The following is a 57,671-nucleotide window of genomic DNA, read 5'->3' on the forward strand; positions in this document are numbered from 1 at the left end:
TGATGACAATGGCATTGACTTCAGCAACTGGCAGGAAAAGCTGCAGGGAGGCGAAGACGCAGATATAGCATCGTTCGTTAATATTATTATCAGCAAAAACTTCCGTAATGCCATTTTTGTAGATATGACGGCAAGCGATACCGTGGCGAAAGTATACGACAGGCTGCTGCAAAAAAGTGTTTCGGTTGTAGCCTGCAATAAAGTGGCGGCATCTTCATCATACGATTACTACAGGAAATTAAAAGACCTGGCACGCACATACAATTGCCTGTACCTGTTTGAAACCAATGTGGGCGCCGCCTTACCGGTAATAGGCACACTGAATGACCTGTTGCGCAGCGGCGATAAGATTAACCGCATTGAAGCGGTGCTCAGCGGCACACTGAACTTTGTTTTTAATCATTACAACGGAAAAGTAAGCTTTGCCGAAGTGGTAAAACAGGCGCAGGATGAAGGCTACACAGAACCCGACCCACGTTTGGATTTAAGCGGCACGGATGTGATGCGTAAAATACTGATACTGGCCCGCGAATCGGGCGAGCAATTAGAAATGGAAGATATTACCTGTAACGGCTTTTTGCCTGAAAGCTGCATGCAGGGCGATGTAAACACTTTTTATGAAGAATTGAAAAAGCATGAGCCGCATTTCAAAAAATTGTATGATGACGCTGCCGCAGCAAACAGCAAGCTTAAATTTGTAGCAAAATTTGAGCAGGGAAAAGCGGTTGCGGGGCTGGAGCATATCCCTGCGCAGCACGACCTGTACCATTTATATGGAAAAGATAATGTAGTATTGTTTTACACAGCGCGCTACCCCAGCCAGCCTTTGGTGATAAAAGGCGCCGGCGCCGGTGCGGAGGTAACGGCATCGGGCGTGTTTGCCGATATTATAAGAGCAACTGCGTCATAGAAGACAGGAAGGAGAAGAGAAGCTAATTTAAATCCGAAGCCGGAAATCCGAAATTCGAAGCGAAATGCAATCTCAAATCTTAAATCTCAAATTTCAAATCTCACCATGTGCCTTAATACAATAAACGAAGCAATAGAGGCGGCAAAGGATACATCATTAACCATTAAGGCCCCGGGTACGGTAGCCAATATTGTATGCGGGTTTGATGTGCTGGGACTGGCGCTGAACGATCCCTGTGATATCATGACAGTAAAGCTCATCGAAGATCCTGTAGTGGTTATTCATAACGTGGATGACTACGGGCTGCCCACCGATCCGCTAAAAAATGTAGCGGGGGTTGCGCTTTTGGAAATGATCGAAAGGCTGGAGAACAGGGTGGGGTTCGATGTTACCATAGAAAAAAAAATAATGCCGGGCAGCGGCATTGGCTCCAGCGCGGCAAGTTCGGCAGGCGCCGTAGTAGCAGCCAACCATTTACTGAACAATATTTTCAGTAATGACGACCTGGTGCAAATGGCCATGCTGGGCGAAAAGCTGGCATCGGGTGTTAAGCACGCCGATAATATAGCGCCCTGCATCTATGGCGGCGTTACGCTTATCCGCAGCATTCACCCGTTAGATGTGATCAGCGTTCCCTCTCCTCCCCTGTACGTTACGCTGGTTCACCCGCAAATTGAAGTGCGTACGGAAGATGCAAGGCAGATACTGCGAAAACAAATATTGCTGAAGGATGCTATCAGGCAATGGGGCAACATTGCAGCGCTGGTTACCGGGTTTATGAAAAATGATTACGAATTGATCAGCCGCTCTCTTGAAGATGTGCTGATAGAACCCATACGCAGTATACTTATTCCCGCTTTTGATGAAGTAAAGGCAAAGAGTTTGGAAGCCGGGGCTTTAGGCGGGGGCATATCCGGGTCGGGGCCTTCCATATTTATGCTGAGCCGCAATGAAGCAACAGCATATGCAGTTGAAAAAAAGATGCAGGAAATATATACGAACACCGGTATTCCCTTTCATACCTATGTTACTACCGTAAATATGGAAGGTGTGAAGCAGATGAACTGATGCATTTATTATTTAACTGCTCCGTTATCCTTTGCAACAGATAAAGAACAGCAACGATTACAATGAAATACTATAGTCTCAATCAACAGTCTCCCAAAGTAAGTTTTAAGGAAGCCACTATAAAAGGACAAGCCCCGGATAAGGGCTTATATTTTCCGGAAAGCCTGCCCCGGCTTGATAAGAACTGGATAGCCGGCATTAACGGTAAGAGCAATGCCGCTCTTGCTTTTGATGTAATACAACCCTATGCAGGCAACGATATACCCGAAGATGAATTGCGGCGCATTGTGGCAGAAACGGTTAACTTTCCGTCCCCGCTTGTGCAGGTAAACGACCATATATTTGCTTTAGAGCTCTTTCACGGGCCAACGCTTGCTTTCAAAGACACCGGCGCCAGGTTTATGAGCAGGTGCCTGGGTTATTTTGCAAAAGAAAGAAGTGAAAAAATAACCGTGCTGGTAGCCACGTCCGGCGATACCGGCGGCGCCGTTGCCCATGGCTTTTACGATGTGGAGGGAGTGGATGTAGTTATTCTTTACCCCTCCGGAAAAGTAAGCTCAGTACAGGAAAAGCAATTAACCGCTTTAGGCAAGAACATTCACGCGCTGGAGGTAAACGGCACATTTGATGATTGCCAGCGCATGGTGAAACAGGCATTTGCCGATGAATCCCTGACGCAAAAAAGGGTGCTTACATCGGCCAATTCTATAAATGTAGCCCGCTGGTTGCCGCAACAGTTCTATTACTTCTTCGCTTACAAGCAATGGAGTGAAAAAGAAAATCCTCCTGTATTTTGTGTGCCCAGCGGCAACTTTGGCAATATTTGCGCAGGGATGCTGGCCCATATTTCAGGACTTCCCGCGGCGCATTTTATTGCCGCATGCAATGCCAATAATGTGGTGCCCCGGTATTTACACAGTGGCAAATACGAAGTAAAAGAGGCGCTGCCCACCCTTTCCAATGCTATGGATGTGGGCGATCCCAGCAACTTCGTTCGCGTGCTGCAGTTGTTCGGTAACAATTTCATTAACCTTAAAAAAATGCTTTCGGGATACACGATAACCGATGCGGAAACAAAAGATACCATAAAGAAAGTATGGGAAAAAACCGGCTATCTCACCGATCCGCATGGAGCCGTTGGTTATCTTAGCCTGCAACGCTACATAGCGCAGCATCCGGGCCAAAAAGGCATTTTCCTGGAAACGGCACACCCGGTAAAATTTTATGATGTGGTTGAACCTTTAACCGGAGAAAAAGTGCCTCTTCCGCCATCTGTTGAAAGGCTGTTGCACCTGCCTAAGCACAGCATCGTTATAGATGCCGCCTACCCCGCACTTAAAAATTATTTATTGCAGCATTAACCGCTGTGAAAGCCATGTGAAACCCGGCTTTTATTATGTATATTCTTTCGATATTTGCAGGCAGGAAACGGGAGTTATGCATGATATTGAACCTTTTTATAACTGGCGGCATTTATATGCTTCGGAAGAAGATCCGCGATCACCTTTTTTGGGAAGAGAGTATAGTGAATTTGTGTTTTCGCAAACCGTTTACAATTACTATATCCATCCCCAATGGGATGAATTTGGATCACGTACCCTGTATATGAAGATACTTTATGCCGATTACGATCACGGGTACGCTATTATTGAATTAATAGGAGAATGGAATGACGCCATAGAAAATGATATTCAAACCCTTCGGAGAGAAGTTACGGACGTGCTTTTTTATGAGCGCATCACAAAATTTATTTTAATAGGGGAAAATGTATTGAATTTTCACAGCAGCGATGACAGCTATTATGAAGACTGGTTCCAGGAAACGGAGGAAGAAGACGGATGGATCGTTATCTTAAACCTCCCGGAGCAGTCGCAGTACGATTTTAAAAAGGCAAAACTGAACAGATATGTTCAATTACTGGAGGCGCCCCATTGGCGTACATTGCAGCCCCAGCACCTGTTTCAGGTCATTCATGATCGTTTGTCTAAACGCATAGATGGATAAAAAATAGCATACGCTGACTTTTATGAGCTTTTGTATGCTATTTTTGTCCTACTTTTTTTCTAACCACTTCTTCTGAATATGACCTGGAAACAACTCTTCACTTCATCTGTAGGAAAAAAATTTGTAATGGCGCTTACAGGTGTTTCACTTATTGCATTTCTTGTGGTGCATGCTGGAATTAATGCCTGCATCTGGGCAAACGATGGCGGCGCCATGTTCAATAAAGCCGCTCATTTTATGGGAGCAACAGTAGTAATCCGCATTCTGGAAGTAGGATTATTTATCGGCATTATTTTACACATTGTACAGGGATTGATCCTGGAAGCACAAAACAGGAGCAGGCGCAGTATAGGTTACCAGGTTCCGCTGGGCAACCGCGGAAGCAAATGGTACAGCCGCAGCATGGGATTGCTGGGCACATTAATTTTGTTATTCCTGATCATGCATATCTATCATTTCTGGACGCCAAGCCGCCTGGGCGGTATCGGTAATATTCATGAGCTGGGTATTATTGCTTACGATGGAAAAGCATATCATAACCTGTATGGCGAAATGGTAATCGTATTTCAATCGCTTACGATAGTTATTTTATATGTGCTGGCCTGCATTTCCCTGGCTTACCATTTAATGCATGGATTTAACAGCGCTTTCAGAACGCTGGGCCTGCATAACCAACGCTATGTACGTATTGTGCATGCAACAGGCGTGGCATTTTCGGTAATTGTACCGCTGGCATTTGCCATGATGCCGGTGTCTGTATATCTGGGGTGGGTGAAATAGTGAAAAGTGGTAAGTGGAAAGGATTGGAGGATAAGGGAAGGGTGGAAAGCGGATAAATTGGGAGTGCTGATCCTTCACCTTTATTAATAACTGGAATAAATCTGGTAAAATCATCAACGTATTTACATATTATGTTGGATTCAAAAATACCCGCAGGACCGTTAGAGAACAAATGGAATGACTATAAAGGTCATGTAAAACTGGTTAACCCTGCCAATAAGCGTAAGCTGGAAGTTATTGTTATAGGAACGGGGCTGGCAGGCGCTTCGGCCGCCGCTTCCTTAGGTGAACTGGGATATCGTGTAAAAGCTTTTTGCTTCCAGGATTCCCCGCGCAGGGCGCACTCTATTGCGGCGCAGGGCGGCATCAACGCTGCTAAAAACTATCAGAATGACGGAGATTCTGTTTTCCGACTTTTTTACGATACGATAAAGGGAGGCGACTACCGCTCCCGTGAAGCCAATACACACCGGCTGGCGGAGGTAAGCGCCAATATTATTGACCAGTGTGTAGCGCAGGGGGTACCTTTTGCAAGAGAATACAGCGGGTTGCTCAATAACCGCTCATTTGGCGGCGTGCAGGTAAAAAGAACTTTTTATGCTGCCGGGCAAACCGGTCAGCAACTGCTGATAGGCGCCTACCAGGCGCTGGAACGGCAGGTTGCATTGGGAAATGTTACGATGTATGCCCGCCACGAAATGCTGGATGTGGTGGTCATAGACGGCAAAGCAAGGGGCGTCATTTGCCGTAATCTGGTTACAGGCGAACTGGAAAGACATTTCGGTCATGCCGTACTGTTATGCAGCGGCGGCTATGGCAACGTATTTTATTTATCTACCAACGCCATGGGCAGCAATGTTACCGCGGCATGGAAAGCGCATAAAAAGGGAGCGTTCTTCGCTAACCCCTGCTTCACTCAAATTCACCCTACCTGCATACCTGTTACCGGCGATCACCAGAGCAAGTTAACGCTCATGTCTGAATCGCTCCGTAACGACGGGCGGATATGGGTTCCCAAAAAACAGAACGATACGCGTAAAGCCAATGATATTCCCGAAGAAGAAAGGGACTATTATCTGGAGAGAAGATATCCGGCCTATGGCAACCTCGTACCCCGTGATGTGGCTTCACGCGCTGCAAAAGAAAGATGTGATGCCGGATACGGCGTAGGCACCACGAAGCAGGCGGTTTACCTGGATTTCCGTTACAATCTTATTAATAAATACGGGAGAGCCGAAGCAAGCAAGCACGGCATAGAAAACCCCGATGAAGCAACACTGGTGCGGCTCGGCAAGGAGGTAGTGAAAGAAGAATACGGTAATCTCTTTGATATGTATGAAAAGATCACCGGCGAAAATCCCTATGAAGTGCCTATGCGCATTTACCCTGCTGTGCATTATACGATGGGCGGGCTTTGGGTAGATTATGAGCTGATGACTTCTATTACCGGCTTATACGCATTGGGAGAAGCAAATTTCAGCGACCATGGCGCCAACCGCCTGGGCGCCTCAGCATTGATGCAGGGACTGGCAGACGGCTATTTCGTAATCCCCTACACTATCGGCAATTACCTGGCCAATGAAATTTCTGTAAAGCCCATCCCTACTACACATGAAGCATTTGAAGTGGCGGAAAACGCTGTAAAGGATCGTATCAGCAGCCTCATGCAAATTAAAGGAAAACAGTCGGTGGAGAGCTTTCATAAACGCCTGGGAAAGATCATGTGGGAAAAATGCGGCATGTCGCGCAACGAAAAAGGTTTGAATGAAGCAATAGAAGAAATAAGAGCGCTGAAAAAAGAATTCTGGAGCAACGTAAGGATACCCGGTGAAATCAATGAGATGAACCCCGAATTAGATAAAGCCAACCGCGTGGCGGATTTTATTGAACTGGGTGAACTCATCTGTATAGACGCATTAGAAAGAACAGAAAGCTGCGGAGGTCATTTTAGGGAAGAAAGCCAGACGGAAGAAGGAGAAGCCCTCCGCCATGATGACCAGTTCCTGTATGTAGCCGCCTGGGAATACAATGGAGAACATAATTGGAAACTGAATAAAGAGGAACTGGAATTTGAATTGGCCAAGCCAACGCAAAGGAACTATAAATAATAATTTGAAAATTTGAAAATGAGGCAATTTGAAAATTTGTTAATTTGATGATGTAATTCAAATTGCTAGCTTTTAAATTTTCAACAATGAGAAATGATAAACCCAATGTAAAATAATTTCTTCGGCAAAAGGAAAGATTCCAGGGTTTATGTGGGTATTTCTTTATGCATTTTCAAATTTTCAAATTTTCAAATTAGGGAATTAATTATGGATCACTATACCATGAACCTCACTTTAAAAGTGTGGAAACAAAAAAATCAAAGCGAAAGAGGACATTTTGAAACTTACCAGGTGAAGGATATTTCTTCGGAAATGTCGTTCCTTGAAATGTTCGACGTACTAAATGAAGCATTAGTTGAAGAAAACAGGGAGCCTATCGCCTTTGACCACGATTGCCGTGAGGGCATTTGCGGCATGTGCTCCATGTATATCAACGGTCGTCCGCACGGGCCGTGGCACGGTACCACTACCTGCCAGTTGCATATGCGGGCTTTTAAAGACGGCGACACCATTGTGGTAGAACCCTGGCGTGCCAATGCTTTCCCTGTAATTAAAGACCTGATCGTTGACCGGCATGCCTTCGACAGGATCATACAGGCAGGCGGCTACATTTCGGTTAACACGGGAAATGCGGTAGACGGCAATGCCATACCTGTTAAAAAAGAAAATGCCGATTCAGCCTTTGCCGCTGCTGCCTGCATAGGCTGCGGCGCCTGCGTGGCGGCCTGTAAAAACAGTTCCGCTATGCTTTTTGTATCTGCCAAAGTTGCGCACCTGTCTTTATTACCACAGGGCGAACCGGAGAAAAGAAACCGCGTACTTAATATGATAGAGCAAATGGATAAGGAAGGATTTGGTTCCTGCACCATGACGGAAGCCTGTGAAGCGGTTTGCCCCAAAGAAATTTCCGTAGATAATATTGCCAGGTTAAACGGGGAGTATCTTTCTGCCGCAGGCGCTATTGATAAATAGCCGCTGCCCGGTGCATGAAACATATGCAAACGAATAATATCTCCATAGACCCTGTTGAAAACGAAGCCACATTTCAAAAAAAAGTTCAGCTCGATATTCTCCGGCTCGATAAAATGCACCCCGTTGTTTCCGGCAACAAATGGTTCAAGCTGCAATACTATATACAGGATGCGCTGAGCAAAGGATTTCATTCATTGCTAACTTTTGGCGGGGCCTATTCCAACCATATAGCCGCTGCGGCATATGCTGCAAATGAATACAGACTTAAAACAGTTGGCGTTATCAGGGGGGAAGAACCGCAGCAATGGTCGCACACCCTGCAGGAAGCCGCCGCCAGCCATATGCAATTTGCTTTTTTACCCAGGAATGAATACGATGCTGTAAAAAGAAATGCCTGCTCCTCAAAGCTGGAGCAACAGTTTGGAAAAGTATACGTTATTCCTGAAGGAGGGTTTGGCCCATTAGGTATGCAGGGTGCAGCGAACATATTACGCATTACAGATACCAGTACCTATACGCATATTGTTGCGGCAGTTGGTACAGGCACAACAATATCCGGCATTATACAGGCAACAGGTGCTCATCAGCAAATTACCGGCATAAGCGCCATGAAGCATACTTTTAGCCTGAATGATGAAATCCAATCCTTATTAAACACGCCTTTGCCCGGCAGGTTTCGCCTGGTACATGATTATCATTTTGGAGGATACGCAAAATATACGCCCGCATTAACGGCATTCATGAATACATTTTACCATACAACAAACATTCCGTTGGATTTTGTTTACACGGCAAAAATGATGTATGGTATATTCGACCTGATGGGGAAAGATTTTTTTCCACCCTGGTCGCGTATCCTGGCCATTCACAGTGGCGGATTACAGGGCAACAGGTCGCTTAAACCCGGGGTTTTAGTATTTTAAATATATTAGTGTAGCATTATCTTTGCTGCGCTTATAGCGTTAATGCTTTTGACATACAACATAACTATGAAAATTGTTTTCCGGGTCATTATTTTTTGTGTGCTTATTTCGTACAGTTGTACCGTACAGGCGCAGGACACACTGCCCGGCTTTACAGTAGCCAACAGAAATGGCAAAGTTATTTTGAGCTGGGTAAACGATTTCCCTGTTATAAAACAACTGAGCATTCAGCGTTCTTCAGATAGCCTCAAAGGTTTTAAAACTATTTTAACACTGCCTGACCCTTCATCCGTTACGAACGGATTCCTTGACAACAATGCACCGGATACTTCCTCCTATTATAAATTATACATTCTGCTTGATGATGGAAAATACACCTTCAGCAAATCGCAAAAACCGCAAAAGTATCTGCCTGCCGTAGCAAAAAAAGAAAATATGCAGACGGTACGGGAAGAAGAAAGGGAAAACACGGGAAACACAATCATTCATACAAAAGCATCGGGCAGCAATGAAGCAGACGGAAACGGGGCTGCAGCTATAGAAGAAACATCGGAAAAGTCATACGAGGTACAATCTGCCGCCGCGGCTTCCGGTAAAAAAAGAAGCGATGGATTAAAAGCGCATACTGTTAATGCGGTAAAGCCTGAAACATTTACCCCTTCAGGATTTGTGTTTACCAACGCAGATGGCGATATTACTATCGTTTTACCCCCGGGAAAGCTAAGCAGCTTTACAATTAAATTTTATGAACAAAACGGGAATACATTATTCCAGATCAATACAATTAAAGAACACATTTTTACAGTAGATAAATCCAACTTTCTTCATGCGGGCTGGTTTGGTTTCGAATTATTTGAAGATGGAATGCTAAAGGAAAAAAACAAAGTGAGGGTTCCGTAAAATACTACCTTTCATTAACCAGCGCGCAATCGAACACCCGCTCAAAACAGCTTTTCAGGGTTGCTTTTACCGATGCTGTACCGGGGTTATATCCCAGCTCTTTTTCAAAAGAAGTTACCTGCTTGTTGGCAATACCGCAGGGAATAATATAATTAAAATAATCTAAGCTGGTATTTACATTTAATGCAAATCCATGCATGGTTACCCAGCGGCTGCAACGCACGCCCATAGCGCATATTTTTCTTTCCCGTCCTTTTACGGATGGCTCGATCCATACGCCTGTTTCACCGGGAGATCTTTCACCCTTTATTCCAAACTGTTGCAAGGCAAGAATGATCACTTCTTCGAGGTTACGGAGGTATTTACCAATGTCGGTATAATACTTCTCCAGGTCAATAATAGGATAACCTACTATTTGACCCGGACCATGAAAAGTAATATCGCCCCCCCTGTTGGTTTGATAATATTCAATACCTTTCTGGCGAAGGACGGCCTCGCTGATGAGCACATTTTCGGCATGGCCGCTTTTGCCTAAAGTATATACGGGGGGATGCTCGCACAAAAGCAAATGGTGCCGGGTATTGGCTATGGTTTCAAAAGCAGGCCCGTGCTGAGTAATATGCGCTAAATCTGAAGCATTGGTTTTAGCCAGTGCTTTTGCTTCCACATTCTTCTTCAGCAATGCCTCCTGGTAATTCCATGCGTCTTTATAGGCAATGGCGCCCATATCTTCAAAAAAAACCTCCTGCATGAGTGCAAAGTTATTTCATTTAACCCAATGCAAACGTTTCACTCCACCCGGGGTGCATTTCAAATTTTCGCAGGTGGGTGGTGACACCCACCTGTAGAACCCGCTACCGGTCGGTGTCTCACCGACCGGAAAGTTGTACATGGAGCGAAAAATTGAAATACGCCCTCCTCCTGGCTCTTTAAACCCGGCTTATACGCTATCTTAGACAATCATTCATATATTGATTCACATCAATTACAGTATTGCCATATGAACCGTAAGCATTTTATACAACATACCGGGGTTATTACTGCCGGACTGGCGCTTTCACAACTAAAAGCGTTTGCTTCATTACAGGAGCTTACAACAGTAAATAAGCTACCGCGCTGGAAGGGATTTAATTTACTTGATTTCTTTTCTCCCGGTCCCCATCCATCCCGCAACCCCACTACGGAAGAGCATTTTAAATGGATGCGCGACTGGGGGTTTGATTTTGTTCGTTTGCCTATCGCTTATCCTCATTACCTCAATATAAACCGCTCCAGGAATATTACGCCGGAAGAGGTGTACAGGATCAGTAATGAGGCCGTTGACAGGATAGATGCGCTGGTAACCATGGCGCATACTTACGGCATGCATGTAAGTCTTAATCTCCACCGGGCGCCGGGGTATTGTATTAACGCCGGCTTTCATGAGCCCTATAATTTATGGAAGGATGACGCGGCGCAGCAGGCGTTTTATTTTCACTGGAATATGTGGGCTAAGAAATACAAGAATATATCATCCCAAAAAATAAGTTTCGACCTGGTAAATGAGCCCAGCATGCGGGAAGATATGAATGACCAGCACTCCCGGTCGGGCCCCGTACCCGGCGATGTTTACCGGAAAGTAGCCAAAGGCGCAGCAGAAGCCATTCGTAAAGAAAATCCCGGGCACCTTGTTATTGCCGACGGCAACAATGTAGGCAATACGCCTATCCCGGAAATTAAAGACCTTAATATCGGGCAAAGCTGCAGGGGATATTTTCCCGGGGCCATCTCCCATTACAAAGCGCCATGGGCCAATAAAGACATTAATAATCTCCCCGAGCCCAAATGGCCGGGAGAAGTAGGCGGAAAACAGTTTAACAAAGCCATGCTGGAAAACTATTACAAGCCCTGGACCGATTTAATGCAGCAGGGCGTTGGCGTACATTGCGGTGAATGTGGCTGCTGGAACAAAACACCGCACGATGTGTTCATGGCTTGGTTCACCGATGTGCTCAGCATTCTTAAAGTGGGCAATATCGGTTTTGCGGTTTGGAATTTTATCGGCGATTTTGGTGTGCTCAACTCCGGGCGAACGGATGTAGCCTATGAAAACTGGTACGGGTATAAATTAGACAGGAAATTCCTTGACCTGATGCGCAGGCAATAAAACAGGCTTCCGGGCGCCATCCCCGCTATTTGCATATCACAAAACCCGCAATAGCGCTTAGTACCTGCCAACTGTTATCTTTGCGAAAAATAAGCAGGTAATGCAAAAAGAAGCGGAATGGGAAAATGAGCCGGAAGACGGCGATAACGGCGAATCGCGCTATGAGCGGATGGCCTTTACCGTAGACAAAGGGCAGGAACCCATCCGTATAGATAAATTCCTCATTAACCGGATGGAAGGCGGCACCAGGAGCAAATTGCAGCAAGGCATTGAAAAGGGTTTTGTACTGGTGAATAGCCAGCCGGTAAAATCCAATTACAAGGTACGGCCGGGGGATCACATCATTATGTATGCAGATACGGCTCCGGAACTAACGGAAATCATCCCGGAACAGCTTCCGCTCGACATCAGGTACGAAGACGATGATATCATCATTCTCCATAAACCAGCGGGCATGGTGGTGCATCCCGGTTCCGGTAATTACACCGGAACAATAGTGAACGGTATATCCTGGTATCTGCAACAACAAAAACCGGCACTTTCCGAATCCGAGCTTCCCCGCTTTGGGTTGGTACACCGTATAGATAAAAACACCACGGGATTACTTGTACTGGCTAAAAATGAAACAGCTTCCATGCGCCTGGCCGGCCAGTTTGCCGAACATACCGTGCACAGAAGGTATATTGCCCTGGTGTGGGGTGATTTTACAGACGACAGCGGAACGGTTGCCGTTCATGTTGGCCGCCACCAGCGCCACCGCAAAATGATGGATGTATTTCCGGAAGGCGAATATGGCAAAGAAGCCATCACCCATTACAGGGTACTGGAGCGCTTCGGCTACGTAAGTCTTATTGAATGCCGCTTAGAAACCGGGCGAACCCACCAGATCAGGGTACACATGAAATACATAGGTCACCCTTTATTTAATGATGAAACTTACGGGGGCGATAAAATTGTTAAGGGAACGGTTTTCACCAAATACAGGCAGTTCGTTGAAAATTGTTTCGCGCTTTGCCCGCGCCATGCCCTGCATGCTAAAACATTAGGGTTCATTCATCCCGCTTCAGGAAAGCAAATGCTTTTCGACAGTGAAATACCCGCCGATATGCAATCCGTCATCGAAAAATGGAGACGATATGTAGGAGCGAAAGGCATGGATGTAGAATAATCCGCAAGCAGCATTTGAATATTTATTTTTTACATATCAAACCGGCATAAGCGCCACGGAAAAACACCATCAGCTTTCTTCCCCTCCCAGCAACTCTCTCTCCACCTCTTCCATTTGCACAATATCCCATGCTTCGCTTTCGGTTGGGGTTATATTGAGCAAATCGAACCAATCCTGCTTTTTAAGCATTTCCTTTACAGCCGGCTGTATTTCACATACTACAAACGACTGACCGGCATTATAGCACTGCTGCTGCTGCCTTAAAAGAAATTCGGCCGCCGGCAATTCCACATTTTGAACAGCTTTCAAATTCAGAATGATATGTTTAACATCATTTTGTGTAACTTCAATAAACAATTCACGTAGTTTATCTGTCATATTAGCAGAGAATCGAGATTCATTGAGCGATATGACATGAAATTTTTCCTTGGTATCTATTTTGAAGTTCATGATTGAGTTCTTTTGATAGATTGATTTTTACAGGTAAAGTTTACCGCTTTTCAATGCTTTATCTGAATACGTAAAAGTGTGTTTTATCGAACGCATACATTCCAGTTCTGGAAGACAATAAATATGCCGTAACGCCCTCTAACACAATAATTCACACACCTGCAATGTTCTATTAATCATTAGAAGTCAAAATTATTAGTTATTATTGTATCGATCACTATTAAATTCTATTACATGGATAATAATTTTTCTACCCAGGTAAAAGAAATTATCTCATTCAGCAGGGAAGAAGCACTGAGGTTGGGAAATGATTTCATTGGAACAGAGCATCTGTTGCTGGGGTTGATCAGGGAAGGGGAAAATATGGCGGTGAAGATACTCAAGAATCTTAACGTTGACCTCTATGAGCTGCGTAAAGAAGTAGAGTTGGCAGTAAAAGATAAAACAGGAAAAAACATTGCCAATATTAACAGTTTACCCCTCACCAAACAGGCCGAGAAAGTAATCCGGGTTACCGTGCTGGAAGCCAAGGCGCTTAAAAGCCCTACCGTGGAAACGGAACACCTGATGCTTTCCATTTTGAAGAACAAAGAAAATATTGCTACACAAATTTTAAATCAGTTTGACGTGGACTACGACCTTTTCAGAAATGAGCTGGGCATGGTCAAAAGCAATGATGTGCGCAGCGAATATACCGATGATGCTGATGACGACTTTGATGACGAAAAGAAAAGTTACCAGCAGAAGTCGAAAGCACAGGCGGCAAATACCAAAAGCAAAACGCCTGTACTGGATAATTTCGGCCGCGATATTACCCGGCTTGCCGAAATGGGTACTTTAGACCCTATCGTTGGCCGTGAGGAAGAAATAGAAAGGGTATCGCAGATATTGTCGCGCCGCAAAAAGAACAATCCTATCCTCATCGGTGAGCCCGGTGTTGGTAAAACCGCTATCGTGGAGGGACTGGCGTTGCGCATTGTGCAAAGAAAAGTTTCCAGGGTATTGTTTGATAAACGCGTGGTTTCGCTCGACCTGGCCGCATTAGTGGCAGGCACCAAATACCGTGGACAGTTTGAGGAAAGGATGAAAGCCATCATGAATGAGCTGGAGAAAAACAGGGATGTTATTCTCTTTATTGATGAAATTCATACCATAGTGGGTGCAGGCGGAGCCAGTGGTTCCTTAGATGCTTCCAACATATTTAAGCCCGCGTTAGCGCGTGGTGAACTGCAGTGCATTGGCGCTTCAACGCTCGATGAATACCGCATGTATATTGAAAAAGATGGCGCCTTAGACCGCCGGTTCCAGAAAGTGCTGGTAGAGCCGCCAAGCGTGGAGGAAACCATACAGATATTGCAGAACATTAAATCCAAATACGAAGATTTCCATAACGTAACATATGCGGAAGACGCTATTGACGCCTGTGTAAAGCTGAGCGACCGCTATGTTACCGACAGGCTTTTGCCCGACAAGGCCATTGACGTGATGGATGAAGTAGGGGCAAGAGTGCACCTGAAGAATATTAATGTTCCCAACGAAATAGTAGAGCTGGAAAAAAAGATAGAAGACATCAAGCAGGAAAAGAACAAGGTAGTAAAAAGCCAGCGTTTTGAGGAAGCCGCATCACTGCGCGACAACGAAAAAAGGCTGCAGGAAGACCTGGAAAAAGCAAAGGCTCAGTGGGAGGAAGAAAGCAAGCACAAACGTTACCCGATAGACGAAGAAGCCATAGCGGAAGTGGTGAGCATGATGACCGGCATTCCCGTAAAAAGAATGGTGCAGGCAGAAACAGACAAGCTCCGCCGCATGGCAGAAGACCTGGCAGGAGCAGTGGTAGGACAGGATGAGGCGATTCAAAAAGTTGTAAAGGCCATACAGCGTAACCGGGTAGGTTTAAAAGATCCTAAGAAACCCATAGGCACGTTCATTTTCCTTGGTCCCACAGGTGTAGGGAAAACAGAGCTTGCCCGTTCCCTGGCAAGATATATGTTTGACTCGGACGATGCGCTGATCCGTATTGACATGAGCGAATACATGGAGAAGTTTACCGTAAGCCGTTTAATTGGCGCCCCTCCGGGATACGTAGGTTATGAAGAAGGCGGACAATTAACCGAAAAAGTACGCCGCAAACCTTACTCCGTTGTGTTGCTGGATGAAATTGAAAAAGCACACCCCGATATCTATAATATTTTATTACAGGTATTAGATGACGGGCAGTTAACGGATGGACTGGGCAGGAAAGTGGATTTTAAGAACTCACTGATCATCATGACTTCCAATATTGGCGCGCGTCAATTGAAGGACTTCGGTGAGGGTGTTGGTTTTGCAACGGCAGCACGGCAGTTAAATTCGGATGAGAATAATAAAGCTGTGATTGAAAAAGCACTGAAACGTACATTTAGCCCTGAATTTCTAAACAGGATAGATGATGTGATGATCTTTAATTCGCTCAGCAAAGACGACATCTTCCAGATCATTGATATTTTAATGAAGGGCGTTATGAAACGTTTAAGCTCGCTTGGATTTTCATTAGAACTTACCCTGGATGCTAAAAACTTCATAGCGGAAAAGGGATACGACCAGCAGTTTGGCGCACGTCCGCTGCACCGGGCTATTCAAAAATACCTGGAAGATCCTTTGGCGGAAGAAATACTCAATACAAATGTAAAAGCGGGTGATATACTGATTGCCGATCTGGACAAGGAAAAATCTTTACTGAAATTTACCTTAAAGGAAGAAAGCAGGAAAGAAAAATCAGAAGCTTAATACATCATAAAAACAAGAAAATGCCAGCCTGCAGAGGTTGGCATTTTTTTATGCAATACTGAAAAACTGCCGCTTCCGTTCTTCTTTTTCATGCAGTATATATAATTTGCACTGTTTTAATGATGAAAAAAATTATTATTACCATAGACGGGTGGTCTTCCTGCGGAAAAAGCACATTAGCCAAACAACTGGCCAAGGCGCTCCGTTACGTGTATGTAGACAGCGGCGCCATGTACCGCGCCATTACCTTATATTTTTTGCGGAACATGGTAGACTGGACAAAAGAAAAACAGGTTAATGAAGCCCTGGAAAATATTGAGCTGGACTTCAGACCTAATGAAAAAAGCGGGGAAACGGAAATATACCTTAACGGGGAAAATGTAGAATATGTTATCCGCGATCTGATCATAGCAGAAAAAGTGAGTGAAGTGGCAACCATTAAAGCAGTGAGAACATTTGCCGTGGCACAGCAAAGAAAAATGGGAGAAAAAAAAGGCATAGTAATGGACGGCAGGGATATTGGCACCGTTGTTTTTCCTGAAGCGGAGCTAAAAATATTTATGACCGCTGATAATGCCATACGGGTAGAAAGGCGGTTCCGGGAGCTGTACGCCCAAAACCCCAATATTACTATTGAAGAAGTAAAGAACAACCTCGAGATGCGGGATTATATTGACTCGCACCGCGCAATAAGCCCTTTGCGAAAAGCGGAAGACGCGGTAGTGCTCGATAATTCCAATATCACCCCCGAACAACAATTAGAGCTGGCGCTCGGCTTTGTAAAGCAAAAAATATAAACAGGTACCCCATGGTTCAAAAAAAAATACGCGTGGCCGTAGTTGGATTCGGCATTTCCGCCAAAGTATTTCATCTTCCTTTTATTGATGCACTGACTGATAAATATGAGCTGGTAAGCATATTGCAAAGGAAGGGAAATGAAGCACATGAAAAATATCCCTCCGTAAAAATAGCAAGAGATATAGACGAGCTGGTTGCTGATCCTGAAATTGATTTGATTGTAATTACCACGCCCAACGATACCCATTTCCCCTATGCAAAAAAAGCGCTGGAAGCCGGTAAGCATGTAGTGCTGGAAAAACCATTTACCAATACCACCGAAGAAGCCAGGCAACTGGTAAATATAGCTGCAGGTTCAGGAAAAGTGCTGAGCGTATACCAAAACCGCAGGTATGTGAGCGACTTTCGTACCATGAAAGCCATTATAGACAAAAAACTGCTGGGTGATATACATGAATTTGAAGCGCATTACGATCGCTACCGTATGGAGGCGCGTCCAACAGCATGGAGAGAAGCGCCATTGCCGGGGAGTGGTATATTATACGACCTTGGCGCGCACATCATTGACCAGGCGCTGTATTTCTTTGGTATGCCCGCTTCCGTTACAGCCGATATCCGAATGCAACGCCCGCATGCAAAGGTGGATGATTATTTTAACCTGTGGCTCAACTACCGCTTTACCAAAGTGATCCTTCACGCCGGTATGCTGGTAAGAGAGCCCGGACCCCGGTATATGATACAGGGCACTTTGGGCTCATTTATTAAATATGGCGAAGATCCCCAGGAAGCCAGGCTCAGGGCGGGGGAACTACCCGTTGGTGAAGACTGGGGGCAGGAGCCGGAAGCAATGTTTGGGCTGATCCATACTGAAAAAGATGGAAAAATAATAAAGGAAAAATACCCTTCACTGAAAGGCAGCTACGCAGATTATTATAATGAATTGTATGCAAGCATAACAAACGGGCAGCCGGTAAAAGAAAAACCCGAGCATGGCTATAATATCATCCGCATTATTGAGCTGGCCATACAAAGCAACTACGAAAAAAGGACAATTGACTGCACCGGGCTGATGGATGTTGGATATTGAAAGAAGAACCAAAAGCCAAATAACAAAAGTCAAATAAAGCCTGTCCATCGTGGCAGATTCAAGTATTAAATCCGAAGCAGGAATTTCGAAATTCGAAGCGAAAATGACAATCAAAAGCAATAAACCACAAATCATAAAATCCGAAGTCGTAAATCCTAATCTGAAACGGCTTCCATTTTCAAATTTTCAAATTCCCACATTTTCAAATTATTCAAACTGCCATCAAACTGCACCCTCTTATATCACTATTATCTATACGCCCCAGTATTTCAAAGCTACCATCGGGATATAGTTTTCCTGCATCATCTGTAGCAATAAAAGAACAGGAATAGATATTGGCAAGGTCAATAATATTAACCACGCCGTTTGTTCCTTTGCCCGACGGGCTTAGTATTTCCAGCGGATCGTCTTCATTCCGGAGCAGCACTTTCATCCACGGGGGAGAGCGGAACATGCCATCTCCTTTGGAATAAGATTGCGACAATAGCTCGGTCATCCCATATTCTGAATGAATACACGGCAAATGAAACGCAGTTTTCAGCAGGCTATGCACTTCCTGCCTGGTCATTTCTGTTTTGCGGCCTTTCATACCCCCGGTTTCCATTACTATAGTATGCTTTAGCGGCATAGGATATTTTTCCGCAAAATCAAGCAATGCAAATGTTACGCCTATCAGCAGGGTTTTTTGCTGCTGCCGCTCTAATTGCTGCAAATGATCAGCCAACTGGTCGTATTCATATAAATAAAAGCCGCTTCTGTAATGTTTGCTTTGCCTGATCAGTTCATCCACCATCATTACCAGCGATGAATTTTGCCGCTCTAAGTAGGAAGGCAGTAAGCCAATAATACACCAGCCTTCAGGATCACCATAAAATTGCGCAAACCCTTTTAAAAAGCTCTCCGTATATATAGCAATATCTTTTACATAATGTTTGCTATTGATAGTTTGGGTTGTTCCGCTGCTCTCAAAGATCATTTGAGGCTCAAATGGGGTGGATTGAACGCGATGGGTTTTAAAAAAGCTGACCGGCAGGAAAGGGATCTGTACGACCCCTTCAACCTGCCCGGGATCAACCCCCAATGCATCTGCAAACTGCCGGTAAATACTGTTATTTTCATACTGGAAACGGAAGATATCAATAGCCAGGCTATCGAAGTCTGAAATGTTAAAATCAAATATTCGTTTGGCGGTATCGTTATATGGAGAGGGTTTATTCAAAGGGAATATTTACATTTGTTTTAATGAACAGGTATATGAGAATAAGTTTTGCAATATGCTTTATCATCTTTTTTACAGCTTCATGCGGCAAAGATAAGTTTAGCGACAAACCTATACTTAAATTTAAATCGGTAAGTCCCGGCCCCGTTGTCCCCGCCGGTTCTACTTTGACATTTACTTTTGAATATACTGATGCACAGGGCGACCTGTCGGATGTGCCGGTTTGTATTGAGAAGTTATCTTCCTTATCTCCCTGTTTTAATCCGGGACTTGACCCATCATTTCTGGATACTACCTTTTTTAGAATAGCGGATAATTTACCTCCTTCGGCTAATCAAAAAGGAGAGCTGATCATTACGTTAACCCCTATTCAATATGCGGGAGATAAAAGATGCAATGATTCCCAGGAGTCCGAGGACGCCGTTTTCAAATTCTGGCTCACCGACCTTGCTGGTAACCACAGCGATACCCTGGTGCTGGAACCCCTCACTATTCTAAAACAATAACTTGCCTGCAATTGCCGTAAATGTGCGCACCCTGTTTCGTTTTTTTATAAATACCAACCTGTATATCTCTTTTTGCGCTGTACTAATGGTAGAACAAACCAATCAATTGTTCTTTCTGACGTACGACAGCACTGTTTTTTACCTGTTTGTTTTTTTCGCCACTTTATGCAGCTATAATTTTCACTGGTTCCTTACTCCTCTTATGCCTTCAGCTTCTCCCCGCATTGCATGGAACCACCGTTACCGCATGCTGCTGCTCTGCATTTATATTGCTGCGCTGCTGCTTTCGCTTTATTTTGCCTGGCAGCTAAGAGATCACTGGCTGCCGCTAAGCATTGGCGTTTTTGCTACCTTTTTATACAGCGCACCAAAAATACCGCATAAATATTTTTCGCTGCTTTCCAAAATAGCCATAGGCAAAACCCTTTTCCTCACGTTTGTATGGATGTATGTTACTACGGCATTACCTGTGCTGGTAGCCGGTGCCGGTTGGACAACCCAACATACGCTTTTTTGCATCAGCCGTTTTTGCCTGATATATGCTATTTGCATTTTATTCGACTACCGCGACAGGGATGCAGACCGGGCACAGGGTGTTAAAAGTATGATCACCTGGATGAGTGAGAAAAAAATATTACTGATTTTCCTGATCTCCCTGGCACTGTTCGTAATGAGCACATTGGCATTGTATGGAAAATCATTCTCTATCTTTACCATTATCCTGCTACTTATACCGGGAGGCATTGTACTGGGTTTATATAATTATGCCAGGAAACATTTCAACGATTACCTGTATTATTTTGTGCTCGACGGGTTAATGGTGTTTTCTTCGCTTTTAACCCTGTTGTTCAGGATTTAACTATTTTTGACACTAATTCAATTGATAATGGCAAAAACTACAAAGGCAAAGCAAAAATCTATAGTAAACGACAGTTCCCTTCTTTTTCTTAAGAATTATTTGAATAATGCCTCACCCACCGGCTTCGAAAGCAGCGGGCAAAAGCTATGGCTTAACTACATTAAGCCTTATATTGATACGCATTTTGTTGACCCCTACGGTACAGCGGTAGGCGTGATCAACCCTGATGAAAAATTTAAAGTGGTGATAGAAGCACATGCAGACGAGATCAGCTGGTTTGTAAATTATATTACCAACGACGGGCTGATTTACCTGAAACGCAATGGCGGCGTGGATCACCAGATCGCCCCGGGGAAAAGGGTTATCATCCAGGGAAAAAAGGGATTGGTAAAAGCGGTGTTTGGATGGCCGGCTATACATACCCGTATGGGCGGAGGCGAAAAAGAAACACAGCCCAAGGTGGATAATCTTTTCCTGGATTGTGGCGCCAGGAATAAAAAAGAAGTAGAAGCTTTAGGCATTCATATTGGCGCTGTAGCTACTTACGAAGAGGGGTTTGATGAGCTGGCTTACGGCTATTACATTGGCAGGGCTATGGATAACCGTATAGGCGGCTTTATGATTGCCGAAGTGGCCCGCCTGCTGAAAGAAAACAGGAAAAAAATACCCTTCGGTTTATATATTGTAAATGCCGTACAGGAAGAGATTGGATTAAGAGGTGCGGAAATGATAGCCCGAAGGATAAAACCCGACGTGGCAGTTATTACAGATGTAACGCACGACACTACTACGCCTATGATCAATAAAATGATTGAGGGAGATGTTGCCTGCGGAAAGGGACCCTCGCTCGCTTATGGTCCCGCGGTTCACAACAAATTATTAGAGGTGGTGCAAAAGGTGGCGCAAGACAAAAAAATACCCGTTCAGTTGCGTGCGGTAAGCCGCAGTACCGGAACGGATACCGAATCATTTGCATATGCCAATGATGGCTGTCCTTCTGTGCTCATTTCCATACCGCTGCGCTATATGCATACTACAGTAGAAATGTTACACAAAGATGATATAGAAAATACAATCAGGCTCATATATGAAACCCTGCTTACTTTAACGCCTAAAACAAAGCTGAATTATTTTTAGGATCAGTTATTGCCATCACGTTCTTTATTCAAATTTTGCAACCGTTCATGATCCCTGTCGTATGCTTTAATGATAGCCTTAACCAGGCGGTGGCGCACCACATCATCTTCATCAAGCTCAATATGCGTAATGCCGTCAATATTCTTTAATATACGGGTAGCTTTTTCCAGTCCGCTGCGCTGGTGCTTGGGAAGATCTACCTGTGTAATATCTCCCGTAATAATAGCCTTTGCATTGGCGCCTATACGCGTTAAAAACATTTTGATCTGCAGGTCGGTAGCGTTCTGGGCCTCATCCAAAATAATAAACGCGTTATCCAGCGTACGACCCCGCATATATGCCAGTGGCGCTATTTCAATTACACGGGTGCTCATATAGTAACCCAGCTTATCGGCAGGTATCATATCGTCTAACGCATCGTATAACGGGCGGAGATAAGGATCAATTTTTTCTTTCAGATCACCAGGCAAAAAACCCAGGCTTTCCCCGGCTTCCACAGCCGGCCGGGTAAGAATGATCTTCTTCACCGATTTATTCTTCAAAGCCCTCACCGCCAATGCTACAGCGGTATAAGTTTTGCCAGTTCCGGCAGGACCAATAGCAAATACAATATCATTTTTATCAACTGCCGTTACCATCCGCTTCTGATTTGGCGTTCTGGCTCTTACACTTTTACCATTAGGACCAAACACCAGTATGTCGTTACTGTTGCGCTCTACAAAATGATCTACGGTTTCCGCATCGTCGCCACCCAGTATCTGCTCAAAATAATTTTCACTTACATGCCCGTTACGTTCAAGATATTGAATAAGCAATACGATCTTTTCCTTTGCCGATTCAATCTGTTCGGGGGCGCCGCTGAGCTTAATTTGTGTACCGCGGCTGAGAATTTTTAAAAGGGGGAATTTCTTTTTAAGAAGATCAAGCTTGCCATTGTTAACGCCAAAAAATTCAATAGGGTTAACGGTTTCCAGGTTAATGATTGTTTCTGTCAATTCAGTTCTTTTTATTTTTCACAAATAGTCGTTCAAAAATTACAGACTACCCTTTTCCATTATATCCAAATTTAAGGATTAGCGGTATATAAAATACAAAATTACTTATACACATTTGTGAAGACTTTTTTAAAACCTTGCCAGCATTTTAAAATTGAATAATCTTGGCGTTAACCGGTTAGGGATAGCATATACCGCATTGGAAAAATCTTTGATCAGCATGTAGGATATGGTATTGTCGCGGTCGAGCAGGTTAAACACTTCAAGGCTTGCCCATATATTATCGAATTTCCGGAAAGGATTATGACTTCTGCGGTTACTTTTGTCGCTGCTTAATAATAAAGCGCTAAAACCAATATCAACCCGCATATACGGATCAATAATTAACCCGTTCCGGTAGCGCACACTTCCGGGGATATTATAAGGCATATTGCTTCCGTAAATCATATTTAAATGCACCTTAAAATTCTTGTTGGTGCTTAAATAATCCTGGAAGAACATCCCAAAAGTAACCAGCCGGTCTGTGGGACGCCGCATCCATCCTTTATCAAAACGAACGCTGTCGGCAATTACCTGGTCATCGGTTTGCGCGGTTATCAACTCACCACCCGCATTTTTATACCGGTAATAATGAAAGTCGTTTATTTTTTCCATGCTGCGCATTAGTCCTATACTAACCCAGCTTTCCGCGTCTTTAACCAGTTCACTGAACAGGCGCAGCTCAATGCCCGTTGCATACGCTTTAGCGCTGTTATCGCCAAAATAACGGATCCGTACATTATCTATATCATAAGGATCAACATGATTTAGATGTTTATAATAAGTTTCTATTGTCATTCGTGAAGGGCGTTCCCATAATGTAAAATTATGGTCGGCGCCTGCTACTACCTGCCAGCTTCGTTGTGCTTTTACCGCTGTATTTACGGAGCCGTTGTACTTTCTCAGCTCCCTGTAAAATGGCGGCTGATCATAAGCGCCCGCCGCCAGCCTCAACACCCAGTCTTTATCTGTATCGGGCATCCACGACATTTGTAAACGCGGCGACAACAGGAACTCCTTGTTCAGCTCATTATAATTAAACCGTATGCCGCCCTGCACCGTAATATGCGATGCGGCGCCAAATGATATATTATCCTGTATATAACCCGAAAGCTTATTCACATCAAGATCGGTTGCTGATTTTCTTACAGTATACAATTGCAACTGCGCAGCCTGGTAAGGGAGGGTATAGCCTGCGGAATCCTGTGCTTCCCATTCGCTCAGCCGGTCAGTGATCAGTGTCTTTTCTGCACTTACACCCCATTGAACAAAATGCTTTTTATTATCCCACCCGCCTTTATGAGATATATTCCAGTTTTCTATAGCTAATGTGTTCCTGGCATGGTTGATAAATACCCCCGCACCCAGCGGGTTAATAATAGATCCAAAATCGGGTTGTGACTTATCAAAACTTCTTTCCCCAAACAAATACGCGCCGGTAATATCGTAGGCTTCCTGCTCCCTGTTTTCAAACCGGCTCAGCATCCACTTCAGTTTCAGTTTTTTGTTTACCTGCCGTACTACGCTTAGCCCAAGCATATTGGTCAGATACCTGTCCTGCTCCTTGCCGTCAAAATAAATATCAAGCCCAAGATTAGCGCTAAATAAAGGGGAAAGAACAGATGAAGTGAGTTTTGCTTCCTCAGGTATAAGCGTGAATTTTGTGCCCGACAAATTGCCGAGTAATTCTAATTGCCACTTACTGTTTATCTGGTAAGTAAACAAAGCCTGAATATCGGACGAAGAAGGAATATAATTACCTTTTGTTTCCTGTGTGCCCAGCAGGTTCCTGTTCGACCGGTTGCGTACTCCCACTAAATAGCTGAACTTTTCATTTCGCGAAACGCCCTCCACATGAAAGCCCTGTTCTAATAAGCTTATATAGGCAGATCCTGCAAAGCTTTTGGGCTTTTTATACTGAATATCAAGCACACTGCTCATTTTGTCTCCATACTTTGCCTGGAAGCCGCCATTGTAAAAGCTGAGACCACCGGTAAGCTCAGGGTTTATAAAGCTTAATCCTTCCTGCTGGCCGCTGCGTACCAAGTAAGGCCTGAAAATTTCAAAGTCATTTACATACACCAGGTTTTCATCATAATTACCTCCCCTCACCGTATACTGTGACGTAAGCTCATTATTGCTTCCTACAAATATTTTGATCAGGCTTTCCACGCCGCCGGTAGCAGAAGGAATGGTGAGCGCATGCTTTGGGTTAAGCCGTATGAGACCGGTTTCCGTTCTTTCCCTATCATCTTTCACAATTACTTCCTGCAGCATTTTGGAACTGCTTTCCAAACGGATTACAACCTTTTCGTGCTCGTTTTCACTGAGATAAAAACTACGCTGAACCGTATGGAAACCAGTGGAGGAAAAGGTGAGCGCTATGGCTTTTCCGGCAGGTACTTTTATAGAGAAGCTACCCGAATCGGAGGTTAATACCCCTGTTTGACTGCCTGAGACAGTGACCGTTACCTTAGCTAATGGTCTTTCCGCTGCATCTACCACTTTACCGGAAACAACAGCAGCTTTTTGTTGTGCCTGCAGCATAGAAGATATCAGCATACAAAACGCGACAAATAATGTTCTGGTAGCAGGCATCAGCAAATTAACTGGTTTAACAGGACAATATTACATAAATCATCATGATTATGGAATTCGTTCGTTTTAGCAAACAATAGTGTTAACGGTAGAGCGATCAAATCATTATTAATTGTTCCTGTAACTTTTGCAAATAGCATGGCTTAGTTGTATTTTCGGCACTATCAATTCAACATCATGCAAGCACCTAACATGTTAAGGCATGCCGCATTTTTGGCTATATTAACCGGTATATTGCTCCCTTCATTTGCGCAAATTGCCACGCCGGGTCAGCCCTTGCCTGCCTGGAAAGAAGGTTACCTCGATCTGCATCATATTAATACCGGTTGGGGTGATGCCGCGTTTTATATTTTCCCCGATGGCACTACCCTGCTTTTTGACGCAGGAGAAATGAACCCAACAAGTAACCGCGCCTTTACGCCCCGCAACGCCGCTATGCGGCCCAATTACAGCAAAAGAGCGTATGAATGGATTGCGGAATATATCAGGAAGGTATCGCCGTTAAAAGATAAAGCGGTAATTGATTATGCTGCTATCTCCCACTTTCATGATGATCATTTTGGAAGCTGGTATCCCGGGGCGAAACGGTCGGCAACCGGAAAATACAGCCTGAGCGGCATCACGGGAGTTGGGGAGCTTATTCCTATACATTATTTGTTAGACAGGGGATACCCCGACTATAATTACCCGTATGATATAAAAAAGCATAAAGACAGGTTCAGCGGCGAAATTAATTTTGGTAAAACGATGCAGAACTACTTTGATTTTATTGCTGCGCAGCAACAAAAAGGAATGAAAGCAGCGCAGCTTAAAGCCGGCAGCAACAGCCAGATACAAATGAAATACCATCCCCGGCAATATCCATCTTTTTATGTACGGAATGTAAAAGCAAACGGGCAGATATGGACAGGTAAGGACAGCAGCGTTGTTTCCTTTTTCCCGGCCATTGATACCGGCAACCCCCGCAGTTGGCCAAGTGAAAACGGGCTGAGCCTTGTATTAACATTGCATTACGGGCCGTTTACCTATTATTCCGGCGGCGATTGCGGCGGCATTGTATCTTATGGCGATGAATGGTGGAAAGATGTGGAAACCCCGGTTGCCAAAGCCGTGGGAGAAGTGGATATTGCCACATTAGACCATCATGGCAACCGCGACGCGGTAAACGAGTTCCAGGTTAAAACTTTTAAGCCCAGGGTATGGATCCAGCAGTCCTGGTCGTCCGATCACCCGGGAGAAGAAGTGCTGCGTCGTTTAACCACGCCCTATTTGTATGAAGGCCCGCGGGACCTGTTTACCACCAATATGCTTGACGCGAACAAATACGTAATAGGTACGCTGGTTGACCGCTCTTACAAAAGCCTGCAGGGACATATTGTAGTGCGGATATTGCCGGGAGGCAGGGAATATTACGTGATCATATTAGACGACAGCCGGGAAGATATGCCGGTAAAAGATGTGTTCGGGCCGTATACATCAAAAGTGAAATGATAAGGAATTTTTTATCTGCTCTTAAAAATAAAATACGACACTTTACAAAAGCCGGATAAGGTGCACTGGCAATTTTCAATTATCTTTACTTGTTCCTGCTAAGGAACTGAACTCACTGAAATAACATAAAATACTTATATCATTTGCGTTTTACAGAATTTAACTTTCACCCCAACCTGCTGGAAGGAATAGAAGCCTCGAACTATGAAACAGCCACCCCGGTGCAGGAACAGGTTATACCTCCCATACTGGCTGGAAAGGATATCATAGCTTCAGCACAAACCGGCACCGGTAAAACAGCCGCATTTTTGCTCCCCATCATTCATCGCCTGCTGGAAAAAGATACCGCCGGGGATGTGCGGGCACTGATCATTGTGCCTACACGGGAGCTGGCAATACAAATTGCCCAGCACTTAGAAGGACTCACGTATTTTACTTCCATCAGCTCACTGGCGGTGTATGGCGGCAGCGATGCACAGAATTTTGTTGGTGAGAAAAAAGCCCTGCAGATGGGCGCCGATATTATTATTTGTACGCCCGGCCGTTTTATAGCCCATCTTAATATGGGCTATGTATCTATAAAAGGACTACAATTTCTGGTATTAGATGAGGCAGACCGTATGTTAGATATGGGCTTCCAGGATGAAATCAACAGGATCATTACCCAACTGCCCTCAAAACGCCAGACCTTATTGTTTTCGGCAACCATGCCTCCCAAAATAAGGAAATTGGCGCAGCAGATCCTTGTTAACCCGGTAGAAATTAATATCGCAATCTCCCGCCCACCCGAAAAAATTGTACAACGGGCTTTTATAGTATATGAACAGCAGAAGCTTCCGCTGGTAAAATATTTATTAACCAAAACGCCTTATAAAAGTGTACTGATCTTTTGCAGCCGTAAACAAAATGTAAAAGTGCTGACAAGAATGCTAAAACAAAACGGTTTTGTAGTGGAAGAAATGCATAGCGACCTGGTGCAATCGCAACGCGAAAATGTGGTGAACAGCTTTACCAGCGGGCGCATACCCATACTGGTGGCCACCGATATTTTAAGCCGTGGGATTGATATTGATACCATTGACCTTGTTATTAATTACGATGTGCCGCGTGACGGGGAGGATTATGTGCACCGCATTGGCCGAACAGCAAGGGCTGAAGCCGATGGCATGGCTTTTACGCTGGTGGGCGAAAAGGAACAAAACAGCTTTGCCGCTATTGAAGCTTTAATTGATAAAGAAGTAGAAAAAGCAGTATTACCACAATTCCTGGGGCAGGCGCCCGCATGGCAACCGCGTAAAAGATCCGGCGACCGGAAACCACAAAGGAAATTTTATAAACGAAAACCCGGGCAACGTTAAGTGTATCGCACCAACAGTAGGCGTTTGCCGGTAATAACCAATTGCCGTAAGTACCTAAAAAGCCAGCCTGTCATTAGCTGAAATACTTTCTATCAGCATTCTTATTTCATCCTTAGTTCTGCTCATTTTTATAGCCAGCCGCTCCAGCAATTCCTCTTCCTTTCCCGGCACATATAGCAAATCTTCATCTGTAAGCCTGTAATCATTCTCCTTCAGCAATTCCTTTACATAATCCCATGGGCGTTCCAGTTTTAATGCATACGTTCCCATAAAGTGTTTTATCAGCTAAATCAACAATATTCACGCCATTATTGCGCGTTGCCCTATCGTTAAAATCGGGTATGTCAGGTTAGCTCACGGTATATGGGCTAAAAAAAAGGAAACTGAAACGAATTTCAATTTCCTTGATCTCATTATTATTCAATCTTGTTGTGCCGATGGTTATGAAGCGTTTCGCAGGTAAGAATTGTTCAATCCAAAGCTGTTATCTCTTGTTCTGAATCCTGAACGGATCCTGCTAAGGCTTTCTTTAGTAATACCCAGAAAAGAAGCGAGATAGGTTAGTGGTATACGCTGCAAAGCTTCAGGCTGCTTTTGTGTAAAATAATGGTAGCGGTCTGCCGCTTCCATAAAACGGGTAGCAAAAAGGTTTTCCTGCATTTCCATAATAAAGATGCTCATGATAGTGCGGTTCAGCTTGTCTATTGCGGCATACTGACGGCCCAGGCTCAGCAATTCGTTATAAGGTATTACACCAATAACCGAATCCTCCAGGATATGCATGGTTTCTCTTGCGGGTGTATTAAACAATAAACAATGAAGAGAAGATATGATATGATCATCATATCCCAGCCAGGTAGTGTGCTCCTTTTGTGTTGCTTTATGAAAAAGCCGGTAAGAGCCTTTTACAATCACAAAAAGATCGCCACAAAACTGATCCTGCTCAAATACATGATCATTTTTGCGATACTCCTTTAACGTAATAATACGCTGCAGCGCCTGCTGGCTGGTGTCATCCAATGGAGTATACTGCTGGCAAATAGCTATAACCTTCTCCATAGTGTTGGGTTCAATTAAAGTAAATTTTTTCACGGGGGTAGAAATTAAAATTCGATAAAAATGAAATTATCATACATTAAACGGGTACACAAAACTATTATTATGAGGTTTGTTATTTTCTGTAGCGGCATTACCTTATGCTAACAGAAAGCAGCAGCAATCTGCATTACATACAAAAAAACATGATGTGAATGCGGGGTTATACGTAGCGGATTATGGCATATCTACCATTGAACACCAGTATTTTATATATGCTTCAGCCGGTGTATTACTTCCCGGGGATCCGGGGCATTAAAAATGGTGGTGCCGGCTACCAGCGCATGTGCTCCGGCTTCAATAACCGCATGAGCATTTTCAACTGTAATGCCTCCATCCACCTCAATAATCGTATTGAGCTTCAACTGATCAATGCGCTGGCGGAGCAACTGTATCTTGGTTAAGGTGTGTGCTATAAACTCCTGTCCGCCAAAACCCGGGTTTACGCTCATCATGCAAATAATATCAGTGTATTGAAGAATGTCCTGCAATAACTGGACAGGGGTATGAGGGTTAATAGCTACGCCCGCTTTCATTCCCAGGTCTTTGATTTGCTGAATATTGCGATGCAGGTGCGGACAGGCTTCATAATGAACAATAAGATGATCGGCGCCCGCTATTTTAAAATCGGCCGCGTACCTGCCGGGCTCTTCGATCATTAAGTGCACATCGCAGGGTTTGTTTGTGGCTTTACGGATCTTTTCAACTAAAGGCATCCCAAAACTGATATTGGGTACAAAACGCCCGTCCATTATATCCAGGTGAAACCAATCTGCATCGCTTTCGTTCAGCATATCGCATTCTTCCTGCAGCTTTAAAAAATTACAGGCTAATAAAGAGGGAGATATTACCGGCATAGCATGGCTTTAATTTATAATTTACTGGCGATCAGGCAAATTAAACAAATCGGCCGGATTTTCCATCAGCTTCTCCCCTCCTTTAACGGCACCTAACCCCTACCCTTGTCCTTCTTCTTTTTCCTGCCTGGTCTCCGCCTCCATTTTGAGGTGGTTGATGCTGACATTCAATTCAAAGCCAATTAACAGGATGAGAGAATTAAAGAAGAAGGAGGACATCAGGATGATTACCGTGCCTATGGAGCCATACACTTTGTTATAGGTGCCAAAATTATTAACCCAGTAGCTGAACAATATGGTAAGCAGGATGATTAAAGAGGTAGCGAGGATCGTTCCGGGTGAATTGACATTCCATTTTCGCTGAATAGCGGGCGCAAAACGGTATATCAGTCCGATAGCATAATAAATTAAAGCTATAATTACAATCCAGCGCAGTGAACTGATCCACCAGCGGATTGTGTCGCTTTCTATATTCATCCAGCGTAAAACACTTCTTAATATACTGCCCTGTGAAATCAGCAGCAGGATAGATGCCATAAATATGGTGGCGATAAAAAAGGTAAGTTTTAATGCAGTGCCCCTGCTTTGAAAAAAATTTCTTTTTTGCCTGTACATCACATGTAAAGAGCGGTTAAAGGAATTCATTATTCCCAGCATTGCATTGGATGCAAAGAAACCTGCTGTAATAAAACCTATGGACAGTAATCCGCTGCGTGGTTTTGTAAAATCTACTATAAAATCCCTTACCCATATATACGTATCACGGTTAGGGGTAAGGTCTCTTATTAGCCGAAGCAGCTCTCTTACAAAATCCTGTTGCCCGGGCAGGTAAGGCACCAGCGTAAATAAAAAAATAAGAAACGGGGGGATAGCCATTAACAGGTTAAATGAAATGGCCGCCGCTCTTATATTCAAACCTTCCTTTTTAATTTGCCTCAGTAAAAACAATACAACATCATACAGGGGCAATCCCTGGAAACCCGGCAAGATCAACTGCTTTGACCGGGTTATTATAAAATCAACAGGCCGCGATGTTATAATAATGCGTTCAAGCTTCGTCATACCATCTAAAATACTTATTTTATTTTTAAACGGTTCAATGCCTTCTGATACGCTCTTGCATTTCTGAAATGCTCTGTATCCGTAACCGCAAAAGCATGATAACCCGAAAAATCGGGCTTTGCACAGAAATAAAGATAATTGGTAGCAGCCGCATCAAGCGTTGCATCAATTGTTTTAACGGAAGGCGTACATATTGGTCCGGGTGGCAGGCCTTTATTTTTGTATGTATTATACGGTGATTCAGCGCTTTCACTGATCATTTTCAACGTAACTCTCCTGGCAGCAAAATTCCTGCTGGCAAACTTTATAGTGGGGTCGGCGCCAAGCGGCATACCTTTATTGAGCCGGTTAATATATACGCTTGCCATCAGGGGCATTTCATCGTACTTATTGGTTTCTTCTTCAATTACAGATGCCAGAATATACACCTGTTGCGGTGTTAGCCCCAGGTTGCGTGCCTTTTGCACCCTTTCTTCTTTCCAGAATTTTTTTTCTTCGTTATAAAGCCTGTTAAATAACGCCGCGGCAGTGGTGTTCCAGAAAAAGCTGTAGGTATTGGGTATAATGGCCGTCATTACATTACTGGTATCCAATCCTTTGCTTTGCAGTGAGTCATTGTTGTTCAGCAAGGTTATAATGGCAAGAGAATCACATTCCAGCCGCTGTCCTGCAAAACGGGCAAAATCTTCTTTGGTTCTGAGCTTGGTTATCACAAGGTTTACCGGTGTTTGTTTGCCGTGGCGAATTGTTTGCACGATGCCCCAAATACCCGCCCCTTTCCTTATTTCATATTTGCCCGCTTTTATTTTGGGGGGCAGGTTTAATTTTTTTGCGATGAATGAGAACAGACCCGGATCTTTGATCACACTGTCTGCCCGGAGGGTTTGCATTACATTTTCAAAACTGCTGCCCGTTTTTATGTAGAGCGCATATTTGTCTTCTTTAAAAGCGGTGTTGCTGCCCGTTACCTTCCATGCCAAAAAAAGGATCACTACAAGCACTAAAATAAAAAGGGATACTAATAATTTTCTAAACATCATTTACCGTGATTGCTGGTTTCAATAAGTAAGTTGAAAATAAACAAAAAACCCTGCCGGTAAACAACAGGGTTACTATAAAATTATTTTCAATAATGAATTATGGTTGAGGTTGCGCAGGAATCTCCTGGGGTGTTGTTTGTTGTGGCGGAGGTGCTACCGGTAAAGATTGCTGCTGTTGCTGGTTGGTGTTGATGCCTTTAATAAACTGACTCCCCCCGTCACCGGAGCTCATAAAAAAGGTAGAAAAGAGGCAAAGCACTCCTATTATGGCCGCGAATATCCATGAACCTTTTTCCAGCACATCCGTGGTTTGCTTAACACCCATAAACTGGTTACTAAAGCCCGCAATACTTCCGGACAATCCGCCCCCTTTAGGGTTTTGAATTAATATGATAAGACCCAGTACCACACTGCATATAATAATCAATATCAAAAACAAAAGCGTCATATCAGGTTTCGTTTAATTTGGAAATTCTGGCTGCAAAATAAGCTCTTTTATTGGGATTGAGCAAACTTAATTTCTGGTATACCTCTGCTGCTTTATTCCGGAGTCCCTGCCGGGCGTAAACTTCAGCCATAGCCTCCGTTACCACATCTTCCAGTTCATTGGAGTGTTCTGCTATGTGCTGGATAACCGAGGAGGTTTGGGTATCCATTTCCTGCTCAAGCTTCTCGGGATGAATCCGTTTCATGGTTTTAAGCCATTCAGTAAAACTCCGCAATTTTTGGCTTAATTTATCCTTACCATCCTCATTGCCCAGTTTTATACCCTGTGATGCAAAGTAATCAACAGCATACAAGGGTTCTATGGGTATAAGCGGCAAACTACCGGCATCAGGGAACGACAAGCTGTCGGGCTTGATGAGCTGTGATGGCAGCGTTGTTTTCTCCGGCGAAACGTCTGCGGGCTTTTCAATATCCGGGCTTTTCGTATTCGCTGGTTCCTCCTGCTGCAAAGCCGCAGGTGGGGTTTCTGCTGCTACAGGGAAAGTTTCGGATATATTGGAATAAATATCTTCCTGTAGTTCGGCAGGAATGACTTCCTGAGCCACGAATTCCTGTTGAGTAGCAGGAAGCGGTGCTTCTTCTGCAGGCGCCTCAGGCGATGGCTTTTCCAGAAATATACTTTCGTTCTCCGGGGGTTCACTGTTCGTTTGCAAATGAATGGTTTCCCCGCCCTGCGTAGAAAGTTCAGGCAACACTGCATCAACTTCCCCTGGCAAAATATCGGAAAGAGCCTCTTCCGGCTTAGGTTGAAATGGAATTTGTTCTTCATCTCGGGGTTCAGGCTGAACCGCCGGGAGGTATTCCTTCCCTGTCCCGGGCACGGAAATCGCGCTTTCAAAATCATCAGCGGAACTGTTTTTATCAACAGCTATGTCAAAGTATGTATCATTTGATTGTCCGGTTGTATAGCCAGGCAACCCGGCATTATCCCCGTGCTCTATCAAAGTATGCGGCGGCACTTCTTCCTGTACAGGCCGGGATAAAGTATTTTCTTCAGGAAATTCTTCCGAAAGCACAACATTATTTTCCTCAGGTATCTCTTCTGAAACGGATACTGTTGCGATTGGTTGAGATGGCAGAACATGTACGGGTTGCTCTTCAACAATATGCTCTCCTGCATCTTCATTTTTAAGATCAGCTTCCTGATCAGACAGTAATAAATCATTCAGCCAATGCGGGTTACTGAAAAAAACAGCTGTTTTTGTAATCTGAGATTTGTATGCTGCGTAATCGAGCTGCCTGTATTTTTTTGCAAGGAGGTATTGAAGCGGGGCAAAATATGGATACTGACCGGTTAATTGTTCCATGCTCAATACATCTGCTTCTTCCAGCGTGTCTGCGCAGAAGATTTTTTGCAGCAAATGATCGAAATCAGGATTCATTGGCATGAAGATACTATCCTTTACCAGTTAGAGAATATTTTATTGAAAATATCATCCGATATATTTTTTAATATATCATCCATCAGGCGGTTCTGCGCATCCGTAAAACTGAGTGAAGCTGAAAAAGGGAAATTCCTCGTGATGTCTGTCTCAAAATTCTTTTTTTCATCCAGCCGGTTTTTGAATATGACATGCACCGTTACATTCAGGTTGTTACTGGATGCTTCTTTTCCCGAAATACCTGAAGTATTTACTGAAAAGTCTGTTATATAGCCTCCTATATCATAATGCGCCTCATCGCCGTTGATGATGGTTAAACGGGTTTGTCCTGTTATTTTCTGTCGCAGCTTGTCGGTTAACTGGGGACTCAGTTGCGGGTTAATATACCGGGCCCTGTTCTCGATATAATTTACGCTCACCGTTTTCACTTCAGGAGGTATGCTTACATCTTTAAAAGTATAATTACAGGTAGCCTGCACCGATACCAGGGCAAACAATATGAAGAAGCTTCTTTTCAGCATCGTACTATTCATTAATATCGTATTCTTTCAGCTTTCTGTATAGCGTTCTTTCGCTGATACCCAGATCAGATGAAGCATCTTTGCGCTTGCCTTTATGCTTTTTCAGCGCTTTAACGATCAACTCCTTTTCTTTATCCATAATATTAAGTGATTCTTCTATTTCCTCATGATCATAAATATCATTATTATTAATAAGCACAGGCTGGGAAGCCTGAACCAAAGCCGGCGTTACATTTTTCTCTCTTTCCACCTGCTGGTAATCGCCGAGTAATGTTTCTTTGGTATAAGCAGCCATGGCACCGGCACGCTGTGGGTTTTGGAGGATATCAACAAACATCTTTTTCAGCTCGGTAACATCTTTTTTCATGTCAAAGAAAAGCTTATACAATATTTCTCTCTCATTGGCAAACTCAGCGTGCGATACGCTTCCGTTACTTCCAGCAAGCACAGGCATCCTGTTGGTATTATGCTCGGGCAAAAATTGACGTAGCTGTTTTGCCGTTATCAATTTATCCTGCGTAAGCACCGATATCTGCTCTGCAATATTCTTCAATTCTCTCACATTACCGGGCCAGGGATAACGAATTAACAGTTCCTTCGCTTCGTCATCCAGCTGTACAGACGGTGTTTTGTAGCGTTCTGCAAAGTCGGCAGCGAATTTCCTGAATAAAAGGATGATATCTTCCTGACGGTCTTTCAATGCAGGCACGCGTATCGGAACCGTATTGAGGCGGTAATAGAGATCCTGCCTGAATTTTCCTTTGTGTGTATATTCCAGCAGGTCTTTGTTGGTAGCCGCTATAACCCTCACATCTGTTTTCTGCACTTTGGATGATCCTACACGGATATATTCTCCTGCTTCCAAAACACGCAATAAACGAGCCTGCGTGCCTAAGGGCATCTCCCCTATTTCGTCTAAAAAAATGGTTCCCCCGTTTACCGTTTCAAAATATCCTTTCCGGCTGTCAACGGCGCCGGTAAAGGATCCCTTTTCATGTCCAAACAATTCCGAATCAATAGTGCCTTCCGGAATAGCCCCGCAGTTTACTGCTATAAATGGGTTGTGTTTGCGGGATGACAGGGCATGAATGATTTGCGAAAATACTTCTTTACCCACCCCGCTTTCTCCATAAATAAGCACGGTAAGATCGGTGTTGGCCACCTGTGCAGCCACTTGCAGGGCATAGCTCAATGCAGGCGAATTACCTATTATACCAAACCTGTTTTTTATTGATTGTATATCCATTTTGTATGGCTGTTAAAAGGAGTTGGCAATGTTATATGATCTCTCCCAATAAGGTTGCTTTTGTGCAGTCTGTTACCTTCACCTTTACGTAATTACCCTTTGTATATACATGGCCGTTTTTTGAAAAAACGATCACTTTATTTTGTGACGTTCTTCCCATCCAATCTTCATCACTTTTTTTACTGTTGCCCTCAATTAATACTTCAAAAGTTTTGCCCAGGTCTTTCTCATTGCTTTCCTTAGATAACCGGTTTTGCAGATCCACAATTTCCTGTAACCTTCTTTTTTTATCAGCTTCCGGCACATCGTCTTTATATCTTCTTTGTGCAAGTGTGCCCGGTCGTTCGCTGTAAAAGAACATATAGCTCAGGTCGTACCTGCTATATTCCATTAACGAAAGCGTATCGTGATGATCTTCTTCGGTTTCCGTACAAAACCCCGCGATAATATCACTGCTGATGCCACAATCGGGGATCATTTCCCGGATGCGGTTAATTTTAGCCATATACCATTCCCGGGTATAGGTACGGTTCATCATTTGCAATATGCGGGATGAGCCGCTCTGTACCGGAAGATGTATGTATTTACAAATATTTTCATGCCGGGCTATAACATGCAGTACGTCGTCGGTAATATCTTTAGGATGCGAGGTAGAGAACCGGACACGCAGCAGCGGCGAAATTTTTGCTACCATTTCCAGCAGCCGGGCAAAGGTTACTGCAGCGGAGTATTTTTCTGAAGTGTTCCCTGCTGCTTCCGGTGTAAAATAATAGCTGTCTACATTTTGCCCCAACAGCGTTACCTCCCTGTACCCCCGGTCAAATAGATCCCGGCATTCTTTTATTATGGAAAATGCATCCCTGCTCCTTTCCCTTCCCCGGGTAAACGGCACCACGCAAAAGGTGCACATGTTATTGCAGCCCCGCATGATGCTTACAAAACCTGATACGCCATTGCTGTTCAGCCGTACCGGAGAAATATCGGCATAGGTTTCTTCGCGGCTGAGCAATACATTTACGGCTTTCTGACCTCCTTCGGCTTCTTCTATTAAGCCCGGAAGGCTCCGGTAGGCATCCGGACCAACAACAATATCTACCAGCTGTTCTTCTTCAAGAAGTTTTGATTTCAGTCTTTCGGCCATGCAACCCAGTACGCCTACCAGCAGGCCGGGCTTGGCCTGCTTAATTTTCCGGAATTCCGTAAGCCGTTTACGAACGGTTTGTTCCGCTTTTTCGCGGATTGAGCAGGTATTCAGGAACACCAGGTCTGCTTCTGCATAATTCCGGGTAGCACCAAAACCCGAATCATTCAATATGGAAGCTACAATCTCACTATCAGAGAAATTCATCTGGCAACCATAGCTTTCTATATAAAATTTTTTTTTATACTGTGCAGGATCATTTACAAACGGGGCATATGCTTCTCCCTGCCTGTGCCCATCATGTACTTTTTGTGTCAACACATCTAACATATAACGTTCTGAACTTTTGAAGAGGCAAAGATAACCAAAAGGGCATTAAAAAAATGCCAGTTTGGCAGGAAATCTACTATTTGTAATTACAACCTTAGCTACAGAAGAACAAGTACAGAGTGTGGAAAGAAAATGCACAAAATAGCCGAATATGAAAAACACTATTGCTTACAGGAAGTTTTTAAAATAGAAACAATCTCCTTTAAAAGATTCAGCTAGCTATGTAACTTCACCAAGTGCATCTTATACTAATAAATAACTAATAAATAAGCGAAGGTTTGTTTCCGCAAGGAACGGAAAACAAAGCGGCTGTTTCTGATTTCCAGAACAGCCGTTTTGTTATTTAGCAACGAGATAATTGTTACTTAAACCTTACTTTAAGTTTTCCGCCTCCAACAGTTTCAAGTAATGGCCCCCATGTACCAGTCAAAGTTCTGTGTTTAAGTGTACTAATGGTGGAATACCTTTCCTGTTGTGAAAAGGCATAATAAGTTTTAAGCATATTGTTATTATATTCCCATACCCCGTATGCTTTCTCCGCATTAGCGGTATCAGCACTATTCATGTAAACAGTCATCGTTGAATCTGCTTTTAACATAAAAGCATAATCAAAATTAGGCTCATTAGCTCCTGCTCCATATTTCCCCACCCAATATCCGATAACAGTAGTAAGAGGTGGGAGATTAGCATCATCATCCTCTTCATTATTTCCATCATTTTTGTCTTTTTTACACGACAAAACCAGGATGCAGGGTGCAACTATAAATAGCAGAAAAAATAGATTTTTTTCATTACAACAAATTTATGTTTGCAAATTTATACGTATTTAAAAATGTTACGGGTTGATTATTTTATGGATGAGATACCATCAATTCAAAAACAATTAAAGTCGCTTTTTATTGCATTATCAGATCAGCTACATCTTCCAGTGACGAAAAAACAGCGTCAGTCGTTGCATCCGGCAATACGGGTGCAGGCCGGTTAGACGATATAAAAAAAGTATACATTCCTAATTTTTTACCAAATATCATATCATTTATCGTATTGCCGATCATTAAAGACCGCTTAAATTCAATTTCAGGAAAATCCTTTTTAGCCTGTAAACCCATTCCGGCATTGGGTTTCCTGCATGGGCTTTCCGCTTCCATATCAATACAATAATAAATTTCATCTACCCTTCCGCCATTCAACTTAATCATTTCCAGCATATTGAGGTGGATGTTTTTTAAATCCTGCTCCGTCATTAATCGCTTACTCACCCCCCGTTGATTCGTAACAATAAAAATGCGGCCGAACCTTTCAGAAAAAACGCTCAGCGCTTTCAGTACTCCGTCATAAAATTTAAAATCTTCCCAACGCGTAATATAGGAACCCACCGTTTCATAATTGATCACTCCGTCACGATCCAGGAACAATGTCCAGCTTTTATCAATTTTTGTAAGATCAATCATATATTAAAAATTTCTGACAATCCGCTTTCTTAAATCTACCCAATCAAATACCAAAAGACTGGTTTACAGTTCTCAACTTCTGCTGTCAGGACGTAATTCAATCAGGGCCCTTTCATAATCTTCGGGTATACCTATATCAATAAAATAAGCATCCTCCGCCACACCAAATATTGTTCCTTCCGTATAAAACCGTTCCAGGTAATCTTTCTCAAAAGAAAATTTCACAGACAACTGCCTGCTCATAAACGCAGGCACATGTAAAGCGTAAACGCCTCCGTTAATAAGCCCTTCTGCAAAATATTGTTTCTCTTTAAACCTATGAACAGAAAGGTCTTTATTCAGCTCTACCATACCGTAACGGCTAAACGCTTTCATAGGTTTCAGCGCCAGTGTACAATGCGCTTTTTGCTGATAGTGAACAGCAGCTATATCCTGCACCTTGATGCGGAACAAAGTATCCCCGTTCACTACCAGTACGTCTTTTTCAACCGCTTTTGAGCATGCTAACCGGATGGCGCCTCCCGTGCCCAATGGCTCCTTTTCGATGGAAAGCCGGTAACTATCTGCCGGAAGCACTGTTTGAAGATAGGATTCAAACACCTCACTTTTATATCCTAACGCAAATATAAAATTCCGGATACCCTGCTCCCGGAAATGTGCAATTACATAATCAATGAACGGCACGCCGTTTACGGGAGCCATACATTTAGGCAGGTTGGGTACTGCACTCCGCAAACGCGTACCTAATCCTCCCGCAAGAATAATAGCTTTTGTAATGCTGACAGACATACCCCGTTAATAGAATCAATGAACAAATTACTGACCGTTGAAATATTTTTCCTCTACCAACTGGCAAATAATATGTCCCAGCAAAATGTGCGATTCCTGTATGCGGGGTGTATCTGCCGACGGCACATTAATGAGATAATCGCTGAGTGCTTTCATTTCACCGCCGCTTTCTCCGGTAAAACCCACGGTAATCATGCCATTGGCCTTAGCCTGCTCAAAGGCCAGCACAATATTTCTGGAATTGCCGGAGGTGGATAATCCCACCAGTATATCGCCTTTATTTCCCAATCCCTTTATTAGCCGGGAATAAATTACATCGTAGCTGTAATCGTTGGCTACGGCTGTAAGATAAGACGTATTGGCATGCAGGGCTTCCGCAGGAAGCGCATCCCTGTCAATATAAAAACGACCACTGAATTCTGCAGCTAAATGCTGTGCATCGGCAGCGCTGCCACCGTTGCCGCAGAACAATACCTTATTGCCCTGCTGAAAAGCTTTCGTTATTACTTCCGTTACAGCTTCCACCGTTTGCAATAATGTTTCATCAGCCCATACCTGCTGCTTTACTGCTATTGATGCGGCAACAATATCTTTTATTTTACCCAGCATATTTTTTGTTTAATAAATTGTCAACCCCGGAACCGGCATCACCTGTTCATCATACAGCCCAGGTGCTCAACCCGTTTTTGGTGAACGTATATTGTTTTACTTCTCCTCCAAACTGCTGCAGGGTTTCAATTACCTTATACCGGGTATTTCCCGGACAATAAAATATCATAAACCCGCCGCCGCCTGCTCCTGATATTTTTCCTCCGGAAGCACCTGCTTTTTTTGCAGTATAGTATATTTCTTCAATAAACGGGTTGGAAATATTAGCTGCCATTTTCCGCTTTTGTTGGAATCCGAAATCTAATATTTCACCGATCTCGTTAAGCCTCCCTTTCAGCAATGCTTCTTTCATCATCCGGCTTTGTTCTTTCAGCTGGTGCATCGCTTCTATAGAGCCTTCCTTTTTTTGCTGTACATTTTTTTGCTGTTCTTTAATGATGGCGGCCGATTCCCTGCTGGAAGCGGTATAAAACAATACTAAATTATTTTCGAGTTCGCTGAGGTATTCATACTTGATGCGCAGCGGGTTAACGATCACTTTATCTTCTTCATAAAATTCCATATAGTTAACACCGCCAAATGTGGCCGCATACTGATCCTGCCTTCCTCCGGCCAGGTTCAGATCATTACGCTCTATATGATAAGCATAATGTGCAATATCATATTCGCCTAAGGGCAGCTTCAGCATTTCTGCAAATGCACCTATAATAGCTACCACCAGGGTAGACGAAGTGCCCAGACCGGAACCGGCAGGTGCATCTACAAAAGTTTGTAATTTGAAACCGATGGTGGGTACGCCATAATCTTCCTGTATACGGTTATACACACCCTTTAACAGGTCAAGCTCACCATTTACCGGCAGAATTTTATTACATTGATATTGCAATATTTCTCTTCTGTCTGCGGCTTCCAGAATAATGATCTCCTCATTCAACGGTTCAATATTGGCATATGCGTATAAGGAAACCGTTGCATTAAGAATGGCGCCTCCGTACAAGTCGCAATACGGACTTACATCCGTTCCTCCCCCCGCTAAACCTATCCGCAATGGCGCCTTGCTCCTGTAGATCATTATTAATAATACTTAATTTATGTACAAATGTAAGCCGAATTTTCCCCCTCACCCTCTTTCCCTCTCCCCGCTGTGGAGAGGGACTGCGCTGAAATGCAATTCCGGGCCTTATGTTCTGCTATATCATCTTTATATATCCCAATATGCCATAACAGCATAAACAACACAGCTCCGGACATAAACCGCATTCCAACCGGCTCACCGCTTTCCCTATCTTTTGAATACACGCACCATTCACTACTCACCCACTCACCTCCTCAATCGCTTTTACCATATTATCCCAGGTATATTTCTTTTTTTCTTCAATCAGGCCCGGAATAAAATGATCTTCTCCCATTTCATAGAACCGAAATATCTTTACAGCTATGGAACCGGCATCAGGCTCCGCAACCAAACCGGCTTTACCATCCGGCACCATAGCAGTTAACCCTCCTACATTAGTTATAATCATGGGCGTTTCAAAGTGATAAGCCAACGGTGTTACACCGCTTTGAGTAGCATTGCGGTAGGGTTGTATTACCACATCAGCGGCACACAGGTAGTATTTCACCTCACTGTCGGGAACAAAATCCGTTTTTAGTATCAATACATCTTCAATGTCATTATCCTTAATTTGCCGGAGATAGGGTTTACTATCTTCATAAAACTCACCTGCTACCAGCAGCTTCACAGGCGGAGCTATTTGCACCGAAACTTTTTCCTTCACTATTTTCATCGCATCTAACAAAATATCAAACCCTTTGTATTTGCGGATAAACCCAAAAAATAATACGATCCTGTCATTTTTGTTTAAACCCAGCTTATGGCGTGCTGCTTCTTTGCTGATCTTCTCCCCGAAATTATCATACAGGGGATGAGGAACAAACCGTGCGGTTTTTTTAAATTCAATCATGCGCAGGTCGGCCAGCACTTTTTCGCTCATCGTAATAAATGCGTCCACCGCTTTTAAAAAATAGCGGGTAAAAGCAGTGTCGCCCGGCCTTTTTTCGTGGGGTATAATATTATCGGCAATACATACTATTTTACTCCGCTTATTTTTTTTAGCGACCCTCAATATTGTTCCCAGGCATGGCCCCATAAAAGGCAGCCAATACCGAACTACAATAATATCCGGTGAAAGCTTTTGCAGCTCCCTGCCAACGCTATACCAGTTAAAGGGATTAACCGAATTAATACGAACATGTATATCCAGCCCGGCAGGTGGCGGCTCAGATGAATATTGTGTTGTGCCGGGAAAAAGAAAACCGGGGTACTGTAATGAAAAGGTATAAATATGTGTATCCCATCCCTGCTGCTGAAATTCCTTCGCCAGTCGTTCATCGTATGAAGCTAATCCTCCGCGCAAAGGATGTGCGGGACCAATGATGACAATCTTTCTTTTCATTAGCACTTATATATACGATCAAACGCCCAGCTTCTTTTCTACCAGGTAAGTATTGCGTTCCGCAGAATTGCGGGCAATAAGCTCACCTGTAAATCCTGCTAAAAAAAGCTGCGACCCCAGCAAAAGCAGGGTTAGCGCAATAAAAAAAGCAGGACGGTTGGTTAACGCGTATTCGGGGTCAACAAATTTGCTGATAATAAGATAAATACTGAGCAATAGCCCGATAAAAAAACTCAGGGTTCCCCATAATCCAAAAAAATGCATAGGCTTTTTTCCAAACCTGCCTACGAACATAATGGAGGCAAGATCCAAAAAACCGTTAATGAAGCGTTCCCAGCCAAACTTGGTAACACCATATTTGCGCGGGCGGTGCTCTACTACTTTTTCACCAATCTTTTTAAACCCTGCCCACTTGGCCAGCACAGGAATGTAGCGATGCATTTCTCCGTATACCTCAATGCTTTTTATTACCTTGTTTTTATAGGCTTTTAACCCGCAATTAAAATCATGCAAAGGTATTTTAGACATGCGGCGGGTAACGGCATTAAAAAACCTGGAAGGAATATTTTTAGTGAGCGTACTGTCATATCTTTTCTTCTTCCACCCGCTTACCATATCATATCCGTCTTCCACGATCATTTTTCTCAGTTCGGGTATTTCATCAGGACTGTCCTGCAGATCCGCATCCATAGTAATCACCACTTCGCCCTGCGCCGCCCTGAAGCCTTCATTAAGCGCCGCGCTTTTACCATAATTACGCTGGAACTTAATGCCCTTTATGCACGAATGCCCTGTGCGCAATTGCTCAACAACACACCATGAGCGGTCTGTGCTTCCGTCATCTACCAAAATGATCTCATATGAAAACCCGTTTTCATCCATTATCTTCTGTATCCAGACACACAATTCAGACAACGACTCCTCTTCATTAAATAATGGGATAACAACGCTGATGTTCATGCAGAAATATTACAGTATTATTGAACAGCCGTTGGAAATTCCGGCTTTTTCTTTTTAATAATGGCAGCTATAATGACACTTATTATAAACCAGAAAATGCAAAAGAATGCCGCGCCAAGCATTTGCTTTCCGAAAGTGTAATTATTGCCCTTCATCATATCTTCTGTTGCTTTATCTATCTGATCCTGTGATGCGCCAAATTTTTGCATCATCTGCTGCGTCTTTTCTGCCGTTTCCTGCATGAGTGCTTCGCGGAATGGCACATCAATAAAGTTAAACAGCACATAACTAAATAAAGTACTGATTATCGTGCCAATGACAAAGGTTGTAAAAACCACTTTCAGGGCAGCAGCGAAATCAAGATAACCTTCATTCAGCTTTTTTTGTTTTAACCCCGCAAGCACAGCAATAATTACAGGTATTATAATACCGGCATAGGCTAAGGGGTTTACAAACCATTGTACACCTCCCAAATATAGCAAGAGGCTAAAAATAACAGATGCCAATCCGGATATTAGTCCGTAGGTAAGTCCCACGTCTGTTCGCTTTTTTTCCATAATTATTGTTTTGGTAAAAAATCAGGTGTTCAAAAATACCTTCTCTCCGTTAATTATCCCAATTACCTGTCCCTTAAGTTCTTTTCCTGTGAAAGGAGAATTTTTTGACTTTGACTGAATTTGTCTTTCTTCAAAGCGGTACGTTACTCCCGGGTTAAACAAGGTAAGGTCTGCAGGATGCCCTTCCTGTATAGCAGCAGCGGGTAATCCAAAAATTTTACGCGGGTTAGTGCTACACAATTCTACCCAGCGTTCGGTACCAATGCCTACGGCGCCTGCCACGCCAAAAGCCGTTTCCAGCCCTATCATACCATACCCTGCATATTCAAACTCGCAGGTTTTGCTATCCCATTCCTGTGGAAAATGATGAGACGCGATGCAGTCAATCCAGCCGTTGTTTACAGCTTCGCGTAATGCCTGCCTGTTTTCGGGGGTGCGCAAAGGAGGGTTTACTTTAAGGTTAGTATCGTAATTCACCAGGTCTTCATCACTGAAAAAAAGATGGTAAGGCGTAACGGAACAGGTTACCTGCAAACCCTTTTCCTTAGCCATTTTAATATGATCAACCGATCGTTGGGTGCTGATGCCTGTAAAATGCAGTTTGGATGCCGCATACTCTGCCAGTTCAATATCTCTTGCCACCATCATTTCCTCCGCGATAACCGGTTTCCCGGGCAGGCCCAGCCGGGTAGAAATAATCCCTTCATTCATTAGTCCATGCGTTCCGATACTCTTATCCTGTGGTATTTGTATGAGCACTCCATCAAAAGCTTTTACATATTGCAACGCTTTTAACAGAACGCCGGCCGACTGCACCGCATGGGTACCATCGCTGAAGGCTATGGCCCCGCTGGCGAACATATCGTACATTTCGGCAAGGTCTTTTCCTTCTGCATTTTTTGAAATGGCGCCTATGGGATGAATGTTCACCGGTAAGGACCTGCTTTTTTCTTTAATATATTCTACCTGCGATTTGCTGTGTACTACAGGATTGGTGTTAGGCAATACCAGCACATGGGTATACCCGCCTGCAGCCGCCGCTTTTGCACCTGTTTGGAGCGTTTCTTTAAATTCATAGCCGGGGTCGCAGAAATGCGCGAAAATATCTACCCAGCCCGGCGAAACCTGTAGCCCTGCGCGTTCAATAACAGTATCTGCTTTTTCTGTAATATCATCTGCTATGCGAACGATGACGCCACCGGTAATTAAAATATCCTTTTGCTGTCCGTTAAATGGAGAACCGGGCTGCGTAATAATGGCTTTGCGAATGAGGATAGTCATTGTGAAAAGTTCAGCGAAGATAAATGCTATTTATTGATTTTTTGAAATTGGAATTTTAAGCTACTTTTGCAGCCCGTTAACACAGTTCGGGACGTAGCGTCCCTCTGTAAGCGCATCCCGCCTGAGGGCGGGAGGGTCGCAAGTTGCTAAACTATATGGAACATGTTTTGGGTGTATATTATATACAGCAGTTCTTTACAAAAGTATTATGTTGGCAGTACAGAAAATGTTGAAAGAAGGATATACAAAGATACTTGCAGGATAATCATCTTGCATAGTGTTCGGGACGTAGCGCAGCCCGGTAGCGCACTAGCATGGGGTGCTAGGGGTCGCAAGTTCGAATCTTGTCGTCCCGACTCTTTAGGAGGTTGTTTCATTTACATTGAGACAACCTCTTTTTCGATTTGATATGTCCGACAGATGTATTTCGACAGCAGCATTCCCTTATACAATAAGAAATTATTTACACATCGGGGAATAGCGAAACAATTGTAGCCATCGGCAAAAACATCTTACCGCTATCACTAAGAAGAATAAAATCATATTGCTTATAAAATCTTACCGCTTCCTCATCCAGCGGGTCTACTATTACTGCCATTGATCCAACTTGCATTGAAGCGAAATAACTTCTTTTTAAGGCATCCATTAAAATCAGTTCTCCCAATCCCTGGCCCTGATAGCTTCTATTAATAGCTAATCTGCCTAATAATATCGCTGGCAGGTCATTGTATGAGGGAGGCAATTTTTTGATAATTTCCTGCGGCAGCATCCTTTTTTCAACAGAAGCGGTAGAAAGCGTATAATACCCTTTTATTTCTTTTCCATCACGAAGAATAAAACAAGCGGAAAGCCTCCTTTTCACTGCTTGCTTTGCCTGTTTATGTAAACAGGAATTAAGCAGCGGTTTCCCACAATTAAAATTTTCTTTATTGTGAGAAGTATCTAAAGGAACTGTTATGTAACTCATTTCTGCTTCACCAGTTTATTGTATTTTTTGGCAGCAACACTGAGTTTTTTACCGGGCACGGCCGGATTCATTATGGCCTCGAAGAAAATTTCCTGATCCCGCTTCGATGCAATAATAGAAGTATGTTTTTCTACAATTTCATCCGCCTTACTCTGCACAGAGTTAATAACAAATTCGGTCAACGTTCTATAGCCGCCTAAATTTGCCGCGTATTCGAAAAATTCTTTCTGAGCTTTGGAAAGTCTTGTGTCAAATCTGGCTATCCCTGATTCCATAATCTATGTTTTTTTATAACAAGTGTACGGAAAATATACGTACATTTAAAAAAAATAGATGAATTTTATCTTACTCCAATAAAATATGCTATAGGTGTATCTTTTACCACACAAGAAAATCAGAAACCAACGGCTACCTGTGTATTTTTATAAATAGAGGGGAGATCATTTATACAGTTCCAGAATATTTTTCAAATTTTCCAGTGTATCTGCTTCCGTTGGTTTTTTATCCTTGCGCCAGCTCAGGATACGCGGAAACCGTACAGCGATCCCCGATTTATGCCGGGCAGACTTATTAATACCTTCAAAACCAATTTCAAAAACCAGTTCAGGCTTAACCGTACGCACGGGCCCGAACTTTTCAATGGTATGTTGTTTGATGAACCTGTCTACTTCAGTAATTTCCTTATCAGTGAGTCCTGAATACGCTTTGGCAAACGGAATTAACGTATTGTCTGCATCCCATACAGCAAAAGTATAATCCGTATACAGCTCTGTTCTGCGGCCATGGCCTTTTTGCGCATAGATCAATACCGCATCAATGCTTAAAGGATTTACTTTCCATTTCCACCACTCCCCTTTTTTTCTGCCTGCCTGGTAAGCACCCGTTTTGTTTTTTAGCATAAAGCCTTCTGCGGCATGCTCCCTGGATTGTGTGTGCAGTGTTTTCAGATCCTCCCAACCGGCAAATACAAGTAATGGGGAAAGATGAGCCACAGGAGTTGCCTGCATGGTATTAAAGAGCTGTTCCAGATTTTCTCTTCTCTGCTGCTGTGGTAATGGCCGGATATCAATTCCACCGGCTTCCAGTATATCGTATGCAATGAATGCTAGCGGTGCATCCTGCAAAATTTTCTTCGTCAGGTTTTTCCTGCTTATACGTGTTTGCAGCATATTAAAAGGCAGTGGTTTGCCATCTCTGAAACTCACTATCTCTCCGTCTAATACAGTGCCATCGGCTAACAAATTTTTCAAAATATGCAGCTCCGGAAATTTATCTGTAGCTAATTCTTCTCCTCTCGTCCATATATACAATTCATTGTTACGAAAAATAATTTGTGAGCGTATGCCATCCCATTTCCATTCAGCGTACCAAGCCGCGGGGTCTCCCAACCCTGAAATATCTCCTTCCACGGAATAAGCAAGATAAAAAGGATAAGGTCTTGAATCATTATCGTTCTCCCCTTCTTTAAAGATCAGTTCATCAAAACTTATTTCAGCAGGCTTCCAATTGCCCATTATACGATGTGCAATAATGGCCGGCTCCATTTTTGTAGCTTCCCCTATAGCACGAATCACTAAAGTTTGAGAAACGCCGATACGAAAGCTTCCCATCAGCAATTTATTAAACACGAATATTTCGTGCTGTGTTAATTGCTGCCATGCCTCCAGGATTTTTATTTTCTTTTCTTCATCTGTCAATGAGGGCAACACCCTTAAGTAGTCAAACCAGTCGCTTAACGACTTTTCCGTTAAAGTGTTATTATGCGGAGGCAGTACCAGCGATATGGTTTCGCCCAGGTCGCCAACACTGTTGTAACTTTCCCTGAAAAGCCAGTCCGGTATCTGCGCTTCCCCGGCAGCCCATTGCTGCATTTGCGTACTGTTTACTTTAAATGAAGGACGTCGTCCTGTAAACAAAGCGAGTGCCCATATTTTATCCTTATCCGGTGCAGATGAAAAATATTGTTTCAGCAATTCAACCTTTTCATTGGTTTTATTGGTACGGTCAAGATCTAAAAATAATGCTGCGAACGCCTTCATGGTTAAACCTCCGGTTTGATTGAATCCTGTTCACCAGGAATGGGTTGCTCACTTTCATCCTCTTTTCCATACCTGGTTATTACTTCGGTTGCTTCTATATTGTTTTCATTCAGCCAACGCGAAAAAACACTGGTAAACCCATGCGTTACAAATACCTTTTCGGCACCTGTACTTTTTATAGCTGCATTTAATCCATTCCAATCGGCATGATCGCTTAACACAAAACCCTGGTCAACAGCTCTCCTGTTCTTTGCACCGCGCACCCGCATCCATCCGGAGCAATAACCCATAGAAAACGGGGCAAATTTTTTAAGCCAGGGTGAACCACTTGCCGAGGGAGGGGCTAATACCAGCGCATTTTTAAAAAGTTTCTTATCTATGTCTTTTGTTACAAGTGTGAGCCGGGGCAAATCAAATCCCGCCTGCCGCAGCCTTTCATTGCAATAGTATACCGCACCATGCGCAAATATTGTTTCATTCTCTGTTCGGATATTTTTCAATATCCGTTGCATCTTCCCCAGCGCGTATCCTAAAAGCAGGCTCACCTTTCCTTCCTGTTTATTTTTGCTGTGCCATGCCCGTATGCTGTCGAATACTTTTTCCTGCGGTTCCCATTTGTATATGGGCAGGCCAAAAGTGGATTCAGATATAAACACATTGCACTTTACCGGCTCAAAGGGTGTTGAAAAATGATCATCCTCCAACTTATAATCCCCGCTTACCACCCAAACCATATCATGGTGAGCAACGCTTACCTGTGCAGAACCAATGATATGTCCTGCCGGGTGCAATGAAAAATTTACCCCGTTAATAGTAAATCGTTCCCCATATTGAACTGTTTGTAAAGAAATGTCTTCTCCCAGGCGTTGGCGTAAAACAGCTTCACTATCCTTATGTGCAAGATAATGCCGGCTGCCAGCCTTTGCATGATCGCTATGGGCATGTGTAATAATTGCACGGTCAACAGGAATGGAAGGATCAATATGTACATCCGCAATAGGACAGTAAATGCTGCTGCCATTAAACCGGAGAAGATCAGGGCGCATAATGAATTACCCATTTACAATGCAGGGGCTTAAACCTGAAGTATTGGTTCTCCATAATCTTCCGCCTGCATCAATTAAAAATTATTTACTGTCTGCCTCAGCAGCAGTAATATTCATTCACTTTTGTTATCACTCTAAGATTTGCAAAGCATATGCCAATCCATCCCGGCAGCATTTGCCGGAGGTCTCCTTCCTTATTTCCACTCATCAAAAACATACACTTCATACCAGTTCTCTCCCACGTCAGCTATATAGAATCTTTTATCCTTTGCTTTGTCTGTATACTTTTGAGTGATGATCTTTCTTTGCACACTGCCCTTCTTTAATTTAAGATACCCGTATACCGCTTCCGTATACTCCAGCGTTTCAGCACTGCCTTCATGCAATAAAATAACATCCGGGTAATCCGGAATGATCCAGTCAATATAGGTTTTATCGGCTTCGCTGAGCATTCTCGCAGAGGGCAACGGCGGTTCATCTGTAAGCAGTAAATCAGGTTGCACAGTGATGTTTTCCTTTAGTGCTATTGTATCATCCGTGCCAAATTTTACGGAATAACCAGGAGTACTATCTGCAACAGTAATGGTATCTGCCTGTAGTGTGTGAGGCTGATCGCGGCCTGGCGTCAATGCATTACAACCACCTGCAATCATGATCGCTCCGATAAATAATACTGTACTATTTTTTCTCCGTTTCATATATCAGTATAGCAGCAAATATTTGTGCCTGACATTAAAAGTATTTACTGTATATTCTGATGCGAAGATAAATGCTGCACTCCATTCAACCTGTGCTATGGAAAGCGTAACCAGTGTTTATAACAACATTTGTTTAACCGAAGGAAGATAATGCCTCCCAATACTAATTTCCACATCATTGTGCAGGGCAATAAATGTTCCGGAAATACGCCGGTATAATTCCCTGATATGCGCCGTGTTAACGATATAAGAGCGGTGTATGCGCAGAAACATGGCAGGATTAATCTTTTTTTCAATAAAGCTGATGCCATACGAGCTCAGGTATACTTCATTATTAATGGTATATATGCGGGTATAATCTCTGGCGGCTTTAAAATGTGTGATATCTGATACCACGATGCTTTTTAAACGCCTGCCGTTTTCCACCAGCATTTTGCCGGGATAAGCAGCAGCAACATTTTTAGCTCCGCTCTCTTTTTTCAGGCACCATCCTGCATATGTATCAAGCGCAGCAGCGACATCCCTGCTACTGCAAGGTTTCAGCAAATATTGTTAACAGGAATGTAATTGTTCGTGATAACCGTTCGCTTTACAAAAATGCGTTGTAAGCCTGTAACTACTTATACCGTTCATCCAAAAACCATTACACAAACCGGATCGGGGAACGCAACTGTTGCCGAAAACAGGAGATGTATTCCTTTACAAAACCATTAGCTCCCTTCCTCTGTAAGCATCCTTAATTTTTCATCATTAATGATCCTGATATTTTTACCCGACAGGGTTACCATACCCTCCCGGGTAAATGCTGTCATCAGCCGGAATACCGTTTCATATGTAGTGCCGGCATAAGCGGCAATATCCTGGCGGCTGAGCGTGATGCCGGTAAACCCCTTGTCATTTACGCCAAATTTTTCTTTCAGCTTCAGCAAAGCATAGGCCAGCCTGCCTTTTACCGGCATATGGGCCAGGTTACGCATGTTCTTTTCGGATTCCTGCAGCTCCTGCGCATAAAACAACATCAGCTTAAACAGTAATTCTGTATTGGTACGCAGCGTGGCATAAAAAAAACTTTGATCAATATAGCATACTTCAAGTGGCTCTAAAGCTGTGGCAGAGATCGGGTACAACGCATCTGTTCCAAATCCGCGGTGACCGAAAATATCACCCTGCTGCGCAAACCGTACGATCAGTTCCTTTTCTTCACCCCAATGTTTATGGATCTTTACGGAACCCCTGTACACGAAATATATACCGTTTACCGGATCGCCTTCTCTAAAAACAAGCTCTCCTTTTTTATACTGAAAATTTCGGCGATGTGCTTTAATGGCCGGGAGCCACTCGGGTAAACACATGCGGCACATCAAACAACACTGAAGATCACAATCTTTTTTGGGGTGCTTCATTTTAACGCTTATACCGTGAAAATAGGATTTAATTACTGATTCCCGGTACAGGCAATCATTTGCGGAGCAACGATTGTATTAGCAACAGTTATATTGCTCAATTGTTGCAGCCAGTTGTGATGTAATTTTACCACCTCACCCACTACTATAACCGAAGGGTTGCTCATACCTTCACACTGCACCCTGAAAAAAATATCTTTTACCGTACCGGTTATTATTTTTTCCTTTTCGGTGGTACCGTTTTGTATAACGGCAACCGGCGTTTCACTTTTTCCATTGCCTCTGAAAATATCCATTATGGCTTCCAGCTTATTCATTGCCATTAGTATAACAACCGTTGCCGTAGACTGTGCCGCAAGGCAAATATCGGCCGATATATCTCCGGAACGGGTAGTGCCGGTAGTAACCCAAAAACTTTCTGCCATCCCCCTGCAGGTTAAAGGAATACCCTGCGCAGCCGGTACCGCCACGGCACTGGAAATACCAGGTATCACTTCTACGGCAATGCCATTGCTGCGCGCTGCCTCCATTTCTTCCTGCGCCCTTCCAAAAACAAAGGGATCGCCGCCTTTCAGCCTTGCCACATGTCCGTATAATAATGCATAGTTTACAATAAGATGGTTAATTTCCTGCTGCGAAAGGGCATGGCATCCAAAGCGTTTTCCTACAAATACCGCTTTAGCGCCCGGAGACATATAGGAAAGCAATGCTGTATTTATTAAAGCATCGTATAAAACCACATGGGCAGATGCAATTGCCCGGATTGCTTTTACAGTAATCAGTTCAGGGTCGCCGGGACCGGCGCCTATGAGAGATAAGAGTGATGCTTTTGATTTCATTTTATCAAATTATGAATATAAATATATAATATATTTTAACCAAAACTACTGAATATTAAATATTGATCATTAATTTTATGATATAAATAATATTTTTATAGTTATTTGTTGATATAATTAATGAATAGTATTACATATTATTTGCAATAATATAATATTTACTCTCTTTCCTTTTAACGATTACCTGCCTTTTTTTAAAATAGTATAGATTAAAACCAGACTACTATGAAGGTAATTGTAATTGGAAATGGCATGGTTGGCCACAAATTTTGTGAGAAATTATTGGCTAGGGACAAAAAGCAAGTATTTCAAATTACTGTGTTTGGCGAAGAAGCCCATCGCGCGTACGACAGAGTGCATCTTACAGACTACTTTTCCGGTAAAACTGCTGAAGATCTATCGTTGGTTGATCAGAACTGGTATGTTGCTAATAAAATAGACCTGTATTTAGACGACCCGGTGGTAGAAATAGATAAATACAATAAAAAAATAATATCTTCTAAGGGCCGGGAATTATCATACGACTACCTGGTACTGGCAACCGGCTCTGCTCCCTTTGTACCAAATGTGCCCGGTACAGATAAGCATGGGGTATTTGTTTATCGCACAATTGATGACCCGGAATTGATCACTTCCTATGCTTTCAGGGCCAAAAAAGCAGTAGTGATTGGAGGAGGCTTATTAGGATTAGAAGCAACCAAAGCGTTGAAAGACCTTGATCTTGAAACGCATGTGGTGGAATTTGCCCCCCGCTTAATGCCACGTCAATTAGATGAGAGCGGCGCTGAATTTCTTAAAAGTAAATTAGAGCACATGGGAATACATGTGCATCTTAATAAAGCTACTTCATCTGTTTCCGGAAAGGAGAAAGTGGAAGCCCTGGAATTTAAGGATAACAGCAGGCTTGAAGTAGATATGGTGGTAATTTCTGCAGGAATCAAACCCAGGGATGAATTAGCCAAAGATTGTGGCTTAAGAACCGGCCCCCGGGGAGGTATCATTGTAAATAATAAGTTGCAAACAAACGATCCATGCATTTACGCAATTGGAGAATGCGCTTTGTTTGAAGGTATGGTATACGGCCTGGTTGCGCCCGGTTATGAAATGGCGGATATTGTTGCTTCACAATTAACAGGCACGGATAAAGTGTTTGCAGATTTTGATATGTCAACCAAATTGAAATTGCTCGGAGTGGATGTGGCAAGTTTTGGAGACGCGCTGGCTATAGAAAATGAATGCAGTACCATTGTATTTGAGGACAGGGTTTGGGGGATATATAAGCGCCTGAACGTTTCTACCGACGGAAAATATTTGCTGGGAGGCATCCTCGTTGGCGATGCGTCTGCCTATAATATATTGTTACAAACTTATAAAAACGGGTTACCCCTTCCACAGAATGCGGAAGACGTATTTATGAAATCGGGCGCTGCCGGTAAAATGAATGCAGGAAGCGGAATCGCTGCATTACCGGATGCCGCGCTTATCTGCTCCTGTGAAGGGGTATCCAAAGGCGCCATCTGCTGTACAGTGAAAGACTATGGCATTGAAGATCTGGATGGAGTTAAAAAAATAACAAAAGCCGGAACCGGCTGCGGTGGCTGTGTTCCTATGATAAAAGATATCATAAGCGAAACATTAAAGGAACTTGGTAAAAAGGTAAAGCCTGCTATTTGTGAACATTTTGCTTACCGCCGCCAGGAATTATTCGACCTGGTTAAAGTACATGGTATTAAAACCTTTGATGAGGCATTGGATAAGTTTGGCAATGGCGCCGGATGTGAAGTTTGTAAACCCGTTATGGCATCTATTTTAGCCAGCGCCTGGAATGATTCCATATTAAAGCAACCTGCTATCCAGGATACCAACGACCGCTACTTAGCCAATATTCAAAAAGGAGGAACCTATTCTGTAGTACCCCGCATCCCCGGAGGAGAAATAACGCCGGATAAGCTGATCGTCATTGGCCGGATCGCCAAAAAATACAATCTCTATACAAAAATAACAGGAGCGCAACGGATAGACATGTTTGGCGCACATGTAAGTGAATTGCCACTGATATGGGAAGAGTTGGTTGCTGCCGGCTTTGAAAGCGGGCATGCCTATGGAAAGGCCCTGCGTACCGTTAAAAGCTGCGTAGGTTCTACCTGGTGCCGCTTTGGTTTACACGACAGCGTAAGCTTCGCCATTCGCATAGAAGAACGATACCGGGGATTGAGGGCGCCGCATAAAATTAAATCTGCTGTTTCAGGATGCGTTCGGGAATGCGCCGAAGCACAATCGAAAGACTTCGGCATTATTGCCACGGAAAAAGGGTGGAATCTTTTTGTGGGCGGCAACGGGGGATCCAAACCCCAGCATGCCGTGCTGCTGGCTTCGGATATTGATGAAGAAACCTGTATCCGCTATATTGACCGTTTCCTGATGTTCTATATTAAAACAGCCGACCCCTTAACCCGTACCGCCACATGGATGAACAAAATGGAAGGAGGAATAACATACCTGCAAAACGTGATCGTAAACGACAGCCTGGGTATAGGCAAACAGTTGGAAAAAGAAATGCAAAACCTCGTGGATCATTATAAATGCGAGTGGAAAGAAGTGGTGGAATCACCGGAGCTCAGAAAACATTTCAATCACTTCGTCAATTTGCCCGGTGAAAAAGATCCTAATGTACAGTTCGAAGCACTACGGGGACAGAAAAAAGCAGTTGACTGGAAATGAGGAAGAAGGAGAGAGGTGAAGGGTGAAAAAATACTGCCTGGCAAAAAATAAAACAATATTGATTCGGAATCAAATAACCACTTAAAATCAAGCACATGAATTACAGTATCACAGAAGATATTCAATGGTATCGGGCCTGCATGATCACAGACGTGCCCGAAAACGGGGGCGTATGCGTGAAATATAAAGACGAACAGATCGCTTTGTTTCATTTTGCACGGCGCGGAGAGTGGTATGCTTCCCAGAATCTTTGCCCTCATCGCCGTCAAATGACCATTAGCCGGGGAATGATCGGCTCGCAGGGCGGTGAACCCAAAGTAGCCTGCCCACTGCATAAAAAAACGTTTTCGCTTATTGACGGCCGTTGCCTCAGCGATGAAGAGGGTTGTGGTATTAAAACATACCCCGTTAAAGTAATAGATCAGTATGTATATATCGGAATTGTTGATGACAAGGATAGCAGCCAAGCCATTTGCGCATAGATAAGCCCGGAAGGTGGCACCCTTCCAGGCTTTTAGTTTGTAAATAAGACACACTCATTTAAAACCAGTCAAATGTACATGAAAAAAAAGAGCTGGTATGCGACCGCATATATTCTTTTACCGTTAGCTTTTTCTTCTCCCTTGCAGGCACAATTCAATATATCATGGCAATTGCGCAACAGGGCGGAGTTCAGATCAGGACAGGGCGCCCCGTTACCTGAAAATGCTCCACCCGCTTTCTTTATTTCGCAGCGAACAGGCTTGCAGGTTTCCTATAATACGCAACGACTCAAATTTGGTTTGGCACTGCGCGATGTGCGGGTATGGGGGCAGGACGTTTCCACCATTAATAAAATTTCCACGCAACAAAATAACGGCGTAATGCTGCATGAAGCATGGGCAGAAATATTATTATCGGACTCATCTGCCAAACAATATGCTTTATCGCTAAAAACAGGCAGGCAGGAACTGGCATATGACGACCAGCGGCTGATTGGCAACTTAGACTGGCTGCAGCAGGGCAGGCGGCATGACCTGGCCTTACTGAAATATGAAAAGCAGTCATGGACATTACACAGCGGCTTTGCATTCAACCAGAATAAAGAAGCGGCAAGCGGCACCATTTACAATAGTGAACCTCCGGGAAATTATGCGGCTTCTACCAATGGCGGCGCCATGTATAAAAGCATGGAATTTTTATATACCGGTAAAAAATTAAAAAACGGTAGCGTTTCGTTTCTGTTCTTCGCAGATCAGTTTAATAAATATTATCACGATAGCGTGAACAATACGGATGCCAAACAATTTCAAAAAGGCGCATGGACAAGAATGACTACCGGCGCTTATTTTAATAACCGCTTTTTTGATGCGCTGAGCATTACTGCAGGGCTGTATCATCAATTTGGGAAAAATGCATCAGGGCAGCAAATAGATGCATGGATGTCGAATCTGTATGCTCAATATGCAGTAACTAAAAAAATAGCGATAGGCGCGGGCATGGATCATACATCAGGCGGAATAACCGGAACAACAAGCCATGCATTTGATCCTTTGTATGGAACACCGCATAAGTTTTGGGGACTGATGGATTATTTCTATGCCGGAAGCGGCTTTGGCAACGGAGGGCTTAACGATTATTATGTGAAAGGGAAATGGAAGCTAACCGACAAATATGCATTAAGCGCAGATATACACCAGTTTTTCAGCGATAGTAAAATAGCTGATCCTTTGCATCCCGGCAGCGCGAACAGCAATTTTGGACAGGAGATAGATGTGGTTGCTGTATTGAACTGGAGCAAAGACATTACGCTTGAAGGCGGGTACAGTCATTTTTTTACTACTTCCCTGCTCTCCTCCCCCGCTGTTAAAAACATTTCCCATCCACAGCCCGGCGCCAACTGGGCTTACATTATGATCAATATTAAACCTGAATATTTTTTCAAATTTTAAATCCGCAGTATGAGCTATACCAAACCGGCAGAAGTTATTAACTTAATGATACAGGCTGGCAAAGCCAAAATACAACTATCGCCTTCTGATCTTTTAATCCGCTCCGCCTTATCGGGTGCTATCCTTGGCTTTGGCACCACCCTGGCGGTTACAGCCACTGTTCAAACCGGCTCCGGCATCCTCGGCGCAGCAATTTTTCCTGCATGCTTTATAATAGTAGTATTACTCGGACTTGAGCTGGTAACCGGCAGCTTCGCCATACTTCCGGCAGCTTATTTCGACAGGAAAATAACAATGAGTGCAATGATCAAAAACCTGCTATTTGTTTTTGCAGGTAACCTTCTGGGTGCATTATTATATGCCGTACTCTTCTGGATATCGCTCACCAATATGGGAAGCTCAGATACGCATGCGCTTATTCCGGCGATCATAAAAATTGCAGAAGCAAAAACAACGGGCTA

55 protein-coding genes, 1 tRNA gene and 1 pseudogene (2 of these 57 cut by a window edge) are annotated in these 57,671 nt (G+C 43.5%); 25 read left to right on the plus strand and 32 right to left on the minus strand.

Annotated elements, in window-relative coordinates:
- The 9 genes from thrA to PLE34_RS08115 form a co-directional block, all read left to right on the plus strand.
- Nucleotides 1–910 carry the end of a bifunctional aspartate kinase/homoserine dehydrogenase I gene (thrA, locus tag PLE34_RS08075; RefSeq protein WP_324555720.1) on the plus strand. Its footprint begins 1,535 nt before the window's first position, so only the last 910 of its 2,445 coding nucleotides appear in the window; its start codon lies off the left edge, out of view; its stop codon occupies nucleotides 908–910.
- 105 nt (nucleotides 911–1,015) lie between these two features.
- Nucleotides 1,016–1,978 (plus strand): homoserine kinase, encoded by a 963-nt coding sequence (locus PLE34_RS08080; RefSeq protein ID WP_324555722.1) that lies wholly within the window; start codon nucleotides 1,016–1,018, stop codon nucleotides 1,976–1,978.
- Nucleotides 1,979–2,040: 62 nt separating this feature from the next.
- Complete coding sequence (gene thrC, locus PLE34_RS08085; RefSeq protein ID WP_324555724.1) at nucleotides 2,041–3,339, plus strand: threonine synthase; 1,299 nt, start codon at nucleotides 2,041–2,043, stop codon at nucleotides 3,337–3,339.
- A gap of 16 nt (nucleotides 3,340–3,355) precedes the next feature.
- On the plus strand, nucleotides 3,356–3,982 hold the full coding sequence (locus tag PLE34_RS08090) for a hypothetical protein (protein ID WP_324555726.1): 627 nt from the start codon (nucleotides 3,356–3,358) through the stop codon (nucleotides 3,980–3,982).
- Nucleotides 3,983–4,060: 78 nt separating this feature from the next.
- Entirely contained in the window at nucleotides 4,061–4,762 is a 702-nt protein-coding gene (locus tag PLE34_RS08095) for a succinate dehydrogenase cytochrome b subunit (RefSeq protein ID WP_324555728.1), read from the plus strand.
- 131 nt (nucleotides 4,763–4,893) lie between these two features.
- Complete coding sequence (locus PLE34_RS08100) at nucleotides 4,894–6,870, plus strand: fumarate reductase/succinate dehydrogenase flavoprotein subunit (RefSeq protein ID WP_324555730.1); 1,977 nt, start codon at nucleotides 4,894–4,896, stop codon at nucleotides 6,868–6,870.
- 207 nt (nucleotides 6,871–7,077) lie between these two features.
- The gene (locus PLE34_RS08105) at nucleotides 7,078–7,842 is read left to right on the plus strand and encodes a succinate dehydrogenase/fumarate reductase iron-sulfur subunit (protein WP_324555732.1); all 765 of its coding nucleotides are present in this window, start codon (nucleotides 7,078–7,080) and stop codon (nucleotides 7,840–7,842) included.
- 23 nt (nucleotides 7,843–7,865) lie between these two features.
- A complete protein-coding gene (locus tag PLE34_RS08110; RefSeq protein WP_324555734.1) occupies nucleotides 7,866–8,765 on the plus strand; it encodes a 1-aminocyclopropane-1-carboxylate deaminase/D-cysteine desulfhydrase in 900 nt (299 codons plus the stop codon).
- Nucleotides 8,766–8,831: 66 nt separating this feature from the next.
- Entirely contained in the window at nucleotides 8,832–9,665 is an 834-nt protein-coding gene (locus PLE34_RS08115) for a hypothetical protein (protein ID WP_324555736.1), read from the plus strand.
- A gap of 4 nt (nucleotides 9,666–9,669) precedes the next feature.
- On the opposite strand, the gene lipB is transcribed toward PLE34_RS08115, so the two are convergent.
- A complete protein-coding gene (lipB, locus tag PLE34_RS08120) occupies nucleotides 9,670–10,416 on the minus strand; it encodes a lipoyl(octanoyl) transferase LipB (protein WP_324555738.1) in 747 nt (248 codons plus the stop codon).
- Nucleotides 10,417–10,665: 249 nt separating this feature from the next.
- On the opposite strand from lipB, the gene PLE34_RS08125 reads away from it, so the two are divergent.
- Together PLE34_RS08125 and PLE34_RS08130 are read left to right on the plus strand one after the other, a co-directional pair.
- On the plus strand, nucleotides 10,666–11,811 hold the full coding sequence (locus PLE34_RS08125; protein ID WP_324555740.1) for a glycoside hydrolase family 5 protein: 1,146 nt from the start codon (nucleotides 10,666–10,668) through the stop codon (nucleotides 11,809–11,811).
- 100 nt (nucleotides 11,812–11,911) lie between these two features.
- Nucleotides 11,912–12,979: an RluA family pseudouridine synthase gene (locus tag PLE34_RS08130; RefSeq protein WP_324555742.1), complete on the plus strand. Its 1,068-nt coding sequence runs from the start codon at nucleotides 11,912–11,914 to the stop codon at nucleotides 12,977–12,979.
- A 69-nt stretch (nucleotides 12,980–13,048) separates the two neighbouring features.
- Here PLE34_RS08130 and PLE34_RS08135 read toward each other — a convergent pair whose 3' ends face one another.
- Nucleotides 13,049–13,429, minus strand: a complete 381-nt coding sequence (locus PLE34_RS08135; protein WP_324555744.1) for an STAS domain-containing protein — start codon at nucleotides 13,427–13,429, stop codon at nucleotides 13,049–13,051.
- A 234-nt stretch (nucleotides 13,430–13,663) separates the two neighbouring features.
- Between PLE34_RS08135 and PLE34_RS08140 the strand changes: the two genes are divergently transcribed.
- From PLE34_RS08140 to PLE34_RS08150, 3 genes are all read left to right on the plus strand, one after another.
- The gene (locus PLE34_RS08140) at nucleotides 13,664–16,195 is read left to right on the plus strand and encodes an ATP-dependent Clp protease ATP-binding subunit (protein ID WP_324555746.1); all 2,532 of its coding nucleotides are present in this window, start codon (nucleotides 13,664–13,666) and stop codon (nucleotides 16,193–16,195) included.
- A gap of 119 nt (nucleotides 16,196–16,314) precedes the next feature.
- Nucleotides 16,315–16,992 carry a (d)CMP kinase gene (cmk, locus tag PLE34_RS08145; protein ID WP_324555748.1) on the plus strand — a complete coding sequence of 226 codons (678 nt, stop codon included), beginning with the start codon at nucleotides 16,315–16,317 and terminating at the stop codon, nucleotides 16,990–16,992.
- 11 nt (nucleotides 16,993–17,003) lie between these two features.
- A complete protein-coding gene (locus PLE34_RS08150) occupies nucleotides 17,004–18,080 on the plus strand; it encodes an oxidoreductase (RefSeq protein ID WP_324555750.1) in 1,077 nt (358 codons plus the stop codon).
- A 211-nt stretch (nucleotides 18,081–18,291) separates the two neighbouring features.
- Here PLE34_RS08150 and PLE34_RS08155 read toward each other — a convergent pair whose 3' ends face one another.
- On the minus strand, nucleotides 18,292–19,299 hold the full coding sequence (locus tag PLE34_RS08155; protein ID WP_324555752.1) for a LuxE/PaaK family acyltransferase: 1,008 nt from the start codon (nucleotides 19,297–19,299) through the stop codon (nucleotides 18,292–18,294).
- A gap of 35 nt (nucleotides 19,300–19,334) precedes the next feature.
- Here PLE34_RS08155 and PLE34_RS08160 point away from each other — a divergent pair, with 35 nt between their 5' ends.
- The 3 genes from PLE34_RS08160 to PLE34_RS08170 are packed head-to-tail and all read left to right on the plus strand — an operon-like array spanning nucleotide 19,335 to nucleotide 21,801.
- Nucleotides 19,335–19,805: a hypothetical protein gene (locus PLE34_RS08160; protein ID WP_324555754.1), complete on the plus strand. Its 471-nt coding sequence runs from the start codon at nucleotides 19,335–19,337 to the stop codon at nucleotides 19,803–19,805.
- A gap of 1 nt (nucleotide 19,806) precedes the next feature.
- Nucleotides 19,807–20,664 (plus strand): UbiA family prenyltransferase, encoded by an 858-nt coding sequence (locus tag PLE34_RS08165; RefSeq protein WP_324555756.1) that lies wholly within the window; start codon nucleotides 19,807–19,809, stop codon nucleotides 20,662–20,664.
- Between the two features lie 27 nt (nucleotides 20,665–20,691).
- Nucleotides 20,692–21,801: a M20/M25/M40 family metallo-hydrolase gene (locus PLE34_RS08170; RefSeq protein WP_324555757.1), complete on the plus strand. Its 1,110-nt coding sequence runs from the start codon at nucleotides 20,692–20,694 to the stop codon at nucleotides 21,799–21,801.
- A gap of 2 nt (nucleotides 21,802–21,803) precedes the next feature.
- Here PLE34_RS08170 and PLE34_RS08175 read toward each other — a convergent pair whose 3' ends face one another.
- Together PLE34_RS08175 and PLE34_RS08180 are read right to left on the minus strand one after the other, a co-directional pair.
- Nucleotides 21,804–22,796 carry a PhoH family protein gene (locus PLE34_RS08175; RefSeq protein ID WP_324555759.1) on the minus strand — a complete coding sequence of 331 codons (993 nt, stop codon included), beginning with the start codon at nucleotides 22,794–22,796 and terminating at the stop codon, nucleotides 21,804–21,806.
- Nucleotides 22,797–22,925: 129 nt separating this feature from the next.
- Nucleotides 22,926–25,433 (minus strand): TonB-dependent receptor, encoded by a 2,508-nt coding sequence (locus PLE34_RS08180; protein WP_324555761.1) that lies wholly within the window; start codon nucleotides 25,431–25,433, stop codon nucleotides 22,926–22,928.
- Nucleotides 25,434–25,610: 177 nt separating this feature from the next.
- On the opposite strand from PLE34_RS08180, the gene PLE34_RS08185 reads away from it, so the two are divergent.
- Both PLE34_RS08185 and PLE34_RS08190 read left to right on the plus strand, forming a co-directional pair.
- Nucleotides 25,611–26,924: a ComEC/Rec2 family competence protein gene (locus PLE34_RS08185; RefSeq protein ID WP_324555763.1), complete on the plus strand. Its 1,314-nt coding sequence runs from the start codon at nucleotides 25,611–25,613 to the stop codon at nucleotides 26,922–26,924.
- 143 nt (nucleotides 26,925–27,067) lie between these two features.
- Complete coding sequence (locus PLE34_RS08190) at nucleotides 27,068–28,282, plus strand: DEAD/DEAH box helicase (RefSeq protein WP_324555765.1); 1,215 nt, start codon at nucleotides 27,068–27,070, stop codon at nucleotides 28,280–28,282.
- 54 nt (nucleotides 28,283–28,336) lie between these two features.
- On the opposite strand, the gene PLE34_RS08195 is transcribed toward PLE34_RS08190, so the two are convergent.
- From PLE34_RS08195 to PLE34_RS08285, 19 genes are all read right to left on the minus strand, one after another.
- Nucleotides 28,337–28,552 carry a hypothetical protein gene (locus PLE34_RS08195; RefSeq protein WP_324555767.1) on the minus strand — a complete coding sequence of 72 codons (216 nt, stop codon included), beginning with the start codon at nucleotides 28,550–28,552 and terminating at the stop codon, nucleotides 28,337–28,339.
- Nucleotides 28,553–28,723: 171 nt separating this feature from the next.
- A complete protein-coding gene (locus PLE34_RS08200) occupies nucleotides 28,724–29,374 on the minus strand; it encodes a Crp/Fnr family transcriptional regulator (protein ID WP_324555769.1) in 651 nt (216 codons plus the stop codon).
- Between the two features lie 212 nt (nucleotides 29,375–29,586).
- On the minus strand, nucleotides 29,587–30,234 hold the full coding sequence (rpe, locus tag PLE34_RS08205) for a ribulose-phosphate 3-epimerase (RefSeq protein WP_324555771.1): 648 nt from the start codon (nucleotides 30,232–30,234) through the stop codon (nucleotides 29,587–29,589).
- 99 nt (nucleotides 30,235–30,333) lie between these two features.
- Nucleotides 30,334–31,296 (minus strand): YihY/virulence factor BrkB family protein, encoded by a 963-nt coding sequence (locus tag PLE34_RS08210; protein WP_324555773.1) that lies wholly within the window; start codon nucleotides 31,294–31,296, stop codon nucleotides 30,334–30,336.
- A gap of 14 nt (nucleotides 31,297–31,310) precedes the next feature.
- Nucleotides 31,311–32,336, minus strand: coding sequence for an endolytic transglycosylase MltG (gene mltG / locus PLE34_RS08215; RefSeq protein WP_324555775.1), 1,026 nt, complete (start codon nucleotides 32,334–32,336; stop codon nucleotides 31,311–31,313).
- 97 nt (nucleotides 32,337–32,433) lie between these two features.
- Nucleotides 32,434–32,784 carry a preprotein translocase subunit SecG gene (gene secG / locus PLE34_RS08220; protein ID WP_324555777.1) on the minus strand — a complete coding sequence of 117 codons (351 nt, stop codon included), beginning with the start codon at nucleotides 32,782–32,784 and terminating at the stop codon, nucleotides 32,434–32,436.
- A 1-nt stretch (nucleotide 32,785) separates the two neighbouring features.
- Nucleotides 32,786–34,231 (minus strand): DUF8458 domain-containing protein, encoded by a 1,446-nt coding sequence (locus tag PLE34_RS08225; protein WP_324555779.1) that lies wholly within the window; start codon nucleotides 34,229–34,231, stop codon nucleotides 32,786–32,788.
- A gap of 14 nt (nucleotides 34,232–34,245) precedes the next feature.
- Nucleotides 34,246–34,746 (minus strand): LPS assembly lipoprotein LptE, encoded by a 501-nt coding sequence (lptE, locus tag PLE34_RS08230; RefSeq protein ID WP_324555781.1) that lies wholly within the window; start codon nucleotides 34,744–34,746, stop codon nucleotides 34,246–34,248.
- Nucleotides 34,747–34,750: 4 nt separating this feature from the next.
- Nucleotides 34,751–35,992 (minus strand): sigma-54 interaction domain-containing protein, encoded by a 1,242-nt coding sequence (locus PLE34_RS08235; RefSeq protein ID WP_324555783.1) that lies wholly within the window; start codon nucleotides 35,990–35,992, stop codon nucleotides 34,751–34,753.
- 31 nt (nucleotides 35,993–36,023) lie between these two features.
- Entirely contained in the window at nucleotides 36,024–37,463 is a 1,440-nt protein-coding gene (gene miaB / locus PLE34_RS08240; protein WP_324555785.1) for a tRNA (N6-isopentenyl adenosine(37)-C2)-methylthiotransferase MiaB, read from the minus strand.
- Nucleotides 37,464–37,824: 361 nt separating this feature from the next.
- Nucleotides 37,825–38,202 (minus strand): hypothetical protein, encoded by a 378-nt coding sequence (locus tag PLE34_RS08245; RefSeq protein WP_324555787.1) that lies wholly within the window; start codon nucleotides 38,200–38,202, stop codon nucleotides 37,825–37,827.
- Nucleotides 38,203–38,359: 157 nt separating this feature from the next.
- Nucleotides 38,360–38,914, minus strand: coding sequence for a D-glycero-alpha-D-manno-heptose-1,7-bisphosphate 7-phosphatase (locus PLE34_RS08250; RefSeq protein WP_324555789.1), 555 nt, complete (start codon nucleotides 38,912–38,914; stop codon nucleotides 38,360–38,362).
- Between the two features lie 72 nt (nucleotides 38,915–38,986).
- Nucleotides 38,987–39,703: a nucleotidyltransferase family protein gene (locus PLE34_RS08255; protein WP_324555791.1), complete on the minus strand. Its 717-nt coding sequence runs from the start codon at nucleotides 39,701–39,703 to the stop codon at nucleotides 38,987–38,989.
- A 27-nt stretch (nucleotides 39,704–39,730) separates the two neighbouring features.
- Complete coding sequence (locus PLE34_RS08260) at nucleotides 39,731–40,312, minus strand: D-sedoheptulose-7-phosphate isomerase (protein WP_324555793.1); 582 nt, start codon at nucleotides 40,310–40,312, stop codon at nucleotides 39,731–39,733.
- Between the two features lie 49 nt (nucleotides 40,313–40,361).
- Nucleotides 40,362–41,384, minus strand: coding sequence for a GHMP family kinase ATP-binding protein (locus PLE34_RS08265; protein ID WP_324555795.1), 1,023 nt, complete (start codon nucleotides 41,382–41,384; stop codon nucleotides 40,362–40,364).
- Between the two features lie 241 nt (nucleotides 41,385–41,625).
- Nucleotides 41,626–42,768 (minus strand): glycosyltransferase, encoded by a 1,143-nt coding sequence (locus tag PLE34_RS08270; protein WP_324555797.1) that lies wholly within the window; start codon nucleotides 42,766–42,768, stop codon nucleotides 41,626–41,628.
- A gap of 18 nt (nucleotides 42,769–42,786) precedes the next feature.
- Nucleotides 42,787–43,728, minus strand: coding sequence for a glycosyltransferase family 2 protein (locus PLE34_RS08275; RefSeq protein ID WP_324555799.1), 942 nt, complete (start codon nucleotides 43,726–43,728; stop codon nucleotides 42,787–42,789).
- Nucleotides 43,729–43,745: 17 nt separating this feature from the next.
- On the minus strand, nucleotides 43,746–44,285 hold the full coding sequence (locus tag PLE34_RS08280; protein WP_324555801.1) for a DUF4199 domain-containing protein: 540 nt from the start codon (nucleotides 44,283–44,285) through the stop codon (nucleotides 43,746–43,748).
- Between the two features lie 21 nt (nucleotides 44,286–44,306).
- Nucleotides 44,307–45,566 carry a dihydroorotase gene (locus PLE34_RS08285; protein ID WP_324555803.1) on the minus strand — a complete coding sequence of 420 codons (1,260 nt, stop codon included), beginning with the start codon at nucleotides 45,564–45,566 and terminating at the stop codon, nucleotides 44,307–44,309.
- 162 nt (nucleotides 45,567–45,728) lie between these two features.
- Between PLE34_RS08285 and PLE34_RS21850 the strand changes: the two are divergent.
- Both PLE34_RS21850 and PLE34_RS08290 read left to right on the plus strand, forming a co-directional pair.
- Nucleotides 45,729–45,803, plus strand: a pseudogene (locus PLE34_RS21850) (GIY-YIG nuclease family protein); the annotation flags it as partial.
- 45 nt (nucleotides 45,804–45,848) lie between these two features.
- A tRNA-Pro gene (locus PLE34_RS08290) sits at nucleotides 45,849–45,922 on the plus strand.
- Between the two features lie 107 nt (nucleotides 45,923–46,029).
- On the opposite strand, the gene PLE34_RS08295 is transcribed toward PLE34_RS08290, so the two are convergent.
- The 8 genes from PLE34_RS08295 to cobA all read right to left on the minus strand — a co-directional run bounded on the left by PLE34_RS08295 (nucleotide 46,030) and on the right by cobA (nucleotide 52,558).
- The gene (locus PLE34_RS08295; protein ID WP_324555805.1) at nucleotides 46,030–46,533 is read right to left on the minus strand and encodes a GNAT family N-acetyltransferase; all 504 of its coding nucleotides are present in this window, start codon (nucleotides 46,531–46,533) and stop codon (nucleotides 46,030–46,032) included.
- Nucleotides 46,530–46,808, minus strand: a complete 279-nt coding sequence (locus tag PLE34_RS08300) for a type II toxin-antitoxin system TacA family antitoxin (RefSeq protein WP_324555807.1) — start codon at nucleotides 46,806–46,808, stop codon at nucleotides 46,530–46,532. Before PLE34_RS08300 ends, PLE34_RS08295 begins: the two co-directional genes overlap by 4 nt.
- Nucleotides 46,809–46,973: 165 nt before the next feature.
- Nucleotides 46,974–48,572: an ATP-dependent DNA ligase gene (locus tag PLE34_RS08305; RefSeq protein ID WP_324555809.1), complete on the minus strand. Its 1,599-nt coding sequence runs from the start codon at nucleotides 48,570–48,572 to the stop codon at nucleotides 46,974–46,976.
- 2 nt (nucleotides 48,573–48,574) lie between these two features.
- A complete protein-coding gene (locus tag PLE34_RS08310) occupies nucleotides 48,575–49,618 on the minus strand; it encodes a ligase-associated DNA damage response exonuclease (RefSeq protein ID WP_324555811.1) in 1,044 nt (347 codons plus the stop codon).
- A gap of 194 nt (nucleotides 49,619–49,812) precedes the next feature.
- Nucleotides 49,813–50,316, minus strand: a complete 504-nt coding sequence (locus PLE34_RS08315) for a hypothetical protein (RefSeq protein WP_324555813.1) — start codon at nucleotides 50,314–50,316, stop codon at nucleotides 49,813–49,815.
- Nucleotides 50,317–50,433: 117 nt separating this feature from the next.
- Complete coding sequence (locus PLE34_RS08320; RefSeq protein ID WP_324555815.1) at nucleotides 50,434–50,862, minus strand: LytR/AlgR family response regulator transcription factor; 429 nt, start codon at nucleotides 50,860–50,862, stop codon at nucleotides 50,434–50,436.
- Between the two features lie 164 nt (nucleotides 50,863–51,026).
- Nucleotides 51,027–51,719, minus strand: a complete 693-nt coding sequence (locus PLE34_RS08325) for a Crp/Fnr family transcriptional regulator (protein ID WP_324555817.1) — start codon at nucleotides 51,717–51,719, stop codon at nucleotides 51,027–51,029.
- A 32-nt stretch (nucleotides 51,720–51,751) separates the two neighbouring features.
- Nucleotides 51,752–52,558 (minus strand): uroporphyrinogen-III C-methyltransferase, encoded by an 807-nt coding sequence (cobA, locus tag PLE34_RS08330; RefSeq protein ID WP_324555819.1) that lies wholly within the window; start codon nucleotides 52,556–52,558, stop codon nucleotides 51,752–51,754.
- Nucleotides 52,559–52,783: 225 nt separating this feature from the next.
- Between cobA and nirB the strand changes: the two genes are divergently transcribed.
- The 4 genes from nirB to PLE34_RS08350 all read left to right on the plus strand — a co-directional run.
- Nucleotides 52,784–55,279 (plus strand): nitrite reductase large subunit NirB, encoded by a 2,496-nt coding sequence (gene nirB, locus PLE34_RS08335; protein WP_324555821.1) that lies wholly within the window; start codon nucleotides 52,784–52,786, stop codon nucleotides 55,277–55,279.
- A gap of 95 nt (nucleotides 55,280–55,374) precedes the next feature.
- The gene (nirD, locus tag PLE34_RS08340) at nucleotides 55,375–55,761 is read left to right on the plus strand and encodes a nitrite reductase small subunit NirD (RefSeq protein WP_324555823.1); all 387 of its coding nucleotides are present in this window, start codon (nucleotides 55,375–55,377) and stop codon (nucleotides 55,759–55,761) included.
- Between the two features lie 78 nt (nucleotides 55,762–55,839).
- Entirely contained in the window at nucleotides 55,840–57,210 is a 1,371-nt protein-coding gene (locus tag PLE34_RS08345) for an alginate export family protein (protein ID WP_324555825.1), read from the plus strand.
- Between the two features lie 9 nt (nucleotides 57,211–57,219).
- Nucleotides 57,220–57,671, plus strand: partial view of a formate/nitrite transporter family protein gene (locus PLE34_RS08350; RefSeq protein ID WP_324555827.1) — the 5' portion only. Its footprint extends 415 nt past the window's final position; the window shows 452 of its 867 coding nt (coding positions 1–452); the start codon lies at nucleotides 57,220–57,222; its stop codon lies off the right edge, out of view.

Origin of the sequence: Agriterribacter sp., assembly GCF_035445465.1 — a bacterium.
Taxonomy (GTDB): Bacteria; Bacteroidota; Bacteroidia; order Chitinophagales; family Chitinophagaceae; genus Agriterribacter.

Bases quoted from the DNA above. Each gene is read 5' to 3' on its own strand.
- PLE34_RS08080 (WP_324555722.1), top strand. From the start codon at position 1,016: ATGTGCCTTAATACAATAAACGAAGCAATAGAGGCGGCAAAGGATACA.
- thrC (WP_324555724.1), top strand. From the start codon at position 2,041: ATGAAATACTATAGTCTCAATCAACAGTCTCCCAAAGTAAGTTTTAAG.
- PLE34_RS08095 (WP_324555728.1), top strand. From the start codon at position 4,061: ATGACCTGGAAACAACTCTTCACTTCATCTGTAGGAAAAAAATTTGTA.
- PLE34_RS08100 (WP_324555730.1), top strand. From the start codon at position 4,894: ATGTTGGATTCAAAAATACCCGCAGGACCGTTAGAGAACAAATGGAAT.
- PLE34_RS08105 (WP_324555732.1), top strand. From the start codon at position 7,078: ATGGATCACTATACCATGAACCTCACTTTAAAAGTGTGGAAACAAAAA.
- PLE34_RS08110 (WP_324555734.1), top strand. From the start codon at position 7,866: ATGCAAACGAATAATATCTCCATAGACCCTGTTGAAAACGAAGCCACA.
- PLE34_RS08115 (WP_324555736.1), top strand. From the start codon at position 8,832: ATGAAAATTGTTTTCCGGGTCATTATTTTTTGTGTGCTTATTTCGTAC.
- lipB (WP_324555738.1), bottom strand. From the start codon at position 10,416: ATGCAGGAGGTTTTTTTTGAAGATATGGGCGCCATTGCCTATAAAGAC.
- PLE34_RS08125 (WP_324555740.1), top strand. From the start codon at position 10,666: ATGAACCGTAAGCATTTTATACAACATACCGGGGTTATTACTGCCGGA.
- PLE34_RS08130 (WP_324555742.1), top strand. From the start codon at position 11,912: ATGCAAAAAGAAGCGGAATGGGAAAATGAGCCGGAAGACGGCGATAAC.
- PLE34_RS08135 (WP_324555744.1), bottom strand. From the start codon at position 13,429: ATGAACTTCAAAATAGATACCAAGGAAAAATTTCATGTCATATCGCTC.
- PLE34_RS08140 (WP_324555746.1), top strand. From the start codon at position 13,664: ATGGATAATAATTTTTCTACCCAGGTAAAAGAAATTATCTCATTCAGC.
- cmk (WP_324555748.1), top strand. From the start codon at position 16,315: ATGATGAAAAAAATTATTATTACCATAGACGGGTGGTCTTCCTGCGGA.
- PLE34_RS08150 (WP_324555750.1), top strand. From the start codon at position 17,004: ATGGTTCAAAAAAAAATACGCGTGGCCGTAGTTGGATTCGGCATTTCC.
- PLE34_RS08160 (WP_324555754.1), top strand. From the start codon at position 19,335: ATGAGAATAAGTTTTGCAATATGCTTTATCATCTTTTTTACAGCTTCA.
- PLE34_RS08170 (WP_324555757.1), top strand. From the start codon at position 20,692: ATGGCAAAAACTACAAAGGCAAAGCAAAAATCTATAGTAAACGACAGT.
- PLE34_RS08180 (WP_324555761.1), bottom strand. From the start codon at position 25,433: ATGCCTGCTACCAGAACATTATTTGTCGCGTTTTGTATGCTGATATCT.
- PLE34_RS08185 (WP_324555763.1), top strand. From the start codon at position 25,611: ATGCAAGCACCTAACATGTTAAGGCATGCCGCATTTTTGGCTATATTA.
- PLE34_RS08195 (WP_324555767.1), bottom strand. From the start codon at position 28,552: ATGGGAACGTATGCATTAAAACTGGAACGCCCATGGGATTATGTAAAG.
- rpe (WP_324555771.1), bottom strand. From the start codon at position 30,234: ATGCCGGTAATATCTCCCTCTTTATTAGCCTGTAATTTTTTAAAGCTG.
- PLE34_RS08210 (WP_324555773.1), bottom strand. From the start codon at position 31,296: ATGACGAAGCTTGAACGCATTATTATAACATCGCGGCCTGTTGATTTT.
- mltG (WP_324555775.1), bottom strand. From the start codon at position 32,336: ATGATGTTTAGAAAATTATTAGTATCCCTTTTTATTTTAGTGCTTGTA.
- secG (WP_324555777.1), bottom strand. From the start codon at position 32,784: ATGACGCTTTTGTTTTTGATATTGATTATTATATGCAGTGTGGTACTG.
- PLE34_RS08225 (WP_324555779.1), bottom strand. From the start codon at position 34,231: ATGCCAATGAATCCTGATTTCGATCATTTGCTGCAAAAAATCTTCTGC.
- lptE (WP_324555781.1), bottom strand. From the start codon at position 34,746: ATGCTGAAAAGAAGCTTCTTCATATTGTTTGCCCTGGTATCGGTGCAG.
- PLE34_RS08235 (WP_324555783.1), bottom strand. From the start codon at position 35,992: ATGGATATACAATCAATAAAAAACAGGTTTGGTATAATAGGTAATTCG.
- miaB (WP_324555785.1), bottom strand. From the start codon at position 37,463: ATGTTAGATGTGTTGACACAAAAAGTACATGATGGGCACAGGCAGGGA.
- PLE34_RS08250 (WP_324555789.1), bottom strand. From the start codon at position 38,914: ATGATTGATCTTACAAAAATTGATAAAAGCTGGACATTGTTCCTGGAT.
- PLE34_RS08255 (WP_324555791.1), bottom strand. From the start codon at position 39,703: ATGTCTGTCAGCATTACAAAAGCTATTATTCTTGCGGGAGGATTAGGT.
- PLE34_RS08260 (WP_324555793.1), bottom strand. From the start codon at position 40,312: ATGCTGGGTAAAATAAAAGATATTGTTGCCGCATCAATAGCAGTAAAG.
- PLE34_RS08265 (WP_324555795.1), bottom strand. From the start codon at position 41,384: ATGATCTACAGGAGCAAGGCGCCATTGCGGATAGGTTTAGCGGGGGGA.
- PLE34_RS08270 (WP_324555797.1), bottom strand. From the start codon at position 42,768: ATGAAAAGAAAGATTGTCATCATTGGTCCCGCACATCCTTTGCGCGGA.
- PLE34_RS08275 (WP_324555799.1), bottom strand. From the start codon at position 43,728: ATGAACATCAGCGTTGTTATCCCATTATTTAATGAAGAGGAGTCGTTG.
- PLE34_RS08280 (WP_324555801.1), bottom strand. From the start codon at position 44,285: ATGGAAAAAAAGCGAACAGACGTGGGACTTACCTACGGACTAATATCC.
- PLE34_RS08285 (WP_324555803.1), bottom strand. From the start codon at position 45,566: ATGACTATCCTCATTCGCAAAGCCATTATTACGCAGCCCGGTTCTCCA.
- PLE34_RS08295 (WP_324555805.1), bottom strand. From the start codon at position 46,533: ATGAGTTACATAACAGTTCCTTTAGATACTTCTCACAATAAAGAAAAT.
- PLE34_RS08300 (WP_324555807.1), bottom strand. From the start codon at position 46,808: ATGGAATCAGGGATAGCCAGATTTGACACAAGACTTTCCAAAGCTCAG.
- PLE34_RS08305 (WP_324555809.1), bottom strand. From the start codon at position 48,572: ATGAAGGCGTTCGCAGCATTATTTTTAGATCTTGACCGTACCAATAAA.
- PLE34_RS08310 (WP_324555811.1), bottom strand. From the start codon at position 49,618: ATGCGCCCTGATCTTCTCCGGTTTAATGGCAGCAGCATTTACTGTCCT.
- PLE34_RS08315 (WP_324555813.1), bottom strand. From the start codon at position 50,316: ATGAAACGGAGAAAAAATAGTACAGTATTATTTATCGGAGCGATCATG.
- PLE34_RS08325 (WP_324555817.1), bottom strand. From the start codon at position 51,719: ATGAAGCACCCCAAAAAAGATTGTGATCTTCAGTGTTGTTTGATGTGC.
- cobA (WP_324555819.1), bottom strand. From the start codon at position 52,558: ATGAAATCAAAAGCATCACTCTTATCTCTCATAGGCGCCGGTCCCGGC.
- nirB (WP_324555821.1), top strand. From the start codon at position 52,784: ATGAAGGTAATTGTAATTGGAAATGGCATGGTTGGCCACAAATTTTGT.
- nirD (WP_324555823.1), top strand. From the start codon at position 55,375: ATGAATTACAGTATCACAGAAGATATTCAATGGTATCGGGCCTGCATG.
- PLE34_RS08345 (WP_324555825.1), top strand. From the start codon at position 55,840: ATGAAAAAAAAGAGCTGGTATGCGACCGCATATATTCTTTTACCGTTA.